Genomic DNA, 57,671 nt, shown 5'->3' with positions numbered 1-57,671 from the left:
TGGATCGCTCCATGCCGATGGATTGCCGTTTTCGTCCCAGACCCGCACTTTCCAATAACAGGGTTGCCGCGACGCTAAGGGTTTTCCGTCGTATTCGATGTGCAACGTCTGATTCGAATTCACTTGCTTCGAGTCCCAACGATCGCCGATATTTTGCGAGAGCTTCTCGTCGCTCGATGCAACCAAGATTTGGTAAGCCGTTTGCGTTGCCGCTCGGTGTTCGGATGCAACCTGCCACATCAACCGCGGCTTCGTCTCATCGACCCCTAGCGGATTCGCCCGATACTCGCAGCGAAGGTGGGTGGGGTGTAGCGTCCCTTCCGAGTCGGACCCCTCCTCCGCCAGGGTTAGAGAAGGAGTCAGCATTGCCGTGAGCAGTCCACAGCCCAAGAGTCCGTGCTGAAGCAGTGTGCAAATCGCAGTGAGGTAGCGCATCGTGTTCCTGAAAATCGGTCGAGAGCGATCGTGGCGGGAAGGGAAAGTTGCCGTGATGGGAAGCGATCGACGCATCCCGGCAACCTCCGCAGATTGTACCACGAACGAGACCGTTTTTCAGTGTCCGGTTCGTCCTGCTGTGCTAGCCGCATTGCCAGTCTTCGGCAACACGAATGGATAGCGCATCGCCACGAGTCAATGACACGTGTTCACGATTTAGCGGGTTCGCTTTTCTCGAACGAAGGTGAACCCATCGCTAGAACCGAATGTGTACGCCCGATCGGTAATGAGGTTGGTAGTAGTGTGGGCGGGGGGGATGGTAGTAATGGGGGCGGTAGGCGGGAACGACGATCCGTTCTTCGACGATCACCGGTGTCGGTTGAATGATTTGCTGAGTCACGACTGGAGTCGCTTGTCGGGCAACACGTTGAATACCGGTGGGTGCTTGCTGCATCGCCGTGATCACCGATTCGCTAACACCTGCTTGATGAAGCGAAATGATGTCCGGAACGCTGAGCGCCTGCTGAACGCCTCGCTGATTGATTTGATTGATGATCACCATCTCGCTCAGACCACTGCGACTCATCGAGGCGACATCCATGATGGAAACGGCCCCTTGCGTCGCCGCCATTGCCGTTTGCTGAGACCGGTAGGCTTGCTGTTGTTGGCGGTACGCGTTTTCCTTGTCCGACGCATTTCCGAGCAACCCACCGGCGACCGCTCCGACGACGCCGCCAATCGCGGCCCCTGCTCCGGCTTCCCCGTTATGGTCGCCGATCAATCCGCCCGCGACCGCACCCGCTAACCCGCCGAACGTGGCCCCTCGCTGTGTACCGGCTTGCCCATAACCGCTTGAAGAAAAGCCAATCACGGCCGAACCGAGAACGATCCATCGTAAACCAATTTTGAGACTCATTTTTCCATCCTTGGAAGCAAGAAGCAGTCTTTTTCAAACCGCCTTCATGATACGAGCGCTGATGCCATGGCAAACCGAAACGCCAACCTGATGCGCATTATCGGTTATTCTCGGGGCAAAGCCCAGACCAATCTTTCACCGTGCCACACCAGAGGTCGTGCCGTTTTTAAGTCGTTCTTTATCGAGGCGTAACGGTACCGTTACCTCTCCTTTGCGAGAGGTCGGCGTTTCAACGCCGGGAGAGGGTTTTCGGTTGCTGCCCCTGTGCGAGCCAGATTGGATTTGATTTGTGCGTTTCAGGGGGTGTGCGCTGGAGTTTAGCCTTCAGGCGACTGCGGGTTGCGCTCGTGCGGCTAAAGCCTGAACTCCAGCACCCTCTTCCCCACTCACGCCGAGAGGTCGTGCAGTTTTTAAGTTGTGACTGCTGAAGTGTTTAGGTATCCAACCACCCCTGCCCGCGCAGCGGGAGGGGTCGAGCGCAGCGAGGGGGAGGGCCGGTATAGAAACAGTGCTGGAATTTCATGTTGTAATCGCAGCCCGTTTTCCCTCTCCCTCGCTTAGGCTCGACCTCTCCCAGAGGGCTCGTTGTACCACATAAGTTAGACGCTTGAAAAATTTTTTGCACCTGGCCCAAAAGCGTTCCATGCGTTGGACAGGTCGTAGGATCTCTGGATTCCAACCCAAAGCGTTTGCGTCCCAGGATCGTTCTTTGGTCGATCGATGAAGCCGCCGCAGCACCAACGCGGATCCTCAATTGAGGATAATTCGCGGCGTCCAGCAAAAAGTCCAGTGGAGTTGCACACAAAACCAACCCGTCAATGCATGCAAAACGCAGGAGTTATGTGGTACAACGAGCCTAAAGGGCGAGGTACACCCACCCCTCCCGCTCGCGGCTCGTTGTACCGCGCATCTCGGGTGGTGTCTAATACATCTGCGGGGTAGGTGACGAGATTTCGCCCTGGGCTTTCGACAAACCGCTGCGAATGATTGTTGCCTTGCGGTTCGCGCTGGTGCAGCGAACATGGGCAAGCCTGTTGCACGGAGGTGCGGTTCATGGGTGCGGTGGCTCTCGGACTCCTCGGTCAAAAAACCGGCTCATCCGACCGAAGCGCGCGGAACCCAGACTCAAGGTTTTTTGGAGGTATGGCTCCGGTGTCCAATGATCTCTTAGAAAAGAGTCCCCGACGGTCGGTCGTCCGCCGGGAACCAGTAGCACCCTTGGCGCACCGTCGACCGGGATATCCCTTGTCAAGTTGCACCTCTGCAGAGCTCGACTCCGTTTCTACCGGCAACTGCACGATAACAAGTGAAAATAGCTCCTGCCAGCAATCATGGGACACCGGAGAGATGCCTCGAAAACCTCCTGCGCACGCTTCCGCCGGATGAGCCAAAAAACCTAGGTGCGCAAGAGCCTCAGCAAGCTTACACCTTCGCAAAAATCGGACAAGCGACGCAGACCTTGTGGATCGGAATGCAACGCTGCCACGACCTGTCCAACGCATGGAACACATTCGGACCAGGAGCCAAAAGAATATCACCGGATTAGGATGTGGGGTACAACGAGCGCTGCGCGGGCAGGGGTCGAGCGCAGCGAGGGGGAGGGCCCAGAACGCACGGCCAACTTTTCGATACGTCCTAACGTCGATTCGTCAGGCCACCCTACGGCTCGATTCGTCAGGCCACCCTACGGCATTGAAGACTCGCTATGGCAAGTCGCTTCCAACCTGTCGACCGTCTGCAACGGTGCCAACGTTCACGATGAAAATGCTCCAACTGGCCAGTGTCACTTTCCGCAGAAATCGCAACGGTTCTATTTTGCCACTCTACCGTTTCGCCTCATGTTGGCATGAGGATGTTGACCGGATGGCCACCTCGGGGATCACTCAATTTGCATGGATGGTGATGCGGAACCGTGCTCCGCCCCCTGGACTATCCAACACCTCAGCATGGCCACCATGGCTCTTGACGATTCGGTCAACCAACGCCAATCCCAAACCGGACCCTCGACCTTGGGTGTTCTTCAATCGCACAAACGGTTCAAAGACCTTTGCTCGATCGGTTGCGGGAATGCCTTCACCGTCGTCATCCACTTCGATGACCACTTGGTTCGCCTGATGCAGCACACGCATCGCGACGCGTGATTTTGCGTACCGGCATGCGTTGGTGAGCAAGTTCTTAATCGCTCGACTCAGGCTCGTTTGGTTGACGACTCCGATAACCGGCTCGGATTCGTCTTCGATCGAAATGTGGACCGAGGGGTACAAGGATTGCACCGATGAGATTTGTTCTCGCAACAACAGCTTGATGTTCACTCGATCAAGTTTGGCGTGGGTGGCCACGGATTCCAGCCGCACGTAGCTCAGCAATTCTCCGACTAGATCGTCGAGCTCTTGCGTCGCCTTGTCGACCGATTCAAGTCGCGAGCGACGCAGTTCATCGGTTGGAGCGGTCTCGATGAGTTCGGTGGCGAAACGAATCCGAGCCAGTGGAGTCCGCAACTCATGCGAAACCGATTGCAGCAGTTCACGTTGTGATTTTAGCAACGTTTCAGTTCGATCGGCCATCGTGTTGAAGGCCCCGGCCAACGCGATGCTCCGCTTGGCCGAGGTGGGGTCGATTCGAGCCGAAAGATCGCCACCAGCGATCGCGGTTGCCGTTCGTTCGACTGCGCGCAACTGAGACACAACGGGGCGCAACAAGAGCGCGATTGCGATGGCGGCCAAGAGAAAAATAGCGCCATACCCAAGAACGACTTCCGTCGGCGTCGGTTGGGCAAACTCCGGCAGCGGACCAAACGCCATCAGATGCTTGTTATCGGGAAGTGCGATGAGCATGCGATTGAACTGGAAGACGACGTCACCAGCAAGCAAACGCGAGTGCAAGGGTTCGCCAACCTGCTCGGAAGTGAAGGGCACGAGGTAGACGGGATAGTCAAAGCTCTGTTGAATCGCCTGCAGTGTCGGTTCGAAAGAGGCTTCGTCCGCTGCTGCTAAGCGCAGTTGGGCCAAACGCACCCCGCCGGACAAGGCTTGTTCGATGACACGATAAGCCTGTGGTTCGTTGCGCTGCCGAAACACGTAACCGAGAATGGCAAACGTGATCACCAGGATGCAAATCACGCCGAAATAGAAACGCAGAAACAGTCGAGTCATGGTTTAGCCGTCAAGAGATAGCCAATGCCGCGAATGGATTTGATTCGCTCTGGATGGTTCGGGTCGTCACCGATCTTTTTTCGAAGCCGCGAAACCCGCAAATCCATGCTTCGATCCAGTCCATCGTAGCGCGTCCCTTGAAGTTCCTGGTAAAGCTCTTCGCGTGAAACCACCTGTCCCGAGCGTTGAGCCAGAAACCACAGCAAATCGAACTCGGCCGTGGTCAGATCCAATGGAATCTGATCGATCATCACCGTTCGGTTTGAGGCGTCGATCACCATCCCGCTGGTTTCCACCCGCATCCCCAGATTGGCGGTGCTAACCGTTTCCAGTCGGCGCAAATGCACTTTCAAGCGGGCCAGCAGTGCCCGGGGTCGAACCGGCTTGGCCACGTAGTCGTCTGCCCCGACCTCCAACGCAACCACCTCGTCGATCTCGTCTCCCCTTGCGGTCAGGATCAAGATCGGGCCTTCGAAATGTGGGCGAACTTTGCGACAGACGCTGATACCGTCGAGCCCCGGCAACCCAATGTCCAAGACCACAGCATCGAACGATTCGGTCATGATACGATGCGCGGCCCGCTCACCGTTGCTCTCGGTATCGATCACGAATCCTTCACCACGGAGAAACTGGGCAACCATCATTGCCAGTTCATGGTCGTCTTCGACCAACAATAAATGATAAGGTTCGGTCAGGTCCATCGGATGAGTCTACCATGCGACGCTTTCGGCTGTGCGAAAACGTTACGAACCGATACATTGCCTATTCCGCCGGCTTGGCTGCAACGGGGGTGCAGAAGTCCATGAATTCCACTTGGACACGGACGATGTCTTTGGACGCGCGAAAAAAGGCATCGAGCACATTGGGATCAAAATGCGAGCCGCGTCCTTCTTCGAGAATGTCGAAGCACTTTTGCCGCGGAAGTGCCTTTTTGTAAGGGCGTTCCGATGCCAAGGCGTCATACACGTCGGCGACCGCCGTGATGCGTCCTTCCAAGGGGATGTCCTCGCCCGCCAACCCAATGGGGTATCCCGATCCATCATACTTTTCGTGATGTGTCTGCGCGATACTGGCCGCCAAACGCATCAGCGAACTGCCATCGCGTAGCATCTCGCATCCAATGTCAGCGTGCTTTCGCAACAAGCTGGCATCATTAATCGTGTGCGGCTTGATGATCTGACGGCCGAGTTTGACGTGGGTTTGAATGACATCGAATTCTTCCGGCTCCAAACGCCCCGGCTTCAAGAGAATTGCGTCCGGAACGGCGATCTTACCAACATCATGCAACTGTGCCGCCAATTCAACATCTTCGACATACCAATCGGGTAGATCCAATTGCGCGGCAATCAATCCCGCAAATCGGCCAACACGAATCACGTGGTTGCCGGTATCGTTGTCGCGAAGCTCAGCGGCTCGAGCCAAACAATAAATGACTTCCCGTCTCGACTTCTCCAGATCCGCAGTTCGCTGACGGATCTTCTCTTCAAGATCCGATGCATAGTTTTGCAACTGATCCTGGTACGATTTGTTCTGTAGTGCGTTGCGGACCCGGGGGGCCAGCTCCATGGGGTCCACCGGTTTCACCAAAAAGTCTGTCGCACCCAATTGCAGACAAGACAATTTGACGTCCGCGTCATTGTTTGCCGTCAAAATCAAGACAGGCAAGTGCCGAAATTCGGCTCGCTGGCGAAGATCACGCAAGATCTCAATGCCGTTGACTTCCGGCATGTTGATGTCCAATAACACCACATCGGGACGAGTCGAACCAATCAAACTTAACGCCATCGACGAGTCGGTTGTGGTTTCGAAGGAGGCATAGCCAGCTCGTTCGAGATGCTTTTTTGCGACTAAAACATTCGCAATCTCGTCATCGACGATCATGATCTTTCCCGGCAGCGGCTGCTGAGAATGGTTCGCCGGTACGGCACCTGTCAGCTTTGGCGACACGACAACCGTATGCCCCCCAGTGGCATTCGTTGCGAGCGATACAGGTGACGCCGGAGAGTTCATGATGGTCTGGTTAGGATTAACGCGATCGGGAAGCTACCTCTCAAACATGGAGCATGAATAGCGGGAGTGAGCTCACGCATGCTAAGGTGTACGAGTTTCTATACCACATCGAGTTGGAAAGTAGCGGTCGCAGGGCCCCTGCAGGTCAGCGCGAGTGACCGCAGAGCCAACTTCGAAATAATGCGATATAAAAAGTAAGGAAATTCACTACATTTTTGTCCCCCCAAACGGGCCAAGAGCATTTTGACGAATAGAACGGGGCCTTGAAGTGGGGGCGGTTCCCTTTTCGCATGACCTTAACGAAGGCGCCCCGATGCGGCAAAGCACTCAGGCCAACGCGGCGGTCCGACCCCATTCCAGCGGCAATACCGAGGCGGCAATGTTCACGAGTGATCACGCAATGCGATTGGCTTCCGGATCGACCAGCGGTGGCAACCTACCAGACATCCTCTCGATCGGTTTGCCTTCCGCCATGCAAGAGATCTCGCGATAGGTTCACGGCGAGAACCGAGCGGTTGCTAGCAGGTCCCATGGCCAAAGCGGACATGGCTATGCTAGAAAACGAAGGTTGCCTTGAACGTGACCTGAACCGTTAAAACGCCCTCTCCCCGGCCCGTCTCATGAAATCCTGTATCACCGTCAGTCTGGTTGAAGAAGCACGCGGCGGCCCTTTTGTGCTTTGGGATGGACTCGAACGATCGATCGCTTTTGCTGCAGAGTTGGGCTTTGATGCGGTCGAAATATTCTCACCCGGTGTCGAATCCTTGGATGCCGACGCGCTCGCGAAACACCTCGATGCTGCGGGCGTTCGGCTCGCTGCACTCGGGACCGGAGCCGGTTGGGTGAAGCGGGGCCTGCAATTGGCGGATGCGGATGCAGCAAAACGAGATCAAGCCAAGCGTTTCGTACGTGAACTGATCGATTTAGCGGGCAGCTTTTCCGCCATGACGATCATCGGTTCGATGCAAGGTCGTAGTGATCAGAACGTGGATCCGAAGACGGCACGCGAATACTTGGCCGAAGCACTGGAAGATGGCGGCGCTCATGCTTCGAAGTACAACGTCCCTTTACTGTATGAGCCACTCAACCGTTACGAAACGAATCAGTGCAACACGGTTGCTCAAGGCGTCGAACTGCTTGAATCGTTGTCCACCGGCAACGTGAAGCTGCTTTGCGATTTGTTTCATATGAACATCGAAGAGGTTGACATTGCGGATGCACTTCGATTTGCCGGCAAGCGTGTCGGACACATCCACTTTGTTGATAGCAATCGCTGGCCCGTCGGTTGCGGCCACATGGTGATGGGCCCGATCCTTGCAGCACTCCGCGAGCTAGACTACTCCGGCTACTTGTGCGCCGAAGCGTTTCCTTTGCCCAATCCTGCCGAAGCCGCACGGCAAACCATGCGTGCGTTCCGCTATTGGACGGGTGGTTCAAACGTCTTGTGATCAGCTGCCAATTCTGAGTAAGATCGAAACACCCTGCCGCGTTTGATCATTCAAATGACATCGAAGCACCAAGGAAGGTCTCGCAGTGTCCGCAGCCGAAAAGATACCGTTCTCACCGCAATCGCCCGCGAATTCCGCGGCGAATCTGCCGCCCGCTACCCTGCTTGAACGACTGCGAATCCTTCGAGAAATCATTGCGATTGAAGGAAATGCCATTTTATCGGCTGCGTCTCAGGTCACCAGCGACGCGGTCCAGGCCGCCGAAATGACAGCAAATTGTGACGGCTGTGTCGTTGTCACCGGTGTCGGAAAGGCGGGAATTGTCGGAAAAAAGCTGGTTGCCACACTCGCCAGCACGGGGACGCCAGCACACTTTCTGCATCCGGCTGAGGCCATTCATGGCGATCTGGGACGGGTTCGCCAAAATGACTTGGTGTGGGCCATTTCCAACTCGGGCCGAAGCGAAGAGGTCGTGCGGATTGCCCCCCACCTGCGTCAGAACTCCGCGGGCTTGATTGCAATCACCGCGACGGACGACAACCCGCTGGCCCACGCCGCCGATTGCGTTGTTGCGATTGGCAAACATAACGAAGCATGCCCCAACGGCTTGGCACCGACTTCGAGCACGGCGGTGATGATGGCCGTGGGGGATGGAATCGCCATGTTAGCCAGCCGGTTGCGGTCATTTACACCGGAAGATTTTGCTCGCTTTCACCCCGGCGGTGCGCTGGGTCAACAATTAGCGAGTGTGGATCAAATGATGCGAGGGCTGACGGCTTGCCGAATCGCTCCGAGCAACATCACCGTCCGTGAAGCGATGGTGCGAACAAGCAAGAACGGTCGCCGCACCGGAGCGGTGATGTTGGTCAACGATTCTGCGGAACTTGTTGGAATCTTCACCGACAGTGATCTTGCGCGGTTACTGGAAACACGCAACGACGTTGCACTCGACCAGCCGATCGCGGATCGGATGACTCGAGACCCCAAAACCGCGCGGACGGGAACGCTGCTGCAAGAGGCGATTGCTGTCATGTCGCGGCGGCACATCAGCGAGTTGCCGGTCGTCGATGCCTTGAACCGTCCACTTGGCATGATCGACATCACCGATGTTGCGGCACTCCTTGGTGAACAAGACGAACCCTCCATTCTACCGATTCATTGACGATGCCTGAACGACTTACCAGCGATGCAGAAGCAGCCGCTCCGATTACGTGCATCCTCTCGGATGTGGACGGCGTTTTGACCGATGGCCGAATCATCTACAGCGATACGGGGATGGAAATCAAGCAGTTCCATGCTCGAGATGGGCTTGGCATCAAACTATGGATGACAAGTGGTTTTACGTTTGGCATCTTGACGGCGAGAACGGGCAATGCCGTGGTCCAACGCGCGGCGGACCTTGGCATCACTCATGTGATGCAAGGCTTTGAAGACAAATGGCCTGCGGCTCAGGAAATGCTTGGCGCCATAGGCTGCTCCGCTGATCAGGTTTGCTACGTCGGCGATGATTTGCCCGATATTCCGGTGATGCGACAAGTTGGCTTGGCCGTTGCGCCCGCCGATGCTGCCTCGGACGCACGCGATGCTGCCCATTGGGTCCTGCGTTCGGGTGGCGGTCGGGGTGCGGTCCGCGAGGCAATTGAACGGCTGTTGCGCGCGAAAAATCGATGGCACGAACACTTGAAAACGGAACATGGTTCGTAAGCTTACTCACTACCTAACCGCGTTGGCTGCCTTGGCCGTGATAGCGATCGTCTATCAGGTGTTGGTGGTGTCTTGGTTGCGTCCGCCCAAGATCGAAGCGATGGCGATGGCGCCGAGAACCGAGCTGCACGCTGACGATACGCTCGGTGACCTGTTCCCGGTGGGCGCATGGCAGCGAGGCAAGTGTAAGCGACTACAAACCGCCAGCGGCATGTTGCTATTCGAGAACTTGCTGCAAGTTTCGCCCGATCAGTGGAAGCTATCGCCGATGACCATTGTGATCGGCCGCGGTATCAACGGCGACTCGAGCGGATCGCCTGTGGTGATCGAATCACGTGAAGGCGCAGAGATCCGCTTCACCGGTTCACTCGATCCGATGAGCGGCAGTGCCCCACCGATCAAGCGCGGTTTAATCAAGGGCGTGGTCCAAATCAGCCGTCTCGATCCGGAGAACCCAGCTGATTCGTTGTACATCCGAACGGCAAATGTTGAGATCGACAATCAGACGATTCGAACATTTGAAGCCATTCAAATGAACCTTGGCCGGGCCAAACTGATCGGCCGTGATTTGACCATTCACCTTGCCACGGCGGCTTCGTCGCCGATGATGCAAACCGAGAGCGCGGCGCTACTTGATCGTATGGAGTTGATCTACCTCGAGGAACTGACTCTCCCGCTTGAAGGCGGCGGGCTTTGGCCAGCGACGACATCCTCCGCCGAGGCCAGTCCGAATGAACTCAATCCGCAGGCTGGCTTTTATGCCAGCAAGGTCGCGATGCAACCAGCGGCGGTTGTGAACGTGGAGTGTAGTGGCCGAGTCGAGTATGATTTTGCAATCAACCAATTGATGTTACGAAATCATGTTGCGATGATTCACCAAATCCGCGGTGCGGCGACCGATCGGTTTGATTGTGATACCGTTGAATTGACGTTTCGTGATCCAAATAATAAAGAGATCCCTCGAAATGGGCCGCTTGATTGGATCACTCGAGTGAAAGCGACCGGAGCACCGTTGGTGGCCGATCTACCGAATTTAGACTTACGATTGGCAGCGGGACAGATTGATCTTCAAGCCAATCGAGGGCTGTTGCGTGCCGATGGTAACCAAGGCATTGATGTCCGCCGTGGTGGCATCCACGCGCGACTCGAGTCGATCGTGTACCAATACGATCCGAGCTCGCCAGAAACACTTGGCGCCATCGACGCGCGTGGGTTGGGCATCGTCCAAATAGAGGATCCCGAGCTTCCGCTTCGGCGAATTCAATGGAAGGACAGCTTTGCGCTGCGACCTTTGTCCGCAACCACCGCAAAGTCGTTGGACGCACGGTTTCAAATGTGGATCGACGGGGATGTCAAGACGACGCTATCCGACGGAGGTCAATTCAATGCAAATGCCATTCAAGGTGTTCTAAAACCCGATCCATCCTCCGCCCCATTGGCGTCCGATCCCAACTCGCGGCGAACACTGGTCCCCGAGTCGCTGTCCGCCTCAGGATTGGTCCATCTCGATACCGCAGCCCTCGCCGCCGACACGGATGAATTGCGTTTGTTTTTTGTCGATCCGGATCCCAGCGATCTCGCCATGGTGGATCAATCCAATCCGAACCAACCAGCGACGATCCGGCAACTGGTCGCACAACCCAGTACGAATTCGCCAACCTTGGTGCCCGGGGCGCGACAGCAACCGAAGGTCCGTGGCAACGTGATTTCGGCAAAGTTGTTGCTTAGTGACGAAGGTATCCAGGCAAAGGACTTGAGCGTTCGTGGTAGCGTCGAGCTGATCCATACGGTCCAACTCGGTGGGCAGCCGATGATGGCGAAATTGACGGGCGAAGAATTGCGATTGATTGACGGAGGCGGCGAGGATGTGTTGCACCTCGGTAGCGGAGTGGATTCCCCAGCGCGAATTGAACTCGGCGACGGCTATTTTGTCGGCCCAGTGATCCAGATACGACCGAGTGACAATGTCGTTTGGATCAACGAAGCAGGTGAACTCCGAATTCCCTCGCAAGCGCTGCCCAATGGACTTGCGACGGATGGGTTCAGCGGCACAGCATCCGCCATGCAATTCACCTCACCGCCCCTTTGCCGTTGGCAAGGGGAGATGATTTTTGATGGTAAAAAAGCGGTATTGACCGACGGAGTCGAAATCGAGGCTTCGCTCATCCATGGTCGCGATCCGTGGCGAATTGCTGTCGACGGGGATCGCATGGAGATTCTGCTCGATGACGGTGTAGAGGTCCGGGACTTGAAAACAATGCGAAATGCGACCATTCAGCGCATTGAGCTAACCCAGAGCGATTCGCGTCCGCTGCTCGTCGAGGCCATCCAACATGCTGCCGACGGTTTGACCGAAGCGAGGCACCTGCTACACGCCGAGACGTTGAAATTGTTCCCCATGACCGGCGAGAAGCTTCAAGCGGCAAAGAATGCCAATGGGGCCAGTGGAAGCAACCGCTCGGCTGGGGCCAAGTTGATTGGCACGGGACCGGGATGGTATCGGTGTTGGACACGCGGCAGCCTTGCAGAATCGATGCCTGGCAAGACGGCCACAGCGGATCCGAATGACCCCACACTGTCCAGCATCCACTTGGTCTTTCATGACGCCATGCAAGCCGATTTGGCCAACCAAACACTTGACTTTTTTCGAGGCGTTCGGGTGGGCGTCCGCGACGTCACTTCTTGGGACGAGACCTTTGATGCACAAACCATGGACGCGCTATCCACGGGCCAGTCGACGCTGGATTGTGACCAGTTAAAGTTCGCGATCTCACCCGAAAACCAAAATCAGCCCCGCATTCCCGGTTTGCCCGCGCGTTGGGAAGCTCAAGCTACCGGTGGCGTTGTGTTTCGAAATCGAAGTGATCGTGGCTTGTTCGAATGCACCGCCACCCGAGCAGCCTATGCTTCCGGCAAGGAACTGTTCACGATGCATGGGGCCCCAAATCGGCCAGCGCTCTACCGTCATCAACCCGCCAATGGGCAACCGGGAATGGAAGGTGCCGTTCGCACCATGACGCTGAACACGAAGACCATGGAACTCGAGAACCTGCAGCTCGAAGGGGTTCGGATGGCAGCGCCACCAGGCATGAATCCGCGTTAGCCCAATGTAGGGTCGGCCATCGATGCGAACAGCGGAAGCGGCGCATACTGGCCACCGAGAATGGCGGCCGGGTCCACCCCAAGCCACGACCTCAACACGGCCGCATAGACTTGTCGAAAATCGGTTTGGTGCTTGAGGTCACCGTCTTGCAAATCGGTCAAACTCGCGTAACCGCCGATGATCCCAGGGACCAGCCCTCCGCCACACAAGAACATCGGCCCTGCGGCACCGTGGTCCGTTCCCTGGCTCGCGTTCTCCGCCACCCGTCGACCGAACTCACTAAACGTCATCACGCAAACTCGATCCCCATGGTGATGTCCCTCCAAATCACGGATGAATGTTGAAACCGCATCGCTCCATTCTCGCAACAGAATCGCATGCGTGTTGGGCTGGTTCGCGTGCGTGTCAAATCCGTCAAGCTGAACGTAGTAGACCCGGGTCGACAGCCCTGCATCGATCAATTGCGCAATCACACGCAGTTTTTTCCCGAGCGACGTTTCGGGATAGCGCAGCTCGGATCGGTAATCTTGCGACGCTTCGGTCACACGCTGACTCGCCTCAAGAGCCGAAGCCGTACTGGATTGCAAAAATTTCAATAAGTCATCGGATTGGGCAGGAGCTTGTTCCACACTCTTGGTAAGAAAACGACTTAGCGCCTTTCCTTTTTGACCGCGAAGCTGAAACTCCGCCAGTTCACGAATCGTCGGCACACGAACACGGTTTGACGCCAGCGCAAAGGGCTGTTTTTCTTGACCCAAATGCAAAGCCAGCACGTCACCGCCAACGGGGCGGTCTTGGGTAGCGAGAAATCGCCCGAGCCAACCGTCATCGCGGAGTTCATTCTTGCGTCGGCACGTGTGCCAAATGTCCATCGATTCAAAATGGGATCGATTCGGTTGGTCGTAGCCGACGCCACAGACCACCGTCATCTTTCCGTCTTCGAAAAGCTGTCGCATGGAAGACATCGACGGATGAAAGCCAAGCTCGTCACTACACTTCAACACATCGGCATCGGGGATGGCCAATTTCGGCCGAGCGGACCGGTAGTCGTCGTTCGCATAAGGAATCACCGTGTTGAGCCCATCGTTTCCACCGGTCATTTGAACGACGACCAAAATCCGTTCGGATGCGTGCAGAGCCCTTTCCGAAGCCTGCAAGAAACAGTCGGGGATCGCCGCGCCGATTCCAACAGCCGTAGCGCCGCCGATCGAAGAACGCAAGAATCGACGCCGCGATGTCGAGTCGGAAAAGAACATACCCATCTCCAATTTCATCATGCATTGCGACCGCAGGCGAAGCGAGCTACCTGTTAAGCAGCCTGCTCCGATCCCGTTGGTCGCTGGAATTATGTCGTGGTCATTTCATTGTGTTGATAACGCATGCGTTGCAACCGAAAGTGAGCACCCAACCATCATGGACGACAAAGTCCTAACCGATTTGGCACTGCGGAAGCGAAGTCACGGTGAGCAACAATGAACGCATCCCTTGCTCATCCTGGGTGGATTGAAGTTCAACGGATGATCGCAATTCAGACTTAGTCTGCTCGCTCAGCGGAGTCACCAACAGGCATTGCTCCAAATGCTCGATGGCTTCGCTCGTCGTCCTCACACCAAGGGAACGAAAGTACTCGCTGACTGGTTTGCCGTCGAACCGCGTCACGCTGTCGCCCAACAAATCGGCCATCAGGTTCGCGCGCCCAATCAAGGTTGACGAGTTGATCCATGTCCGTCCCCCGTCCCATCCTTTGACGTTGGGCGGGTAAAACAAGCCTTGACCGATCGTCCGCAATCCATCCGCGACGCGGTTGGTATTCGTGGTCGCGTTCAGACAACGCAGGGTTCCAACCACAAACTCAACGGGTGATTTGATCTTACGTCCTATGGCATGCTCGGAGAAGAACAGATTGCTCTTCAGCAGCATGGTCAGCGGAGCAGCCACCTGCAGGCCACTGGCGCGAAAGCAATCGGCCAACGGTTGCAACAACTCGGCGCTCGGCTGGGGTTCATCTGAGACAAAAAATCGATACCATTTCCTCGCCAAAAACCGCTCAAGTGACGGTTGTTCGGTCACGATGGCAATGGCTTCCTCGCCGTCGAAAGGTCCCGTCCTGGAAAACAGTGATTTCGGACCAGTGTCTTGCTGATATCGATTCTTTCGAAATCGGTTGTTCTTGATTTCCCACCCGGTAAAGCACCTCGCCAATTCCCGCACATCGCCTTCGCGAAAATTTCCCTCGCCCAAACAGAAAAGCTCCATCAACTCACGTGCAAAATTCTCGTTTGGATGTGCCTTTCGGTTCGCGGTCGAGTCGAGATAGATCAGCATCGCGGGATCTTGAGCAATCGCTTCAACCATTTCGTCGAAGCGGCCGAGTGCATAAGAGCGGAGCAATTGGTTCTGCTGCCACATCAAGGTCGCGTCCGTTACTTTGTCAGCGCTGGTGGCAAAATGGCCATGCCAAAAAAGCGTTGTCTTTTCGAGTAACTGACTCGGCGTGAACAGCAACCGGTAGACCCAAGCGGAAGACAAACGTTTTGGATCGCCACTCGCGAGAATCGTTTGCGCAAGTGAATCCGCGGTCACCTGAAACGGTATGGGTTCACGATTGGCCTGCAAAAGTTCATCCACCACTTCCGCAGGTGTGCGCAGCAGTGCCTCGTCGAGCGTCGCGAGGTCCGCCCCGAAACCCGCCCGACGGTACAGGTGTGCGGCGAGTCGGCGGTCCCAAGGTCGTTGGGCCGTCGGTTCGAACGGCTGCCATGCCCAATCGGGATCGACTCGGTTCGCTTGGACCTCGGTCACTCGTTCGCTCCCGATTGAGGTCGATCCGAGTCAACGGTGATTGCAGCATTCAATTGCATCTGCGTCTCTGCCACGTTGAGCTCCAAACTTAGTTGTTTCATCAAGCCAACCATCTCCAGCAACAAGCCGATCTCCTGCTGGGCTGCATTTTCCGAATTCCCCTTCTCGAGCATGTTTCCCGCAACAAGCTGTGGCCGGTTCGCTTCGAGGACTTGGTGAAGCGAGTTTACGTCGACCAGCAACTCAGTGTTCGCATCGCGATCGTTCGCTACTTCGCTTGTGCCCGCGGATTGAACCATCTGACGAGCCAAAGCCGTGGAGCTAGAGAAAATGACTCGTTCGGATGCAAACGCGATCGTGGGCGAGAAATTGAATTGAATGGGTGCCGTCACGCTGTCTCGCTCGTCGCGTTCGGGTACATAGGTTGCTGTCACCATCTGTGCCGAGCCGCTCGTTTCCAAACCAAGGTCCAACGGAGGCTGACCGTTCATCGCGCCGGTGACATTCGCGAAACCAACGAAGCTCTGAAAGATGCGTCGGATTTCTGGTTGAGTCTCGGCAGGGGTTTTCATCCGAAATTGAATCGCGAATGCGGGCAATTGGATCGCAGGGCGAGGTCGGTGATCGCTGAAATCCTGTGAGACGCCGATGATTTGAATCTCACTTTCGAGCGCACCAAGAATGTCTTCGCCGAAGTCACGCCCCGAGAAAAGCGTTGTCAGTTGCGTGTCCGCTTTGGCGAGTTGATCCACCACTCGATCGCTCAACAAGTCCCCCGCTCGTAGCCACATTTGCGACAGGTCACGATGTGAAGAGACTGCAAACAAGCGATTCTCGAGATTCAATAGCGGTGGCGCCGATGCGCTCGACGCTTCACCAAAGTAATATTCGCGTGGCGGTTCCCAATCACGGTCATGGGGTGTCGCAAGTTGTAGTCGAAGCCCCGGTTGTTCCAGATGGACGGTCCCGGTAACAAAGGGCGTATGACGAAGGTTTGCAATCATCCCGCCAAGGACCAACTCGCCCCCAAAGTTGTCCACCTTTTCGTTGAAAAAACCCTCGGCAACGCCTGCGTTACGCAAAGCTTCCACATCAAAACATCCCCATACCGCAGCCGTGTCGCGCTGTTGCGAATCCATACTTTCAACCGACTGCCTAAACGATTCTTTGGACTGCAACGACTCGCCACCGCCGTCAAGGTATTGATCGATAATCGATTGTCCAAGCTCCGAGCTGTTGGTGATCAAGCACCAATTGTCAACCAATGCCATCTTCAGTTTTTTGTTGAACTGGTACGCGGTGAACCCGCGGTACTCTCCCTGCTGAGGAGTCGTGCCGCCCTGTTTCATACTGGAGATGGCCAGCAAGAATCCGCGAAGTCGTTCTAAGCTGTCACGGCTAGACGACTTCACCAACAACGCAACGCCGCCACCCTTCGAATCCAATGCGACACTGATGCCGCCATCAGAAAGCGTCGCGAGTGCTTGTTGCCATGGTTGGCCCATGCTGCCTTCGAATGCATCAATTGCCACACGAAGCTGGCGTCTCGGTTCCGATTCAAGAAAGGCCTCATAGGCAGGCAAGCTCTTAATGCGATGGTGCAACGGGTGATCGATGACAGTCGACATCACTTGGCCAAGGTTCGACACTTGCGCGAATCCAACGATCGAAGACGGCAACAGCTCAGTGGCACTGCGATCGCTGTTCGCAGGCGTTGCCACGGTCTCGGTCTCTGCGTGCAATGATCCAGCCGAGGAGATGATCGCAGCGAAACAACAAATGCCGACTGCGAATCTGCGGTGATATGTCGCAACGAAGGAGAGCAAAAATGGGTTCATTGGGGTAAACTTCCAGGCATGGATCGTTGTGGTTTTCTGTGATTCTACAGTATTGGGTTCGGCCAAGACGGTCTATTCTTTGTATCCGTTCGTATCAAACCACGTTCGGCAAATAGCATAACTTTCTCGTTTCGTGTCCAATAGTTTTTGATGTTCTGCGAATCACCTTTCGCAGACACCTCCCCCCGCTTCCTTGCAATCCCCCCCTCCAACCGTCAAGACGATCACGGTATCGCTTATGGACTTGGCAATCCACACGGAACATCTGACCAAGATTTATGCTCAGCGTGTCATCGCAGTGAACGACATGACCTTGAAGGTACCCGTCGGTTCTGTGTACGGCTTGCTGGGTCCCAATGGAGCTGGCAAGACCACCACGCTAAAGTTGTTGCTCGGGTTGCAGCAGGCCTCGGCCGGCGAGGCCAAGGTATTCGGTCGGCGCTGTGGTCCCCGCGCGACCGATGTGCGCGCCATGATAGGCTATTTGCCAACGCACCCCGTATTGCCTGGCCACCTTTGTGTTGTCGAGTACCTCGATTTACTCGGCAAACTGTGTCGGCTGCCGAGCCAGCTTCGCAAGCCGCGATTAACGTCACTCCTTCGCGCCGTGGGGTTGTTAGGGGCGACACACCAACGGATCGCAACCTTTTCGACGGGGATGAGAACTCGGCTCGGCATTGCTGCTTCGCTGTTAGCGGATCCGCCGCTATTGATTTGGGACGAACCCACCGCAGGTCTTGATCCATCAGCCCGACGTTTTACCCTGGACCTGATCCGTGAACTTGCGAAATCGCGAACGGTGGTGGTCGCAACGCACATCCTCAGTGACATTGATCAGATTTGCGATCACGTTGGAGTGATGCAAGAAGGCCGAATGATCTTTAGCGGTTCGATGCGTGAGATGAAACAGCGACTGCAACGCGATGACTTTTGCTTGGAGCTTGATGGTGAGGTCGACGCGATCTTACAGCTACAGCAGCAGGTTGCGGAGGTGCCGGGTGTTGCAGCGTGCAGTCACGAGATGCATTCGATCGTCGTCGAGATCTCCGATCGGCACAGCCGCGCCGGAGTGGTCGCGGAGGTGCTCAAACGGGTCGAATCGAGCGATTTGTCTCTGTTAGCCCTCCGCTCTACGCAAAGTGACACCGAGTACGCGTACTTACAACTCCTACAAGAGGACAGCGAACATGGATTTCGGCGGTTCGATCTCAAAGCTACGAGCGACGAGCATGCCGCTATTGGCGATTCTGTCCTATGAGCTTCGCGGCCTCGGCAAGAGCTGGCTTGTACGTGGATGGCTCGTCGCCACCGCGTTGGTCACGTTCTTTATCGTCACCGCAAATTGGGGGCAAACTCCGACGGCATTGCTGGTCGCACAGCTTTTGTTTCCCTATCTGGTCTTTCCCTGGTTCTTTGTTGTGCTACTGCTAGGGCTGAACCCTGTTACCGGCTCGCGACTCGAAGCATTGTCCGATGGCATCTTGTGTCGGCCGGTAAACCGATGGGAGTACCTGTTGGCATCCTGGGCCGCCCGCGTGATCGCGGTGCTGCTCGCATTCGCCGTGGTAATCCTGCCCGTTGTTTGGATCGTGATGGCGGCAGAGCGGGCATCCGTACCGGATGATGGCGTGGCAGGGTATGGCGTCGCTGCTTCGTTGATGGTCGTCGGTTTGGTTTTAACATTCCTTGTCTCGCTTGGTTTTTTTGCTGGCACCCTATTGAAGAGTCCACTGTTTGCTGCAGCGGTACTAATCTTATTTTGGATCCCGGTTAACTTGGTATTGCATACGTTTTCACTCGAAGAGTTTTCCCCGATCAGCTTGAATCAATCGTTGCCGACATTGCTACGAACGCCGTGGAAGACCGCCGAAGCCGATTCGTCGGCCCAGGCAGATACAGAGGACATGCAAGCGGCAGCGGACCAAGCGGCTGATTTCCTGAACCTGTTGACCGGTCGGTCCGCCGCGGTACGGCAACAGCCGCCAGAGTTTTTTGAGCGCGGTGACTATCAAGATTTCTCGTTGCTTCGAGTCGTCATGGGCTATGGCCTGCCAACGTTGGCCTGTGTCGGTCTTGCGACGCTGTTATTTGGTCGGCGTGATTTGTGAGTTGTCATTTCAAAATTTTGTCGATGCTGGAGTTCGGTCGCAGGACTGTATCGGAACCGTTCGCTCACGAGCGAACGGTTGAACTCCAACCCATCCCCCACCATGGAGTTGATTCGATGTTTCGTGTTGCCTTGTTGATTGCGTCTGCCACTTTCTTGCTAACGTCACGACCCACCGCGGCCGAAACGCCCGCGGTGACCCAGTGGGTTTCGCCGGATGCTTGGATCGTTGCGGAAATCAGTCGTCCAGACGTGCTTGTCGATCGAGCTTTCCGCGATGACGTGGTGCAAGCGGTCACGTCGCTGTCGGCCTACCAAGACGCGATGGCCGATCCCGACGCTCAGCAAGCTATATTCCTGCTGAACTACTTCAAAGGCAGGTTCGAATGCGATTTTGCAACGCTTTTAAAGAAAGCAGCTGGTGGCAACATCACTTTGGCACTCGGCCCGAATGACTCGAACTTGTTGGTCGTGGAAGGTGAAGATGCGAAATTGATCAACGAAATCCACGAGTTTTTCCTGAGCCATGCCCGCGACGATGCGAAAGCCCTTGGCCAGGGCGACCCCGTGAAATCTGCCATCTACCAGGGTGTGACCGGATGGTCGCTTGCTCCCAACGAGATGCATGCCATCATCGACAACCGTTTGCTGGTATCCAACAAACCCGAAGTGTTGAAAGCGGCGATTGATCGCCGCGCAAACTCGAGCCTGCCCTGTTTCGCGGATTCCGAGTCGTACAAGAAGGCGAAAGCAGCTGCCAGTGTGGACGCGGTCGCAACCGTCTACGCGAACATGGAGGTACTGAAGCAGGTGCCTGACTTGAAGCGTGCGTTGTCAGAAAACGAAAATCCGCTCGCGACGCTGCTGTTGGCTCCCCTACAACGATCGCTTCGCGAAGCGTCGTGGCTGATCATCACAGCCGAGGTCAACGGGGATGCGATTCAGCTTGAAATGACGACCGATGGAAGCGTCGGTTACCCAGCCGCAGTGGATGGATTCGCGCTACCACAACAAGCGGACGACGGTGCGATGCCGAACTTTGTCGTGCCCGGTCAGATCGCGGGGATCAGCCTGTATCGCGACCTGTACCGCTATTACGCTGCAAAGGACGAATTGTTTCCAGAGCGAACGTCGGGAATCATCTTCTTTGAGAACATGATGGGGATTTTCTTCACCGGTCGCGACCTGACCGAGGAGGTTTTAGCAGAGACGCAGCCGCAGCTCTGTGTGGTCGTCGCTGAGCAGCGCTACGCCGAGAACGTCGGCACGCCGCTGTTGCAGTTGCCTGGGTTCGCCGTCGTTTTGAAGATGCGAGACCGAGATCGGTTCGCTCCGATCATCGAAGAAGCTTGGCAGAAGGCGATTGGACTTGTCAATTTCACCCGCGGCCAACAGGCAGAACCCGGTCTGATCATTGACAAGCCCCAACATGCCGACGTGATTTACACCACGGCTGCATTCTCCGTATTCGGCGACCACGATCGTTCCAACGTCGATTCACGATTCAACTTCCAGCCAACGTTGGCGATGCCGGGCGATTACCTGATCCTTAGCTCCTCCGATAGTCTGACTCAAGATCTGATCGATCAGATTGCAGAGCGAAGCGACATGAAGCCGGTTCCGAGTTCGCACAGTCTCGTGGTCCTCAGCGGTCCGCAGTTGGCGGCAATTCTGAATGCCAACTTCGATGCGATGGTGAGAAACAACATGGTCGAAGATGGGAACACCCGCGAGCAGGCGGAGCAACAGCAAAAGGTGCTGATTGCCATCCTGCAGCACCTGCGCAACGTGTCCATCGACGCGAGTACGAAGGAAGGCAAATCGCACGCTGTCTTGAAAATCGAATTCGCGCTTGACTCGGAGCCGATGACCCCCCACACGAGCGAACGATCGCAGCAGGGAGACCAATGATGAGTACAGATCTGCAAATCAAGTCACCGGCTGAGAAGGATGCTGTCGTCAGCTCTGATTGGGCATGGGCTGAGTACACGCCCAGTGACGAGCACCCTTGGACGTTGGAGTTGGCTGGCCATTTGTACCGCCGGGCGGGTTTCGGCGCAAACTACGGCGAGCTGCAGCGGGCCTTACAGCAAGGACCGAGACGAGCGGTCGATCGACTGTTACTCGTCAACGAACCACTGTCTGCATCCTATCGTGCCATCGAACAAGACGAGCAAGCCGCGGCAAAATCCGGCAATCGGGAATCGTTGCAAGCTTGGTGGTTACGTCGGATGGTGGAATCACCTTTTCCGTTACTGGAAAAGATGACACTCTTTTGGCACAGCCATTTCGGCATCCGATTCGACCAGGTTCGTGATGCGTCGCTGATGCTTGATCACATGGGTCGACTTCGCGATTTGGCATTGGGGAAGTACCCCGAACTGCTGAGCGCAATCGCGTCGGACCCGGCTGTTTTCTTGGGCGTTGGAGCAGAAACGAGCCGAAAGAGCCAGCCAAACGAACAGTTTGCAAGGCAGTTGATGCAACGACTCAGTGTGGGCGCAGGCAATTTTGGCGAAGAGGACGTTCGAGAAGCGTCACGAGCCTTTACAGGATGGTTTGTCCTGCGTGGAAAGCTGCGATATTTCGACCGAGAGCATGATGAGGGTGCCAAGAACATTCTTGGCCGAACAGGAAATTGGAAAGTGCAAGATGTCGTGCGAATCGTGCTCGAGCATCCCTTATCTGCGGAAACACTGGCAGCCAAACTCTATCGTTGGTTCGTTTCGGAAGTCGACCAGCCTACTTCGGAATTGCTAGCGCCGTTGACGGGGATGCTCTCGAAGGACTACGACATTAGACAGGTGGTTGAGGTCATCCTACGAAGCAATCTGTTCTATTCAAAGGTTGCCTATCGTCGCCGGATCAAGAGTCCTGTTGAGTACGGTGTCGGGATCGTGCGGGCGCTGGAAGGGAGTGTTTCGACGGTCCGCTTGGCAGAGGACCTCAACGGACTCGGCCAAAGCTTGTACAATCCTCCGACCATCGAAGGATGGCACGGCGGACACCATTGGATCAATGCCGCCACGATGGCGGGCCGAATGAATCTCGCCGGTGAACTGCTTGCACCCGAGGGTCGCTATGGCGGCAAGCTCGACCCCGCAAGCTTGGTGCAGCGATATGGCAGCGAGGATGCTCCGTCGGCAGCCAAGTTGCTGGGCCAATTGCTGCTTCAAGATGACGTTGCCAAGCAAACTCGCGAAAGGATCGATTCGTCTGCTTCCGACCCCATCGGTGGCGGCTTGGCAAACCTGCGACCTTTCGCAACCCGCCTCGTTAACTTGCCCGAATTTCAGCTGTCCTAATACGTTTAAGGTGGAGTGTTCTCATGTCAAACCCACGTCGCCATTTCCTCAAGTCGCTTGTCGGCACTTCGGCCGCCATCTCCTTTTCCAGTGTCCTGCCCTCGCTTCTGAATCGATCGGTGCTCGCCGCGAGCGAAACCGAACCGACCAAGGATACCGTACTGGTCGTGGTTCAGCTTTCAGGCGGCAACGATGGATTGAACACGCTTGTCCCCTATGCGGACGATGTTTACGCCCGCAGCCGAACGACCTTAAGGTTGAAGGAAAACGAGGTACACAAGATTGGGGATGACCTTGGGTTTCATCCGGACATCCCTCAGTTTCAGCGTCTGCTGGACGACGGCGATTTGATGGTCGTCCAAGGGGTTGGCCATTCAAACTCCAATCGCGACCATGATGCGGCGATGCGAGATTGGCATACAGCGCGGCCTGGTGATTCAACCTGTCAAACCGGATGGCTCGGCCGCGCAATCGATGAGGCAAACCATCCAGAGGATCCCTCCGTTTGCGGCGTTTTGGTTTCACCCATCCCGATGCCGCTGGCGCTCGGGACAAAGCGAGTCGTCATCCCCTCCGTTGTCTCAGCAGATCAATGGCGTCTGCGAGGGCCAAACGCGGACCACGATGAGAGGATGGAAACTCGCATGCCGTCAACCGTCATCAGCAATAATCCGCTCGGCGACTTGGTCCGAACGGCATCCCTTGCTGCCTATGCGACGGACGCCAAGATCGAAAGTGTACTGCGACAGGGAAATCCTTCGCACAATTATCCTTCATTCTCGCTCGCCAAGCAGCTTCGGACGATTTCGGAATTGATCCGTGCGGAGGTTGGCGTAAGAATCTTCTTTGCCGAACTGGGGGGCGGTGGAATCGGCGGCTTTGACAACCATGCGAATCAAAAAGACAACCATGCAGCGCTGCTGCGCGAGTTGTCGGCTTCGGTTGCGGCCTTTGTGGACGACTTAAAACAACAGCGACTGTTGGACCGCGTGCTATTGATGTCCTTTTCGGAATTCGGCCGTACAGTCTCGGAAAACGGTCGACGAGGTACCGGCCACGGGGCAGCGGCGCCCGTATTTCTTGCTGGAGGCAGCCTCAACGGTGGACTTTTTGGCGAACGCCCCCGCTTGTCGGATCTGGACCAAGATGCACCACGGCACCAGATTGATTATCGCCAAGTCTATGCGACCGCACTTGATCGCTGGCTCGGTTTCCCGAGCGAAAGTTCCTTAGCAGCGAAGTATAAGCCGCTCGACATCTTTGCATCTTGAGGCATGGACAAAAAACAGGGCATCCGCGAAGAAGGCAAGCTTGTGGACCGGCGTCAAGTTGCAGGGCATCCCACTTGGCGTTGCCATTCTGCTGTAGAATACGTGGCGGTCAAACCAGACAGCAAACCTCCTCTTTCAAATGCGAGTCCGCAGATGCAGCGTTTTTCCTTGCTTTTCATCGCCATTTTGTTGCTTACCCTCCCTTTTGCTTCAGCCGAAGACTGGCCCCGGTTTCGCGGTCCGGATGGAGCGGGTGTCGCATCGGGGACGCCATCGTTGCCGATTCAATGGTCGCCCGAAGCGAACTTGGACTGGAAAACCGCGTTACCTGGATCCGGTGTTTCGAGTCCGATTGTGGTCGGTCAGAAGGTGTTCGTGACATGCTATTCGGGATATGGATTGGACCGCGATAACCCCGGCGATCTCGAAGACTTGGTCCGACACTTGGTCTGTGTCGATTTGGAAAGCGGAAAGGTTTTATGGCAAAAAAACTTGAAGGCCGAGCTTCCCGAAGATCCCTATACTGGCATTGGGGTGACCGCTCATGGATACGCGTCGCACACCCCCGCATCCGACGGCAAGCATGTCTATGCATTCTTTGGTAAGAGCGGAGTCCATGCATTCGATCTCGAAGGCAATGCGTTGTGGCATGCGGAGGTCGGCAAGGAATCCGATCCAACTAAATGGGGTTCGTCCTCGAGCCCTGTCCTTCATGATGACACGTTGATCATTACGGCGTCTGCCGAAAGCCAGGCGATCATTGGGTTTGACAAAGCGACGGGACAAGAGCGGTGGCGGCAAGAGGCCGAAGGCCTTGATGGGATGTGGGGCACTCCCACTTTGGTGAAGATTGACGACACCCGTACCGATTTGGTCATGTGCGTTGCGAAAGAGCTTTGGGGGCTTGATCCGAATAACGGAAAACTACGTTGGTACGCTGAGGCGACGGGCGCAGAACAGTCCTACGCCAGCGTGATCGCTCTGGGCAAACGCATCTATGCGGTCACAGGTCGTGGCGGCGGCAGTGTCGCGATTGAAGCAGGCGGTAGCGGAGACATCAGCGACACCGGGACACTTTGGACAGGCTCAACATCAGGAAGCTTTGGCTCGCCTGTGAGCCACCGCGGAAAGCTGTACTCGGTTGCACAAGGCGTTGTCACGATTCTGGATGCCGAGACTGGAGACAAAATCGACCAGGTTCGCTTGAAGGGAGCCGAGCAAACAGGTGGTCGCTTTGGTTCGCTTGACTATGCATCGCCGCTAGTCGTAGGGGATTCGCTGTTCTACCTCAACGGCAGCGGTCAGATGTTCGTGTTTGACATGGACGGCGACTTTCAACAAGTTGCCGTCAATCGTGTGACCAGCGACAAAGAGTCGTTCGGTGGTTCCCCCGCGGTCAGTGACGGACGGCTGATCCTTCGCAGTGACAAAAACCTCTACTGCATCAAGGACAAAGGCGAAACCGTTTCGCCCACGGAACTGAGTCGCGAAGAAGACGTCGCCAATACCGACACGGGTGATGAGAATCAATCCGCGAGGCCTGGAGGTGAGAGAGGCGGCCAAAGTGGTGGACGCTGGGATCCAGCAAGCTTCTTTAGTGGTCGAGATGCAAACAAAGATGGGAAGCTGACCGCCGACGAGTTGACCGGTACACCGATGGTGGACCGACTGGATCAATTGGACAAAGACGGCGACCAGGCAATCACACAAGAAGAGTTCACGAGCGGGATGTCCACCTTGTTTGCTGGCGGTCGAGGTGGTGGCGATCGTGGTGGCGACCGTGGTGGCGACCGTGGTGGCGACCGTGGTGGCGACCGTGGTGGCGACCGTGGTGGCGACCGTGGTGGCGACCGTGGAGGACGAGGTGGCGACCGTGGAGGACGAGGTGGCGGATCGGGAGGCGGAGGCAATCGCGGAGGACAAGGCGAAGACAGTCGTCCCGATCGACCACAACGCCCGCAGATGGCACCATAGAGGATTGTCCGCACCAAGGTTTAACCTTGACGGTCCACGAGTTCCTTCAGGTCATCTCGGGGGGCAGGCGTGGAGGGCTATTCATGGATTCATGAAAACGCATCGTAAACACATTCTCTCGTTTGGTTTACGGAAACGAAGCGAGAGACAATCTGCGCACGTTGGTGTACCGGTTTTAGTCGGCATTTCTCAACCGATGCCGCCTCAAAAGAGCGTGGAACTTAGGAAGTGGTTAAGCCAAGGATAACGACCACGACGTGGTCAAGGATGATAGCCGGGGGTGAGAGCGAAGCGAACACCCCCGGCCCCCTGTTCATCGATCGAACCGTTGACCACGTCGTGGTAGCAGATTCCGGCGTGGTTCTGCGATCTCTTCAAGATCGACAAATCACCTGTGTCTAGGTTATCCATGGGCATCGCTGCGCTCAGCCCATGTCCACCCTCTGGCGACGGTAGCTAAGCTGAGGGTAAAAAGGCTCGAGCTGGTCACCGTGTACAAAGAACTTCTACGATGCGACAAAGATGCAAATGATGAATCAACCTGACTACTTTGGTGCCTTGGAAATCCCCGAGCCGGTGGAAACGAATGCGAAGGGGCCGAGTGGTAAGCTTCCGTTAAGCGATGAGATTCTCAAGAATTGGAGTAGTGGTGATCTATTCGGCTTGACACAAAGTGTTGGCATGGGCTTTGACCCACGACGCGTGCTTGGCGATCAGTATCTCATTCTCAGCACGCAGGGCGGGGTCAGGAATCCCGATGGGACGCCCGTGGCCTTGGGCTACCATACGGGGCATTGGGAAGTGGGGCTGTTGGTCCAAGCAGCTGCGGAAACCATTTGCGAGCACGACGGCGTCCCGTTCGCTGCGTTCGTCAGTGATCCCTGCGATGGTCGGACCCAGGGAACGCAGGGAATGTTTGATTCGCTACCTTACCGCAACGATGCAGCCATCGTGATGCGACGTTTGATTCGTTCGCTGCCGCGTCGGAAAGGCGTGATTGGTGTCGCAACGTGCGACAAAGGGCTGCCGGCAATGATGATGGCGTTGGCCGGATGTAGCGATACGGCAAACGTTCTGGTTCCTGGCGGCGTGACCTTGCCGCCCACGGTTGGCGAGGATGCGGGTAAAGTGCAAACGATTGGTGCGCGCTACACGCACGGCGAGATTTCGCTTGAAGAAGCGTCGCTTGAAGGTTGCCGTGCTTGTGGGACCCCTGGAGGTGGATGCCAGTTTCTCGGAACCGCTGCAACCAGCCAAGTGGTTGCCGAAGCGCTTGGCATGACCGTACCCCACGCCGCACTGGCCCCAAGTGGGCAGCCAATTTGGACCAAGTTGGCCAAGGATTCTGCGAAGGCATCGCAGCGGTTGGTTGCATCGGGAAAGACGATGCAAGATTTGCTGACCGAGGATTCCCTTTTCAATGCGATGTTGATCCACGCCGCCGTGGGTGGGAGCACCAATTTGTTGTTGCACATTCCAGCGATTGCCGCAGCAGCCGGTTTGCCTCGTCCCGATGCGGCCGCGTTTCGTGCCGTCAACCAATTGGTACCGCGATTTGTCGATTGCTTGCCGAATGGACCGGTGGGGCATCCCACGGTGCAGTTTTTCTTAGCCGGTGGAGTCCCCGAGGTTGCTTGGCATCTACGCGAAGCCGGTCTATTGAAATCCGACGCGATGACCGTTTCCGGGATGACTTGGAACACGTTGCTTGACCAGTGGATCACGAGTGATCGCCGATCGGTTTGCCGTGACCGTTTGACGCAAGCGGATGGAATTGATCCCGACGAGGTGATTATCCCCCCCGCCGAAGCAAGTCGGCGGGGGATGACCAGTACGGTTTGTTTTCCTCACGGGAACCTTTGCCCCGAGGGCGCGGTCATCAAGGCCACATCGATCGACCCCAGTGTGATCGATGCGGACAACGTTTATCGCAAACGCGGCCCGGCACGCGTGTTCACGACCGAACGCGATGCAATCGCTGCGATCAAGGGGCAAACCGATTGGCCGATCAGTCCTGGCGATGTGATCGTGCTGATCGGACGCGGGCCGATCGGATGCGGGATGGAGGAAACCTATCAGATCACCTCGGCATTGAAGCACTTGAAATTCGGCAAGGAGATCGCGTTGATCACGGATGCTCGGTTCTCGGGTGTCAGCACGGGGGCTTGTATTGGGCATGTGGGCCCCGAGGCGTTGGCGGGTGGTCCAATCGCCAAGGTGCGCGATGGCGACCTGATCGAAATCGAAATCGACCGTGTCTCGTTGAGCGGTCACGTTGATTTGGTTTCCGCTGTGGACGCGCCCGAAACGGCAGCCGAGGAAGTTTTGCGAGTAAGATTGTCGCACCCAAAACTTGGCGTGGAACAGGCAATTCCCGATGACACGCGACTTTGGGCGGCGCTACAGAACATTGGTGGCGGCACTTGGGGGGGCTGTATTTATGATGTCGACGAAATCCTAGCGACGCTCGAAGCGGGCGTAAAGGCAAGGCAGGGGCGATGAGAACCCCGTAACGGAAAGGGATTAAGTTTCAAGGGCCAACAAGACGACGGGAAGGATTCAACCCGATTCTTGCCACTGACCGTCGGGCGACGCTCGGCCGAGCGATGGCTGACGGCTCGTCATCCCCAGTTGGCCCCTTTCGGCACCCTTGCAAGGGTACGCCAGAAACGGATAATTCGGACTTGATTTGACCCCCTTTCACTTACTCAGTAATACCTAGGTAGTTCGTCATGGCTTTGGTTCCACTTCGCGTCGTACTCGACCACGCAGCAGAAAACAATTACGGCGTTGCGGCATTCAACGTCAACAACATGGAACAGATCCAGGCGATCATGGAGGCGGCTTTGGAAACCGATTCGCCCGTGATCGTTCAAGCGTCGCGCGGTGCTCGCTCCTATTCGCAAGACAACTACTTGCGTCACTTGATGCTCGCCGCAGCGGAACTTTATCCGCAGATCCCCACCGTGATGCACCAAGATCATGGCAATAGCCCTGAAACGTGCTTGTCGGCCATCGAAAATGGCTTCACCAGTGTCATGATGGACGGATCGCTTGAAGCCGATGGCAAGACCCCAGCCGACTACGACTACAACGTCAAAGTGACGGCCGAAGTCGTCAAAATGGCTCACGCTCGTGGCGTCAGCGTCGAAGGCGAACTCGGTTGCCTCGGATCGCTCGAATCGGGCGAAGGCGAACAAGAAGACGGTCATGGAGCCGTCGGCGAATTGACTCACGATCAATTGTTGACCGATCCTGATGAAGCAAAGCGGTTCGTTGAAGAAACCGGTGTGGATGCGTTGGCCGTTGCGATCGGAACCAGCCACGGTGCTTACAAGTTCACGAAGAAACCGACTGGCGAAGTCTTGGCGATGACGCGCATCGAAGAAATTCATGCGAAGATTCCGAACACTCACTTGGTCATGCATGGCAGCAGCAGCGTACCGCAAGAGCTTCAAGACATCATCAACAAGTATGGTGGCCAAATGAAGCAAACCTACGGCGTGCCGGTTGAGGAAATTCAACGTGGTATCAAGAGTGGCGTACGTAAGATCAACGTCGATACCGATTGCCGAATGGCGATCACCGGCGCCATTCGCAAAGTGTTCGCAGATGACCCATCCGCCTTCGACCCACGCGCTTACTTGAAGCCCGCTCGCGAAGCGATGAAGGCCGTTTGCGTCGCTCGCATGACGTCCTTTGGCCAAGCAGGCAACGGTGAAAAGCTTCGCAAGTCGCTTGGAGCGTAAGCTCAAGAAAGAATGGGCGATGGGTCGGCATCTTTGATGGTCTCCAATCTACTCGATGCCTTTGACCACCAAGTTCGAACGCAACCGTCCTCGGTTGCGTTGATTGGAGACGTGGCAACCACCTACACGTGGTTGCAACTGGCTCGGCAAGTCCAAGCGACGGCGGAGTCTCTTCACGCGAAGTTCGCAGCAGCGCCTGCGATGCCCCGCCATCTTGGCTACGGAAGTCGCAATTCGCTCGCCGACGTCGTTTTGACGCTTGCGGCCGCTCGAATTGGCGTGATCAATGTTCCATTGAATGAGCTCGGTGGCGAAAACCATCTGCAAGACTGCTGGCAACAGGTCGGCGGTTATTGGATCGACGATGTTGAAGCGTTGCTGGCCAGCTCGACACGATTGGGTCAGATGGAATTTGACCGAGTCGACCCAAACTCTGCTGGGCTGATCCTGTGGACCAGTGGAACAAGTGGTTCGCCTAAAGGCGTTGTTTTGTCACACCGCTCGCTCGCCAGCAACGCGCAGGCAAAATTGTCCACCGTGCCACAAACGAGTCAGGACGTGCGTTTAACGTGCTTGCCCGTTTCTCATGCCTACGCCCGCACTTGTGACTTGGGGACATGGTTGTTGAGCGGCTGTACTTTGGCACTAACGCGAGGCTTTGAGGGCTGGACGCGGCTTGCTGCCTTTGTCCAGCCGACGCTGGCCAACGTCGTTCCCAGCGTCGCAGAGCGTCTGCTAGCCGGTGATGCTGACGAACTCGGCATGCAACGTTTACGAGTGCTTGGTGTTGGGGGTGCAGGCCTCTCCGCGTCATCCTTTCAGCAATGGAAGACGCGCGGCATCGTCGTTACCCAGGGCTATGGGTGTACCGAAACCGCTCCGGTGATCTGTAGTGCAACTCCCGAAAATGCCGTTCCCGGTTGTGTGGGAATGCCCGTTGAAGGCTGGGAAACCGAAATCCGTGATGGTCGGCTGTTTGTTCGGGGGCCGCACTTGATGCTCGGCTATTGGCAGAATCCCATCGCGACCCGCGAGCGGATCGATGCGGATGGATGGTTCGACACGGGTGACTTGGTTGAGTTAGATTCTGCAACGGGTCAGTATCGAATCCTCGGCCGGCAGGATGACGTGATCGTCTTACCCAACGGACATAAGGTGTTTCCCGCAACGATTGAGCGGATCGTTGACTCGTTAGGCGGTGTTCGCCATTCGATGCTGCGGTATGGTGAAGGTCAGTTACAGCTTTGGGTTGAGACCGACCTCGCGGGAACGACTTGGGAACATCTGTGCAACACCGCGGTGGAAACTTTGACTCGGCGTCCCAGATGGGAACGGCCCCGCGTGATCGAGCGATTTGCTGAGCCGTTAAGGCGAATCGAAGGCGAGTTGACCGAGAAGGGTACGATCTGTCGCAGCCGCATTGAACAATTGCGGTTTCAGCGATAGACGTTGGAGTTCCGCCCTAAGAGGTAGTCGCGGAGTGGACAGCCGGGCGACACCGCGCTGGGCGAGCAATCGCATCGATTCATGGTGAGCGAGTTTTCTCGACTCGTCGTCATGAAATCCAAGGCTGTGGTCAAGGAATAGCATCGTTGGATGAGCCCGTAACCCGCTAAACCCCGCGCTGCGAGGATCGATCGAATGAAGCTGCAACAGCGCTGCCATGGCGACGTCACGCACTTGAGTACGTCGGCTGTTTTCTTGGCCAGGCATCAAGTGCGAAGCATTGGCCACCCGATGGTCTGCGAGTCTTGCGCGAAGCGTGGCGTCAAGACTTGGCAAGACCCATGCCGGTTGCGTGCCCGAGGCCAATGGTTCCATGGACAAACGGGCGGCAGCCAACATGGCGGTCGTTTGCCACGTTGCCGGCAAGCGAGGATCGCTCAGTATCCGATTTGCCAATTCTGATGCCAACAGATTGCAGCCAAACCGCATCGCCACCCTTAATCGGTCATTTGGCGTTCCGACGCTGGCATGACTCCTGAGCCACGCTTCGACCAACCGGCCAAAGATTCTTTGATCGGAGGCCGTCCCCATTTTGGGGCCGATACTCGAGTGTGCAAGCGTCATCATCACGCGAAGTGTTCGGCGCCGGTCGGTGAACGTCTTCGAATCGGTGTCGGCCAATAGATAGAAGGACCACTCCCAAGAATCGTCCACGGGTAACGTAGTTTCCCAAGAACCCTTGCGCGGTTGAGACGTCAAAAAGTGCTGGTCAAGGTTTAAATGCGGGTCGTTGCGGCCAGTGATTTGTAAGATCCGCTGTCGATAGCGGCGAAACAGGGTGGCATAGAAGACCCGACACTCGGTGTCGTCACCCACATTTCTCGCGAAGCTCTCCCATAACGGCAGCTTGATTTCGGTGGCTGGAAGCTGCGGGTCAAGCAAACGCTCGACTTGGCCGTCGATTCGTCGCTGTGCGAACTCATCCAATAGTCGATTGCATTGGCAGCGAACCTCCAGCGATGAATGCTGCAGTGCCGCTACGAGCCCTGCTTCGATGCCCGTCACATCCTCGTTCTGCAGCAACCATCGGAAGGCGGCCTGGCGAGTTGCGTAGTTTGGGGAATCGAGCGATTCAATACGCATCCTGAGCAAGGAGCGATCGATGGCAATCACGGCGTGGTCGCCGAGCGGATTGACGGCGGAGGTGTCGATGGCTTGCGGTTCACCAGCCGAGATCAATCGGCAAACGAACAGGAACGTGACGCTCCAGTAGCAGAAACGGGAAGGGACAAGCATGGTGTCGATCAAGGAATAGCTGGAGAGCGTCACGGTATCAGCGGCAGATCGCTTGCCGCCGGTTTTGCCGATGAAATACCGGCGGCTAGCGCCTTGCCGCTCAGTCCGAAATTGATTCGGGAAATTACGGTAAAGCGTCCACAAGGTGGCGTTGTTCGGTTAGGCAAGGGCTTTCTGAAGCGCGACGCGTATTTCCCGAGCGGTTGCTCGCAGCGCAAACGGTCACACCGCTCATCGAGCTTAATTCGCGGGATACGTTTTGCTCGAATAACGCAGCCTTGAAGCACACAGAAGGGGGCTGAGAGCTCGATTGGGATTGCGTTAAACTGCACGATCGTCACAATCGCTACCTTTCGCATTCTGCGTGAGACGCTTTCCACCATTGATCCGCAGTCCATCCCATGCAAATCATTTGCTTCGAAGACCAGCTTGCGAGCCACTTGTTCCCGATCACCCAGTCGCGACCCGCCTACGCGGTCACCTGTGCAAGTCTTCGCTTGGTCGACCGCTTGAAGGAGTTGATCCGAGGTCCGTTGGCGGGAAGTTCGCTGCTGGGGTCCGTCCGTTCCTATCTGACCGAAATCCAGCAGCTGGATTTTGAACTGTCGCAAGCGGCGACGGAGATCGGAGACAAGTGGCCGACGGACGATGGCGGGATTTTATTGGTCAACGCACGACTCGTCCCTCGAGTGGCATTGGACGCGGTGTTGGTCAAGATGGCTCAAGAAGATCGATCGGTTTCCATGGTCGATGAACATGATGGATCGATTCTGATCGCCCGTTTGACGGCAGCCGATTTGGCGGCACGTCGGAGCGAATTGTCTCCGCCACCGGACCCTGTACCCGAGAAATCGAGCAGGTCCCGTTCCAAATCCGTGGTGGCACCTCTTTTGTCATTAACCGATCGGCTCGTTCAATTGGCGGATTCGCTGCCGAGATCTCCAACGACCGCGGCGGCGTTCCATTGGCCTCATGACATCGTGTCTTGGCACATGAACGAAATGCGGGAATCGATCGAGTGGCGAGTGGCACACGGGGAGTACCGCCAGCATGCGGATGGGGTCTTTGTCAACGAAGGCGTCTCGCTCGGTGAATACCTGTCAATCAATGTTGAAAATGGGCCGATCCTGCTCGAACGTAACGTGAAAGTCGGTCCCTTCTGCTATTTAGAAGGTCCGCTACACGCAGGAGCAGGGACGCGGGTGATTGAACATTCGGCACTGAAGGATGGTGTTTCGCTTGGACATACGGTCAAGATCGGTGGCGAAGTCGAGGCGTCCGTTATCGAACCTTACACGAACAAGCAGCATCATGGCTTTTTAGGTCATAGCTACTTGGGCAGCTGGATCAATCTTGGCGCCGGAACCTGCAATAGCGACTTGAAGAACACGTACGGCAAGATCAACATGGAGTACGACAACACGAAGATTGCGACGGGCATGCAGTTCCTCGGTTGTTTCATTGGTGACTATTCCAAATCAGCTATCAACACGAGTATCTTTACCGGCAAAGTGATCGGTGTCTGCAGCATGCTGTATGGTTTTGTGACCTCGAACGTGCCGAGTTTTGTCAACTACGCACGATTGTTCGGCCAAACGGCACTCCTGCCTGCCGACGTGATGATTAGCACACAAGCGAAAATGTTTGCCCGGCGAAAGGTCCAGCAGCGTGAATGCGACAAACAATTGATCCTCGACATGTACGAGCAATCCGCCACCGAACGCGAAGCGGCGGAACACTACATGTTGTAGGCGGCTGACATCTGACATCTGACATCTGACATCTGACATCTGAACTCCCTATGACCATCCAAGTTGGTATCGTTGGCGCGACCGGGTACACCGCTCTCGAAGTCGCTCGCTTACTCCTTTCACATCCCGAAGCAACCTTGGTCGCTGCGACCAGTCGCGCTGACGCCGGAAAGCCGTTGAGTGCGGTTCATCCCTCGCTGAGCGGGCGATGTGATGTCGTTATCGAAACACTGGATGCCGATGAGATCGCAAAAAAGTGTGACGTCGTGATGTGCTGCTTACCGCACGGAGCCTCAGCAGAAACCTGCAAGCAGTTGGTCGAGGCAGGCACGCGTGTGGTCGATTTCAGTGCCGACTTTCGACTCTCCAATCGTGAACTGTATGAGAAATGGTATGGTGTCACTCACCCATGGCCCGAGCGGATTGGTAAGACGCCTTACGGATTGCCGGAGTTCTACGCGGACGAAATTCGCAGCAGCGACTTGGTCGCAAATCCAGGATGTTACCCAACGTCTGTGATTCTACCGCTGCAACCGTTGCTTCATTCCGACATGATTGAGGCGACGGATATCATTGTCGACAGCAAAAGCGGGGTGAGCGGTGCAGGCCGGTCGCCCAAACTGGGGACCCTTTACTGTGAAGTCAATGATTCGATTGCTGCGTATGGCGTCGGGTCACATCGACACCAACCGGAAATGGTCGACATCTTGCACCGCGCTGCGGGTACGCTGCCGTCGATCCTGTTCACGCCCCATTTAACGCCTATGGACCGAGGTATCTTGTCGACGATTTATGTCAAACCGAAAACGGACGCGGGTGGCGGCAAGGTCCATGCGAAACAGCTGATTGAAACGTGGCAGAAACGCTATCGCGATTGTCCCTTCCTCGTCCCAACCGACGCCTTACCCGCGACCAAGCATGTCGCGGGAACCAACTATGTTCACATGACGGCACGCGACGCTGCGGATCGGATTGTGATCGTATGTGCAATTGACAATTTGACGAAGGGAGCCAGCGGTGCGGCGATCCAGAACATGAACGTCATGTTCGGCGTCAACGAAGGCCTCGGGCTATAGTCTTTCTGCTAAGCATTCCTTCTAACGCGATGGACTCTCCGATGACCTCCGCAAGCATTTTCCAAGCACTCGACCGTCACCGTGGCCATGGCCCCGCAATGGTTGACGCAATGGCGAACCATTTTCGACAGACTCGGCAGCCGATGGAGTTGTTCGAAGCGTTGAAGATGCAGATTCGCAGTCGGCTTGGGTTGCCGTTATTGGCATCAGAAGATGACAAGCCCAAACCCGAGGACGTCGAACGACAACTTGAGATGGGGTTGTTGGATGCATGTTCCGAAGTTGGCACGATGTTAATCCAAGACGGCAAAGTCGCCGAAGGTTGGATGTACTTGCGTCCCACCGGAGATTTGGAAAAGGCAAAACAATTGACCGCCGAGATCCCGATCACGGACGACAACTATGACGCAATGATTCAAGTGCTGTTGCACGAGGGAATCGATGTGGGACGCGGCTTCCAAGCGGTGCTGGACCACCAGGGCACTTGCAACAGCATCACCTTGTATGAGCAGGCGATTGCGGGAAGGAGTCAATCGGATCGTCAAGCAGCGGCGTCTCGGTTGCTCGACCACCTGTACAACGAATTGGTCGTGTTGGTCCGCGGCGACATTGCACGGCGGGAAGCACCCGCAGCCGACAGCGAAACACTGAGCGAAATGCTTGAGAAACGTCCGTGGATCATGGACGAAGGAGCCTATCACCTCGACACCACACACCTGGCATCGACCGTTCGAATCGCATCGATCTTGGACGATCGGGTGTACCACGACAAGGCGATGCAATTGTGTCGATACGGGCAACGCTTGGCAGCTCAGTTCCAATACCCGGGCGACGAACCGTTTGTTGACTTCTATCCGGCCTACATCGCGTTCTACAACATCTTGCTCGGAGAAAATCTTGACGCCAATCTGAAACAATTCGAGCGGAAAGCTCGGTCGGTGGATTCGAAAAAGCATGGCACCGCTGCGATGGAAACCTACGTGGATCTCCTTTTCCGTAGCGGCCGGTACGCCGATGCGGCCCGCGCCGCGGTGGATTTGGTCCCCGAGGATGTGCCTCCGCAGCGGATCGTGCCGATGCTGTTGAAGATCGCTGATCGGGCGAAATCAACCGGTGACGCTCAAGTGTACGCTATCGTGCTCGATTACTGTCGAGACCAAAACGATATCCTTGGCTACGCCGTCACGCTCGAAAAAATATCCAATTAGCTAAATCCATTATCCTGTTTCGATCGTCTTCCTTATAGCTGGCGGTAAAGAACCTATCCGAAAAGGGTCTGCCCTTTGTCGACCGACGTTTCGATTGCTCAAAAACTCGTTGTTTTCCAATGGAATCGCGACCGATACGCTCAGACCAAGTGAGTGTCAGCCCCCTTTTCGGATCGGTTCAAAATAGCACTCAACGAAACAGAGGATGATGCGATGGAATCACGACACAGGCAACTCGGTTTTAGCCTGGCCATGCTGATGCTTATTGGCTGCGGGCAAGAAGCGGCACGAACAAGTGTCGAGTCGGCAAGGTCCTTAGCGATGGATGCTGGCCGGCCTCTTGAATCCGTCGGCGCAGTGCTCGATCAAGAGGTGATGGACCTTCCCCCGGACATTGAAAGCGATCCTCGCGGTGACCGATACGATTTGATCGTCGAAAATCCTTTCTTGGTTGCCACCGAGCACCCCCTCAGCACGTTTTCGATCGACGTCGACACGGCTTCTTACAGCAAAGTGAGGCAATTTCTGACTCAATATCACCAACTACCTCGCCCCGACGCCGTTCGCATCGAAGAGTTGGTGAACTATTTCCCTTACGACTATGCCCCCCCTACGGACGATCAATCCGATCCGTTTGCGGTCCATCTTGCCGCGACCGACTGTCCTTGGAACGACCAACATCGACTGCTTCGCGTTGCGATGAAAGGACGGGAAGTTCCCCAACAAGAACGCCCAGCGTGCAATTTGGTGTTGCTCGTCGACACGTCGGGATCGATGAAGGCCGCGAACAAGTTACCGCTGCTCAAACGCGGACTGCAACTGCTCGTGCCCCAACTCAGCGGCAAGGACCGAATCGCAATCGTTGCCTACGCTGGATCGGCAGGATTGGTCCTCGACAGCACTCCAGCGAATCAAACGGCCACATTGATGTCGGCACTCGACCGGCTACAAAGTGGCGGCAGCACCAACGGCGGGCAGGGATTGCAACTGGCTTATCAGGTCGCGCGTGACCATTTTGTTGCCGGCGGCACAAACCGCGTTATGTTGTGTACCGATGGTGATTTTAATGTCGGTGCAAGCGGCACCGACGAGTTGGTACGCATGATCAAGGACGCCTCACGCGGTGGGATTGATTTGACGGTCCTCGGGTTCGGGATGGGAAATTTCAACGATGCGATGCTGGAACAGGTGAGCGGGCACGGCAACGGAAACTATGCCTTTATCGATTCAGATAACGAGGCGAAAAAGGTCTTGGTTGATCAGGTCGCTGGTACCTTGGTGACGATTGCCAAGGACGTCAAAATCCAGGTCGAGTTTAACCCAAACGTAGTCTCAGCCTATCGATTGATCGGCTATGAAAACCGAATGCTCGAGGCCCAAGACTTTAATGATGACAAGAAAGACGCGGGCGAAATTGGCGCCGGGCACTCGGTAACCGCGATCTACGAAGTCATTCCCGAAGGTTTGCCATCATCGCCAGGTGTTCCTGCGATCGATCCGCTGAAGTATCAGCAGCCGCGTGATACGTCCCACGCAGCCGATAGCGGTGAAATGCTGACCTTGAAGGTACGTTACAAGTTGCCCGAAGAGACGGAGAGCCGTTTGATGAACAATGTGTTTATCGATGACGGGGGCACGTTTGCCTCGGCGGATCGCGAATTCAAATTTGCAGCCGCGGTTGCCGCGTTTGGGATGCTGCTCCGTGATAGCGAGTTTCGTGGCAGTTGGACCTACGACCATGTCGCACAAATTGCGCAAACGGCCATCGGCAGCGATGAAGATGGACTTCGCCGAGAACTGGTAGAACTCGTGGAAACGGCACGACGCCTCGCCCTCGCTCTGTGAGTGAAACCCAGGTCAAACGACGCCGAGGGCCGCAGATCAGTCCAGGCGGGCTGCGACACCCTGCGGGGTCGAAAAGTTCTCTTGCTGTTAGCTGACCGTAGGTGCGCTATCGCGACCTACGGCTAGAGCATTTCCATAAAACACGTAGGTCCGGTTCCCACCGGACTACCTCGATTCGGCCGGTAGGAACCGGACCTACATCCCATGTCAATTTTTGAAATGCTCTGATGGCTTGCAATCCCTTCCGGGATAGAGAACCACCTGTGTCTAGCTTACAAGCTTATGCATTGGGTTACGAATCATCCGGGCTAGTGCACGGTGGTGGACACCACCTGAGGCACGTTCAACTGAGTTGCGATCGAAGACGATGACCCCGGCACGCTCGGCCCCGCCTGCTCGAGGGCTTTCAGCACTGCGGATTGAGAGACAAGATCTCGCAACACGATCGGCTGGTTGGGGCGTGACCCAGGATAGATTGCCAGCACCGGAATCGAGCGGCTTTGCAATTCTTCGAGCTTCGATTTGATTTCGAGATTCCGATTCGTCCAATCGGCAAGCATCGGAACTGCATTGAGCTCTTCAACCATTTTTCGAGTGGGTTCGGTATTCAACGCAACTTTGGAATTAAAAATACAGTTGGGACACCAACGTGCGGTGAAATCCACCATGACCGTACGGCCTTGCTGTTGCAGTTCTTGCAATCTCGCCTCATTGTAGGGTTCCCAATCGAGCTCTCCACTCGCACGACTCCGCATGTTCGCTGTCGCGACGGAGGCGGTAGCTGGCTCTGATTCCAAATAGTGAAACGCCATCATACCGATCACCGTCGCAGACACGATGCCACCGGCCCATGCGATCATTCGGCTTCGCAAATCAGCCCAGTTTGGAACTTTACCAATGATCCAGCACCCGAACCAAACACCGATCAGCGTCACAAAGACGGGCAATCGCACCTCGTCGCTGAACATGAAGAAGAAAAAGGCGACCGTGCCGAGAAGCAGGAACGCCATCAATTCCTTAAAGGTTTCCATCCACGTGCCTGGTTTCGGCAACCACGCCACCAATGATGGCCAAATACCGATCAAGATATAGGGAAAGGCCATCCCGACGCCGACCATCATCATTAGCGCCGTCGCTTGAAGGGGTGGTAGCGAGGCAACGGCGGGGAACACGACTCCCAGCGCCGGTCCGCTGCAGGGGGTCGACAAGACCGTTGCGAAGGCGCCCTTAAAGAAGGCGCCGGGGTACCCTTCGCGTTTTTGCAAGTCTTGTGAAAGCTTCCCGCTCGCCATGCCGGGAACCGGTATTTCCCAGAATCCGAAATAGCTCAGCGCCAGCGCGAACACCAAGACCGTCATCCCCAATCGAAATTCGAACCGTTGAAAATGCTCGCCCCAAGCCATACCAAACACGACGGCCAGCACTGTCAGCAGCGCGAAAACGACCAAGATGCCTGCGGCATATACCGCATTGAGCCAAAAGACCCGTTTTCGGTCCGCACCAGCTTGCTGAATGAAGCCCATGACCTTGATTCCGACGACCGGCAAGACACAGGGCATCACGTTCAAAATCAGCCCGCCAAGAAACGCGAACATCATTAGCAGCGCAAATGGCCGATCTCCTCCACCGTCAATCACAATGGGCTGGACCGTACCGTCGCTGTCATCACTCAAAAGATTGCTTTGTGGCTTTGTGCCATCGGCCTTGACGTCTTTGTCGACCCACTGCGTCATCGCTGCCGCATCAAGCACGTCGGCTCGCTTGGCCGATGTCATCACGACGGAGGCGAGGCGAGGCGATGTCGAATCGGGTTGGCCCACCGTAAGGTTCGTGGAAAATTGGAGTGCGACGGGCTGCTGACAACTACTATCGGTACAGGCCTGGTAACCAATGGCACCTTTTATTTTGTGTTCACCCGGCTTGGCATCTTCCGGAACCTCGACGGGCATGGTCCAACTGACGTTGCCATCGTGGTAGAAGATTCCCTTCAGCAAATTGCTCTCATGGGGTTCGCTACTCGCTGCAGGGGCCCCCACTCGCAGACCGGCTTTCTCGGTCATCACAAAGTTCGTCGAACTATCGGCATCATCGACTGCCGCACGATACACGTGGAAGCCCGAATCGGGCTTGGCCGTGAACGTCAAAAGTGCTCGTCCCCCCGGCGCGACCGTCGAAGGAACCAACCCAGCTGTCCAAGCGACTTGGTAATCCTCGTCTCGAAAGGTTTGCTGCGGAGCGGCGGTGGCCATCTTGCCATCCAGCGTCGGTCCATCGCCTTGAGCCACCGTGTTGTTCTCAGAATGGGACGCAACTTGGTCAATGGTTCCTGCGAACAACGCGACCAGCGATTCTTCAATCGGGACACACGCCCCGTCCGTCTTGCATGCCTGTGCATCGACTCCCACGGTGATCGCATCGCGGAATCCATCCGGGATCAAGATCGGTACCGACCACACGATCAAACCGTCATGTTCTTCGATCGTCACACCTTTGAAGATCGTCGAAACGCTCTTGAGTGGTGGTTCCGAAGGGGTAAATTCGCCCGCCAACTTCACAGCGTCGGGGCCCTTGATGGTCAGCTTGGTTTGCAGCGGTCCACCCGGCGGCTGCGTGACCGAGTAGACGTGCCAGCCGCGAGAGATTTTGACTTCGACATCAAGCCGCCCGCGGACACCGTCTTGGGTCGCAAAATACTTCGCCGTCCATACCGTTGACTCGTCCGCAGGTTGACCGAAACCGCCGAGGGAAAAATCCGAGAACAATCCGGCGTTGTCATCAAACCCATCTTGAGCCACCAGCGGTGGTGAGACAAGAGCAGCGAGCAACGCGAAGGGTGCAAGGAAACTGAATATCGTTTTGATCATCTCTAAAAACTGCCTCTATAAATTCTCATTCCGTTTCGAATCGATCAACCACCTCGATCAAGTGCTCGATCCTGCGGAGAATCGCCTCATCCGCGACCGGAAAACGTCGCTGCTCAAGCAACAGCCAAATCGCCCAGTTTGCCAAACTGATCCATGCGGAAATGGGCGCGAGTTCACGAGCTAACGCTTCCTGCTGCACCTTCAATGACGATTCTAACCGATAACCCGCCACAGCAGCATCCCATAACTGGTGTACAGAAATGCCGTTTTTCACAAAACTACCGGTCCAGCGGGCGAGGTCGGCCGCGGCGGCGTCCATGCGAACAGCGTCCATGTCGATGATTCCGCTCACGGATCGCGTCGTGGACCCATGGTTCTGAAACTCGGTAAAGAAAACGTGTTCGCGATGGCAGTCGCGCAGCACGTAGGAACAGGGGACCTTGGTTCGCGAGAGCGCCTCGAGTGAAGTCATCGCATTTCGCGATACCGCGTGCCAGCGGTCACGAAGTCGATCGACCGCCAAAGCGACCGTTTGCCGCAGCAAGGGATTCGCAACGCAATCGAGATCGCGAGTGAGAAGCGATCGCAACAAAGGGGAGACCTCGGCGATCCTCGATTGCCGAGATCGGATGCAGAGTGGAACTTGAACTTGGGTACCCAGCGAACGTGCGGCCTGATGAAAACGGGCGATCGCCGCAGCACCCTGCGAGACAGCAGCGAGCAAGGGCCCTGAATCGACCGATCGATCCAACGCGTTGCCTGGCATCCAAGTCACCAATTCCCAGCATTCCGTTCGATAGCGGATCGCTGTCGCTGGCACTCGCGAACCCTGCGCGGAAATCAGCCGTGGCACCAGTTCACAACCGGCGCTGCGAGCGGCTTGCATCACACGATGAATCTCCTGAACGCGATCGAGCGTCGCCATCGCGGGGTAGCACTTCAGCGCAAAGGCTTCGCCCGATCGGGTGGTAACTCGATACACCTGCGCTCCACTCATCCCTGGCGAAACAGGCTGGACCGAGGCAACGGATCCCGCGCCGTCGCCGAACCCATGTTGAAGCACTTCGTTGGCATACTGGACCGACGCTGAAAATGTCAAACGGCCCCCCCCTGGCTACGGCATGACTGACGGAGCTGGTCGATCCTCGCTTGGTTCGCAGGATCACGAGTGGCCACCCGGATCGTCCGACACTCCTCGTCCGCCTCCAGATCGAAATAAATCCAGACCGTTTGTTTGGGCATCACATCACGGACCAGGTTTGCCCATTCGACGAGCGTCCATGCTCGCTCGTCGTCGAAAAGTTCGTCGACCCCAAGCTCGAGAAACTCGTCTTCATCCGCGACCCGATAGGCATCGAGATGATGCAACACGCGGTCGTTACCAGCATGACTTTGCAACAAGGTAAAGGTGGGGCTGGTCACTTCCGCCACATCGATCCCACTGGCATCGGCAATCGCTTGGACCCAGCGAGTTTTCCCAGCCCCGAGCGTCCCCACAAGACCAAACGTGGTTCCTCCAGGGAAGTGCGCGCAGAACAACCGTGCCAGCGACAACAATCGTGGAATGTCAACTTGGTGTACAATCAGGTCCGTCATGAGTCCCACCCCTTCTTCCCACCGAAAAGAACGATGAAAACGATTTCCTGTTTTTTACTTTTCATCTTGAGCATGCAATTTCCTTTTTCGACCACGGCGCAAGATCTCGAAGTGCTCCGCAAAGAGTTTCTCGAATTGAAATTCGGGATGTTCATCTATTTCAACATGGGAACGTTTCACGAAAAAGAATGGGTTGAGCCGGGTCAAGATCCACTCAGTTTCAACCCCTCGAAGCTGGATGTTGCCCCCAACCGCGATGGCTTGATCGACGAAAACGTTGTCCAGCGTTTGCAGGAAGTGGGCGAAGCCCTATCGCTCCTTTAACCTTCGAACCGATTCGCGGGCACGCTTCAGGAATTCCACCTTTGGTTCGCCCGCTTCAAGAAAGATCGGAGGCCCGATCGTGATGCAACTCAGCAGCGGCACGGGTAAGAATTCGCCACGCGGCAAGATCCGATTCACATTGTCGATATAGACCGGAACCAGTTCAAGGTCGGGCCGTTTCTTGCCCATGTAGTAGAGGCCACTCTTAAAATCACCCATTTCGTTATCGCTCGATGATCGGCCTCCCTCGGGAAAGACGATCAAGGAATAGACGTCCCCCATTTGCTCAAGCATCGAATCGATCGGGCTGCGGTGTACCTTGATTTCTTTTCGGTCAATTAGCAGTGCGTTGAAGCTGCGTGCCATATGCGGTTTCACCCATCCCGATGTCCAATAGTCTTTGGCCGCAACCGGTCGCGTGACCGCTCGCACATCGCGCGGCAAAGCCGACCACAACACGACCGCGTCGAGGTGGCTGGTGTGATTGGCAAAATAGATGCGTTGACACGTGTCCGGTTGGCAGTCAACCCATCGAACCGTGAACCCGCTGAACATCTTAGCCAACAGGACGATAACATGACTGGTGATGGTCATGTCGAGCAGTCTACTTGCTGAGCGATCCTTTGCGAAGCGGCAAGCCGGCAATCCGTTCGGCCGGAAAATCGCGTGCACGTTCAGGGCGAGCGGTTTTCGCTTTTTCTGCTTTCGCATCGTAAATCTGCGTCGCGAGGGCCTGATAACCCTCGACCATCGCCTCAAGCGACCCCGTCGCGATGACTTGTCGACGTCCACTTTCCCCCATCGTGCGGCGTTTTTGCGGATCCTCGAGCAGTCGACCTATCGCCTGGGCCAGTCCGGTGGCATCCTCGGACGCAACCAAATGACCGCTCACTCCCTCGATCACCGACTCGCAAACCGATCCCACATCCGTCGCAACCACCGGTACGCCACAGGCCATTGCTTCCAGAATCGATACCGGCGAAGCCTCGTTGAGCGACGACAACGCAAAGACGTCAAATCCGGCAACGAGTTTCGGTGTGTCATGCCGCGTCCCAAGCAGGTGGACGTGGTCCGAGATTCCATAGCGATCGCAAAGATCTTCGATCGCCGGTCGTTGCGGACCGTCACCAATGATCACCCAATGGGCATTCGAAAAACGCTCCGAGGCTTTGGCAGCAGCCCGAACAAACATCGCATGGTTCTTCTCGCTGCGCAGGGCGGCAACGATCCCAACGATCGGTGTTTCCTCAGCAAGCCCGAGTTCATCTCGTAGTTCACGGCGGCTTCCCGCAGACGGAGAAAACCGATTGCAGTCGATTCCGTTTCGGATCACACGAACCTTTTCGCCTGGAAACCCTTCAAAGTCTCTCAAAAAGTCACCATGAGAATCCGCAACAGCAATGAAAGCGTCGGTGAGCGGCGTCAGCATCCGATTCAGCCGTCCAACGCCGTCAGGCCAACCGGTGCTGTGTAGTGCCGAAACAATCACGGGAACGCCAGCGACCTTAGCGGCAATCCGCCCCCAAAACATTTTGTCACCCGCGCCCACGGTCACGACGACATCGATTCGCCGCTGCCGCATTAATCTCACCAAGCGGGGTAAAACTCGCAGGTCATACTTCCCCGACAACAAATCGGTATGGACAGCAAACTCCGCTCCGATTGCTTCCCCGAGCGGTCCGGCCTCCTTCAAGCATGCAACCTCAGGGACCATCACATCACGGTCCATCCGCCGCATCAAGTTGACCAGCAACGTCTCCGCACCACCAACGGGCATGCTTGTAATCACGAACAAGCAGCGGAGCGGCGCACCAGGCTGGCGGCGTTGGGGAACCGATCCAAATCTATTTGAAATGTAGGACAACATGCGATGTTTTCTTCTGAACGTAATTTGTGTTGGAAGTGGTTTCTCAAATGGCGATCGCCGGTACACCAGCGAGTTGCCAAGGATAGCTCTGAACAGGGAAGCTCTGGACAGGGACCACAAGGCGGTCAACTCGTACGAATGCGCAGATCTTCGGAACAAATCCTCTTAAACCGGAAGCGCCTCGGAATTGACACGGCCGAACTCCCTCGCAGACGCTCCATGTCCAATGCGATAGTCGATCGCCGGTTCACGCCTTAGTTTTTCGGGATCGAAGCTGAGCCAATTCTGAAGCCGAGCGAAACAGGTGTCGCCATGAAAACGACGAATGTGAAACGAATCCCGGCCGACCGTGTTGTAACCGCCGAACGCACTGCAAAAACCCTCCATCCCAGATTCGTAGACCGCATCGATTGCAACACGCGTCAATTGCGCAGGTAGTCCGTACGGGAAGGCAAAGTACCGAACCCGACTACCGATCATCTGCTCGAGTTCTTGCTTGGCATTCGTGATTTCATGGTGCACCGTCCGTTGATCCGTAACTTTTGAAAAATCGACATGGTTGCGCGTGTGCAAACCAATCTCAATTCCCATGGCCGCGATTTCGCGAAGTTGGGTCAGCGTGTTGACCGCTAACGGGACGCCCGCCTCACAATCATGAGGAAAGGGGATTTGACGTTGAAGATGATCGATTGCCACAAAGTAAATGCATGGGATGCCGCGTTCCGCCAAGAGCGGCAAAGCAAAGTCACAATTCTCTGCATAACCGTCGTCGAATGAAAACGTGACACTCGGACGTGGCGAGTCCTTTTGCTCGACGCGACGTTGGAGTTCATCCAAGCCAATCAAATCGAACCTTGATTCGCAATAGTTCACATGGCGTTCAAACTGATGACACGAGATCGTCCAATCGTTCGGATGGGTATCAGCCACCCGATGATAAAACGGCACGAACATCGGTGAAGCCAATTGCTTTTGCATCCATCGATTCCGGACCTCTCGCACCGGAGCGGTCAACAGAACGCGGGCATTCAGAGCGGCGGATCGGAACAGGTTCATGGCGTCGCGTTCTCGAGAGATGGACTTGACGCTGAACCTTACGACACCCAAAACGGCAAATCCGCAACGAAACCTTCTCCATCGGGGGGGAACCACGAACGCAGCACTCGGAATGACGGTTATAACGGTTAGCCGACTCGGCGAGCGAACACCCACCACTCCGTTGCCAACACCGCCAACATCCCAAGCAATAACCAACGCCAGTATTCTTTTCTCTTTTCGACACCTCCGCTGGCGGCCTCCACCGACTCGTACCCTAGTTCCACGCTCGGAGCGGTTGCGATCGTGCTCTCGCGAGTGTCAAACAGATTGATCGAAAACAGATCGACGACGCGATCCTTGGCGGTGACTTGGTAGTTGCCGGGCTGGTCGGTCATAACGATTTCGGTAAATCCCGAGGGACCAACCGGTACCATGGTTGGCTCGCTGCCGGCATGTTGCACCGTGACTTGTGGCAACGCACTTTCCAGACGCAACCGAACCGTGTCGCCTGGCTTGAACGACGGCGCTCCGCTCGCTTCGGCCGCTCCGGCTAAGTAGCGCAGCACATTCAACACGAACACCGGCCAAGATCGTTCGGCGTACCAATTTGTATTCGTCTGCGTCTCTCCGGAGCCGTCTTCGCTGACCAATTCGAAACCAAGCACCAAGTCTTGATAGCCGTCGCGCGGGGCCAAAACCATCATCGGACCAATATCGGCGCCCAACAGCTCCATGGAACCCGCAGGTCCGTCGATCGATCGCCCTTTAAAGATCAGCAGGGAAAACAGTTCCAAATATCTCATCATCGGGTGCGTCCGATCCAAATCGACCAACACCACACCCGACGGATCGGTGCGCCATTTCCATGTCTCGCCGGGGGGCAAGTCCCCAACGAAAAACGTGTTCGTGATCGGCATCGTCTCGGGCGAACAGCGATCGTAGATAATCAAGTCATCCGCCCCTGCGGCGGATCGTTGCTTGTAAGCATCCGTCGACAAGTACGCCGGAGCGACAAATTCCGAAACGCAGATTTTCGAAGCCTTGGGAGTGTTCAGGGCAAGCCGCAGCGGCGTGTTGCCCGGCGTGACCACCAACACCGAAACCGTGCGGAGTGGCGTCAATCCAGCAAACGCAACATTGTCGAGAGCGAAATCGTCGTCGATGTCGAGTGACAATTTCAACGAAACCGCTTCATCATTCTCGAAGGCAAACGACAAGCCAACTTGTTCGCCAGGCGGCAGATCGACACCCGACGCATCCAACAGTTCCTCCTCAAGCGTCAAGGATGCCGTCGCGGTTGCAGGCTGGGATCCAAGATTGACAACCGTCGCAAATGCTTGTACTTCAGATGGCTTCTCAACATTTCGTTCCGCAGAAAAAGCAGTGATCGCCAAATTCGTGGGGGAGTCAGTTCCCAGAGCAATGTACTCAGGAATCAGGTTCCCCAAGCTGAACTCCGTTACATTTTGAAATCCTCCGTCGCTGTACATCAGCAAATCCGCCGGCTTGGCATCCGCCACTTGAACATCGTTCACGTCACCGATTTCACTCGTACGCCTCGGATTGGCCAAACCATCGGCCGCCTTCAGCGCACCAAGTACGTCGGTGGATCGATTGGTCACTTCAACGCGAGAAAGAGCATCCCGAAGTCGCCGCCGCTCTGACGTAAACGACTGTAGCACTTCAGCCCGATCACTAAACGCCACCAACATTGCAGTTTCCTCGTCGGTCATCGTCTCAATGCGATCGCCAATTAACTGCTTGGCACGCTCAAATCGATTGCGATGCCCTGGCACGTCGGTCGTCTGCATACTGGCGGAGGTATCGAGCAGAAACACCAATCGGCCTTGGCTAGCCATTTCACCGCGAATCCCCGGCCGCAGCATCGCCAGCGCGGCAAGCCCAACGATCAACAATTGCAAGAAAAGCAGCAAACTTCGTCGCAGCCGCTGCAGCAGACTGTTGACATGCAAATCCTCGATCGTCTTCGCCCACAAATAGGTACTGGGAACTTCGACGGGTTCACGCCGCAGTTTCAGAAAATACAACAAGATGATCCCGATCGGGACCAAAATCATCAGCACCCATCCGCCGGCTGTTAGCGTTGATATCCAGCTCATCGCATGACCTTTCTCACCGCACCACCCCTCGTTCACGAAGGTACCGCGTCACAATCGTTTCTACGGGCGTGTCGGTCCGGACGGGGATGTAAACCACCGAACGTTGCGAGCAAAATTGTTTGGCCCCAGCGATGAAGGACTGCACGGTGTCCTTGTACTTTTGAAGCACATAGGCATTGATCGTGATTTCCGATTCGTCGCGATCCTCGGCATCGATCAATTTTCGATCCCCTCGCAGCGGCGGATCCAATTCCTCGGGAGACAAAATGTGCATCACAAACACATCCATTCGGCGGCCAATCAACATGCGAATCGCAGCCTCATAACCCTGCTTGTCCATCAGGTCGGTCATCAAAACGGCAACGCCGGTCCCCGCATTGCGGAGCGAGAAGTCCTTAATGCCGTCGTACAGCGAAACATTGTGCCCGCTTTGAACCGATTCGAGGTAAGCGAGCATTTTCCACAATCCGCTACGACCACGCAGGATGGGTGCTCGGCGTCCTTCGGGGCCAAGCACCGACACGCTGACTCGGTCTGCTCGGCACAAACCGACATACCCCAACGCAGCCGCAAGTTGCTTGGCAACTCGCAATTTGGTTGGATCGCCAAAATTCATCGACTCGCTGGCATCGACCAATGCGAAAAAGTGCAGGTCCTCTTCTTCGAGAAACAGCTTCAGGAATAGCTGATCAAGCCGAGCGTACAAGTTCCAATCGATCAGGCGAAGGTCATCGCCCGCGACATAATGTCGAAAGTCCGCGAATTCGACACTCTGACCTTTCCGACGACTGCGTCGCTCACCCTTCATTCGACCGCGGAATACCTTTCGCGACACGAGTTCGAGTCGCTCGAGGCGACTGAGCAATTCGGGACTGAGCAGGGGTTCCGTTTCAGTTGCAGGCATGGGGTAGTAAAGAAAAGGTTGCCAAAAAAGTCAAAGAACGTCCGTGTCGCAAGTTTCAAAAGCTCTTTATACACGATTGCCGCCCCCGAATGCGGTAGAGGGATTCTTTCCGTCTCATCCGACGGAAGCGCGCGGAACCCAGACTCGAGGTTTTTTGGAGGTATGGCTCCGGTGTGCAATGATCTCTTAGAAAAGAGTCCCCGACGGACGGTCGTCGGCCGGGAACCGGTAGCACCCTTGGCGCACCGTCGACCGGGATACCCCTTGTCAAGTTGCACCTCTGCAGAGCTCGACTCCGTTTCTCCCGGCAACTGCACGATAACCAGTGAAAATAGCTCCTGCCAGCAATGATTGGACACCGGAGAGATGCCTCGAAAAACCTCCTGCGCACGCTTCCGCCGGATGAGCCATTCTTGCCGTCTCCTTCCGTACCACAATCGCGGACATGTCCGAGCGGCCAAACGCTAGTGGTCTGCGGCAACTCAATTTTCGCGTAGTGGATCTTGTTAAAGATCCCTGCGAGTGAGGATCTTTAACAAGATCCACCACCACCTACCCGAAAAACAAGGTTCGACAGAAAACCGGGACCTTCGGTAAATAAGTTTCGGAACTCTGTATACGGCGAAGCGGTTGGACTCCCGAGCTAAGGGTCGACGCGCAGCAGCGCACCCCGGGGGGCCTTCTCCCCACGAGCACGCGGGGCGTGGGGAGCCAGAATCCATCAGCGCGACATGTGTCGATCACTCTAATCTCTGTAGACGGGGGACGCTAAAATGCACAACCTCCAAGCGGGAGAGTGAAATCCGAAATTTGTTTAGAGAACATCCCACGCGTTGGGGTTCCCCTGTGCGTCGCACCGATGCATGGCTAGGATCCAATCGATGTGAATGACACATTGCGGAGCGTTGTCAGGATGACGAATCAAGATTGAATCTTCCGACAGGTTGGATTGCCATGGATATGGAGCAGCTCGCCCACTTTCAGTGTTTGGCGGAATTGAAGAATTTTACACACGCGGCCGAGCGATTAAACCTATCGCAACCGGCACTTAGCCGGTCGATCCAGCGACTCGAAAAAGAACTGGGACAACCGCTGTTTGATCGCAAACCCAGATCCGTTGAACTGACAGACGTCGGGCTATTGTTCCAGAGTCGAGCCGAACAAATTCTGCTGATTATCGAAGACACAAAAGCTGAGATCTGCGACGACGGTCAAAGCGGGCGAATTCGCGTCGGTGCGATCCCTACGATCGCTCCCTTCTTCTTACCCGATCTGTTGCGTCAGTTCTCGGATCTATACCCAAAGGCAAGTCTGATTGTCCAAGAGGATACAACCGATAACTTGATGAAACGATGCAAGCAGGGGGAACTTGACGTTGCCATCTTGGCGTTGCCCGTTCCCACTCGGTATGTCGAAGTCGAAAAGCTATTCGAAGAGGAACTGATCCTCGTCATGCCGCCGAAACATCCACTCGCGAAGAAAGGACAGATCCGAATCGCGGACGTCGAACACTATCCCTTCGTGCTCCTCGATGAGGCCCACTGCCTGTCCGACAACATCACTTCTTTTTGCCGGCAACGCTCCATTCAGCCGGTTGCCGTGGAACGAACCAGTCAGTTGGTGATGGTGCAGGAGCTGGTTTCGCTTGGACACGGAGTATCGATGATCCCCGCAATGGCCAAGCGATTGGATCGGACCAAACGTCGCACGTATCGCTCCCTTCACGGCATGAAACCGAAACGAACCATCGCCGCCGTTTGGAATCCGTACCGCTTTCAAAGTCGTTTACTGCGAGAGTTTCGAGACTATTTGCAGGAGTACTCCAAAGCATTTTCGTGAGCAACCCTCGGGGGGGGGGGGCCGAAGCAAGCAGGACCTCCCTGTGCATCCCATAACCGTGCGCCGCCGGCTCGCCCGATCGCGCTGCGACTCGCCATGCACACCACGCATAGAACCTATGCAAACATTGCATTGGACGAATAGATCGCAATCGTCCAGAATGAGTGGAAGTCGACCTGTCCTTACACATTGGATGCGTTGAATTCCCACCCCCGTTCCGAGGAGAAATCATGATCTCGACAACTCACCTTGCCGGTGTCGTCACCGGCATCGCGCTGCTATGCATCGCCCCCCCTCTGTTCGCTCAAAGTTCGCGGACCGCCACATCGCCTGAACAACGACCGATGGATGCCAGCAAGTGCCCTGTGATCGGAGAAGGGTTAGCCGGCAGACACACGTCGGCCGGAGCCTACTCCAATGGCGACTGGTGGCCCAACCAGTTGAACCTGCAAATCCTTCATCAAAATTCGGCCAAGAGCAATCCCATGTCGGATTCGTTTCGCTACGCCGAAGCGTTCAAGAAACTTGACCTGGCTGCGTTAAAGCAAGACATTGAAGAATTGATGACGACGTCACAGCCGTGGTGGCCAGCCGACTACGGCAACTATGGGCCGCTGTTCATTCGGATGGCGTGGCACAGTGCAGGGACCTATCGAGTCTCCGACGGTCGCGGCGGCGCCTCGTACGGCACGCAGCGTTTCGCGCCTCTGAATAGCTGGCCCGATAACGCCAACCTCGATAAGGCTCGTCGACTGCTTTGGCCCATCAAACAGAAATACGGGAACCAAATCTCCTGGGCTGACCTGATGGTCTTAACCGGCAATGTCGCGTTGGAGTCGATGGGGTTTGAAACGCTCGGTTTCGCGGGGGGCCGCGCCGATGTTTGGGAACCCCAAAACGACGTTGATTGGGGGCCGGAAACCGCCTGGCTCGGTGACATGCGTTATTCGGGGGATCGTGAACTCGCCAATCCGCTGGCCGCGGTTCAAATGGGATTGATCTACGTCAACCCAGAAGGCCCCAACGGCAAACCGAGTGCACTGGCGGCGGCCAAGGACATTCGAGAGACGTTCGCTCGGATGGCGATGAATGACGAAGAAACGGTCGCCCTGATCGCAGGCGGACACACCTTCGGGAAATCTCATGGTGCCGCACCTCCCGAAGGCAACGTCGGCCCTGAACCCGAAGGAGCCAGCATCGAGGAACAAGGCCTCGGTTGGAAGAATACGTTCGGAAAGGGGAATGCGGGCGATACGATCACCAGCGGCTTGGAAGGCGCTTGGACTTCGACACCGACCGAATGGTCCAACGGCTACTTCGACCACCTGCTTGGCTACGACTGGGATCTGGTGAAAAGCCCTGCGGGTGCGTGGCAATGGATTCCAACGGACCCCGCTGCTGCGGACATCGTGCCGGATGCACACGATCCCAACAAAGCCCATCCCCCGATCATGTTCACGACCGACATGGCGCTAAGAATGGACCCCATCTATGGTCCAATTTCAAAACGGTTCTACGAGCACCCCGATCAATTCGAACAAGCGTTCGCCAAGGCATGGTTCAAGCTCACGCATCGCGACATGGGACCAGTATCGCGTTACCTGGGCCCCGAAGTTCCCGCCGAGACTTTCTTGTGGCAAGACCCTGTCCCCGAGGTGGATCATGAGCTGATCGACGATGCAGACATGGTTGTACTGAAACGTAGACTGCTCGATTCGGGGCTTTCCCTGTCACAATTGGTTTCGACGGCGTGGGCATCGGCGTCAACGTTTCGTGGGTCGGACAAGCGTGGTGGAGCCAACGGCGCACGGATTCGGCTCGCGCCACAAAAAGACTGGGCGGTCAACAATCCCAATGAATTGCGGCACGTCTTGCAGACCTTGGAGCAAGTCCAAACGGAATTCAACGGTTCACAATCGGGTGGCAAGAAAGTCTCGCTCGCTGACCTGATCGTGCTGGGCGGGTGTGCCGCCGTCGAGGCCGCCGCCAAGAACGCGGGACACGACGTGCAAGTCCCCTTCGCGCCCGGCCGTACCGACGCATCGCAAGAGCAAACGGACGTCGAGGCCTTCGCCGTACTCGAGCCGACCGCGGACGGGTTCCGCAACTTCGCCAGTCGCGAACTCGATCGACCTGCGGAAGAGTTGCTGATCGATCGAGCCCAACTGCTGACGCTCACGGCCCCCGAGATGACCGTTCTGATCGGCGGCATGCGTGCCCTGAATGCCAACTCGGACAACCAGAAACTTGGTGTTTTCTCGAAGCATTCCGACCAATTGACCAATGACTTCTTCGTCAATCTGCTGGACATGAAGACCCAGTGGCAGAAGTCCCCCGTCTGCGAGCACTTCTTCGAAGGGCGTGACCGCACGACCGGAGAGGTCAAATGGACAGCCAGCTCCGTCGATCTTGTGTTTGGATCCAACTCGCAGCTTCGAGCCATCGCAGAAGTCTACGGCAGTGCCGACGCGAAACAGAAGTTTGTCAATGACTTCGTCGCGGCCTGGAATAAGGTGATGAACCTCGACCGCTTTGACCTCGATCCGGCCCAACGAACCGGATCGTAGCGATAAAGGGATCGAATTGAAGGATTGAGCGGAGTGAATTCGCAGTGGGGAATGGAACAAGGTGTTGAACGCAAATCAACTCAAACGTGTTCCATTTCCGCCTGCGATGATCCTCCGCTGCTTTGATTTCGGTCAGGGCGAGGTTTTCCTGGGGGGATGCCGACGACCTTGCCGGATGGTTCTCAGGCAAAATCCAGATTGATCGACTCGCATTTTGCCGATGGTATGGAGAACTCGGACAGAAAACTCTAAAATGTTGTGGCCAACAGCCTGACGAATGGCATTCGGGTATGATTGGACGCAAACCCATGGCCCTTTGAGAGACAGCCGGCGTTTTTTCTCCCCCGCGGTAATTCGTTATTTGATCTTGGGCTGTGAGCGACACGACGCGTTCGACCCAGCATCGAAAACTGCCTTGCCCTGATTTATCCCTCCACACGATGAGCCCCTTCCATGTCTTCTTCAAACCACTCACGACGAAGTTTCCTCAACACCACAGCAGCGATCGCTGGTGGCTATTGGCTCGGCAGCACCCCGACGGTGCGAGCAGCATCGCCAAATGAAAAACTCAATGTCGCCTGCATTGGTGTCGGGGGTCGGGGAGCTGCAAACGTAAAAGGTGTCTCGGGCGAAAACATTGTTGCGATGTGCGATGTCGATGAGAAGAAGGCCGGAGAGGGTTTTCAGCAGTTCAACGCGGCGAGAAAGTTCCAAGATTTCCGCATCATGCTGGACAAGCTCGACAAGCAAATCGATGCCGTCGTCATCAGCACTCCCGATCACGCCCATTTTCATCCAGCCCGCCAGGCGATGCTGATGGGCAAGCATGTCTATTGCGAGAAGCCGCTCGCCCATTCCGCCTGGGAAATTCGCGAGCTGACCAAATTGGCCAAGAAAATGGATATCGCCACGCAGCTTGGAAACCAACGGCACGCCAATGCGGGGATGGCCCGAACCGTCGAAGCGGTACGTTCGGGGATGATTGGTGAGATCAAGGAAGTCTATTGTGCAATTGGCGGGTCGCGTGGCATGCCGGATATGCCGACGGAGTTTCCCCCGGTCCCCAGCCATCTCAATTGGGACCTCTGGCAGGGCCCCGTCAAAGAGCGTCCCTACTCGCCAGATTACTGTCCTTACAACTGGCGTTTTTGGTGGGATTACGGGACTGGCGAAACAGGCAACTGGGGCTGCCACATTCTCGACATCCCGTTTTGGGCACTGCAATTGAAGTATCCAAACCGTGTTGATTTGGACGTCATTCCCAGCGCGAAAGAAATTGATCCGCAACGAACTCCCAAGTCGATGAAAACTCGCCTAGACTTTCCCGCCGAAAAAGGTCATCGTGCACTTTCGCTTCACTGGTGGCATGGGTCGATGGCGGACGTGTTCAAGAAACACAACACAACGTCCTTTGGAAACACACTTTTCATCGGAGAGAAGGGAACGATTGCGGCTGGGTTCGATGGCTACAAAGCGAAACTTGATGACGGCAGCAAACCGGAAGCACCCGCACAGACCATCGCCAAGTCACCAGGCTTCTATAAAGAGTGGATCGACGCGTGTAAGGGCGGACCGCGTTCGACCTGCGACTTTGTCGACTATTCAGGACCATTAGCTGAATCGGTGATCCTGGCCAATGCAGCGTATCGTTCCGGTGGTGGATTTGACTGGAATGCGAACGCGTTCGAGGCGAGCGGCAACGACCGAGTCGAGCAGTATTTGGTTCCCCAATTTCGCCAAGGTTGGAAGGTCGATCCAGTCTAGTTTTGGCCCCTTCTGGGCATCATCGGGGCTTCCCATCGCGAAGCCCCGACGTTGTGATTGTTTCCAAGGTTTTATTCATCCGTCCAAACCTATTCCCCATAACCCTCTGTATGCAATCAGCCTACCACTCCAACGAATCATCCGGGCCAGAGCCGCCACGAAATAAAATTCACAATCCGCTAGCGCCATTCCGCTCACCTATTTCCCGCACGTTGCTCAGCGATAAAGATTGAACAACACAAGAGCTTCGAAGCAATGACAAAATTGAGAGCAATCTGTATTGGCACCGGGTACTTCAGTCGCTTCCACTATGAGGCTTGGAACCGGATCGAGGATGTCGAGATCGTTGGGATCTGCAACCGAACCGTCTCGAAAGCCGAGGCGTTTGCCAAAGAGTTCGGAATCCAGGAATGCGGCGACAATCTCGAACAGATGATTGATCGTTTGAAACCCGATTTCGTCGACATCATCACACCTCCCGAAACGCATCTGCCCTACGTCAAGGTCGCCGCCGAGCGAGGCATCCCAATCCTCTGCCAGAAAGCGCTCGCGCCGACCTTCGACGAGGCGAAAGAGATCGTGGAAACGGCACAGAAACATCAGGTACCGTTCATGGTTCACGAGAACTTTCGCTTCCAGCCGTGGCATCGTGAGATCAAGAAACTGTTGCAGCAAGGCGCAATCGGTAAGCTGCATTCCTTGACGTTCCGGTCACGCATGGGTGACGGATGGGGAGAAGACGCGTACATTCCACGACAACCGTTTTTCCGCACGATGCCCCGTTTGTTGGTGTTCGAAAACGGCGTGCACTTCATCGACACCTACCGCTATCTGGCGGGCGAAATCTCGGGCGTCTATTCGGTCCTACGTCAACTGAACCCAGTCATTCAGGGCGAAGACGCGGGTCTCTTGCTTTTTGAATTCGAGTCGGGAGCGGTCGGCCTTTGGGATGCGAACCGATACAACGAGTGCAACGACCCGGACCCCAGGTACACGTTCGGCGAGTTCCTGGTCGAAGGCGACGAAGGCTCGATCCGTCTGTATCTCGACGGTCGGATCACGGTTCAACGACTCGGTCAGGGTGAGCAAGACCACGAGTATCATCACCAGCACATCAACTTTGCCGGCGATTGCGTCTACAACACCTTTGTGCACTTTATCGATGCTTTGAAAAACAAGACGCCGTTCGAGACGGACGGGCCGGAATACTTGAAGACGCTAGCAGTGCAAGAGGCGGCCTACCGTTCCGCCGATCTGGGGATGCCCGTTCGAGGACTTTGATCTCCGCTACGAAGCATTGTTTTTGCTGAATGGCCCCACCCGAGACGACTGGTGACGATCTCGTTTTCTTCCATCCTAAGGACAAACTGTCGATGCAACGATTCCTCATCAGCACTCTTCCCCTGCTTTGCTTTTTCGTCGTCGTGAACTCAAGCCAGGCCGACAATTGGCCTCAATGGCGGGGGCCAACGGGTGACGGTGTGATCGAAGAAACGGAAGTGCCGACCGAATGGGATGAAGAAAGTGGCGTCCAGTGGAAGTGCCCCCTGCCGGGTTGGGGAGACAGCACACCAGCGATCTGGGGAGATGCCGTTTTCGTGACCAGTTGCGTCGACGAAGAGTCGCTGGTTCTCTTGAAGATCAACAAGAAGACGGGGGAAGTTGAATGGACGCGCCAAGTCGGCACCGCGACAGCGCTTCGTGTGAAGGTCCTCAAGAAAGTGCCTGAGATGCGCAGACATCAACAATTCCATGACTCTCACAATATGGCCAGCCCTTCACCGACGACCGACGGTGAACTCGTGATCGCCCATTTTGGCAACGGTGATTTGGCCGCCTACGACTTCCAAGGGAATCTGCTTTGGAAACGAAACCTGCAACAGGACCACGGGGACTACACGATTTGGTGGGGACACGCAAATAGTCCCGTTCTACATGGTGACCTGGTGATTTCGGTCTGCATGCAAGACTCTTGTTCCGATCTGCCAGGCGACGTTTCCCCCAGCTACGTTGTCGCTCACGACAAACGCACGGGCAAACAAAAATGGAAGACGATGCGGATGACCTCTGCCAGAGGCGAACACGGTGATGGATACACAACGCCTCTACTGCGCCACGCCGGCGAACGAACGGAGTTGATTGTGATGGGCGGTCAGATGCTCGATGCCTACGACCCGGCAACCGGCAAGCAGCTTTGGCGTTTGTCCGACCTAGATGGGAACCGCGTGATTCCCAACCCGATCGTAGCCGACCAATTGATCATCGCCACCCAGGGCATGCGGCAAGCGATGTTGGCCATCCGGCCAAGCGGCGACGGTGACTTGAGCCGAAAGGACATCGTCTGGTCGTTTG

The 57,671-nt window shown here is 55.9% G+C and carries 42 protein-coding genes (2 of these 42 cut by a window edge); 24 read left to right on the top strand and 18 right to left on the bottom strand.

Translation table 11 applies throughout. The features are described 5' to 3' along the window. The 5 genes from Poly41_RS15610 to Poly41_RS15590 all read right to left on the bottom strand — a co-directional run. Positions 1-435, bottom strand: the start of a protein-coding gene (locus Poly41_RS15610; protein WP_231615685.1) for an alpha-L-rhamnosidase. 2,994 nt of this gene lie to the left of the window's left edge; only the first 435 of its 3,429 coding nucleotides appear in the window; its start codon is at positions 433-435; the stop codon falls past the left edge of the window. Between the two features lie 256 nt (positions 436-691). Beyond that, positions 692-1,351: a glycine zipper domain-containing protein gene (locus Poly41_RS15605; RefSeq protein ID WP_146527451.1), complete on the bottom strand. Its 660-nt coding sequence runs from the start codon at positions 1,349-1,351 to the stop codon at positions 692-694. 1,883 nt (positions 1,352-3,234) lie between these two features. Continuing rightward, positions 3,235-4,503: an ATP-binding protein gene (locus tag Poly41_RS15600; RefSeq protein ID WP_146527449.1), complete on the bottom strand. Its 1,269-nt coding sequence runs from the start codon at positions 4,501-4,503 to the stop codon at positions 3,235-3,237. After that, positions 4,500-5,204, bottom strand: a complete 705-nt coding sequence (locus Poly41_RS15595) for a response regulator transcription factor (RefSeq protein WP_146527447.1) — start codon at positions 5,202-5,204, stop codon at positions 4,500-4,502. The genes Poly41_RS15600 and Poly41_RS15595 overlap by 4 nt, the downstream gene beginning before the upstream one ends. Before the next feature lie 61 nt (positions 5,205-5,265). After that, positions 5,266-6,513 (bottom strand): HD-GYP domain-containing protein, encoded by a 1,248-nt coding sequence (locus Poly41_RS15590; RefSeq protein WP_146527445.1) that lies wholly within the window; start codon positions 6,511-6,513, stop codon positions 5,266-5,268. 313 nt (positions 6,514-6,826) lie between these two features. Between Poly41_RS15590 and Poly41_RS15585 the strand changes: the two genes are divergently transcribed. From Poly41_RS15585 to Poly41_RS15565, 5 genes are all read left to right on the top strand, one after another. Beyond that, positions 6,827-7,006 carry a hypothetical protein gene (locus tag Poly41_RS15585; RefSeq protein ID WP_146527444.1) on the top strand — a complete coding sequence of 60 codons (180 nt, stop codon included), beginning with the start codon at positions 6,827-6,829 and terminating at the stop codon, positions 7,004-7,006. A gap of 127 nt (positions 7,007-7,133) precedes the next feature. Beyond that, on the top strand, positions 7,134-7,961 hold the full coding sequence (locus Poly41_RS15580) for a sugar phosphate isomerase/epimerase family protein (RefSeq protein ID WP_146527442.1): 828 nt from the start codon (positions 7,134-7,136) through the stop codon (positions 7,959-7,961). Between the two features lie 85 nt (positions 7,962-8,046). Further along, entirely contained in the window at positions 8,047-9,123 is a 1,077-nt protein-coding gene (locus Poly41_RS15575) for a KpsF/GutQ family sugar-phosphate isomerase (protein WP_146527440.1), read from the top strand. Positions 9,124-9,125: 2 nt separating this feature from the next. Next, positions 9,126-9,665 (top strand): KdsC family phosphatase, encoded by a 540-nt coding sequence (locus tag Poly41_RS15570; RefSeq protein WP_146527438.1) that lies wholly within the window; start codon positions 9,126-9,128, stop codon positions 9,663-9,665. Continuing rightward, positions 9,655-12,768: a hypothetical protein gene (locus Poly41_RS15565; RefSeq protein WP_146527436.1), complete on the top strand. Its 3,114-nt coding sequence runs from the start codon at positions 9,655-9,657 to the stop codon at positions 12,766-12,768. The genes Poly41_RS15570 and Poly41_RS15565 overlap by 11 nt, the downstream gene beginning before the upstream one ends. Here Poly41_RS15565 and Poly41_RS15560 read toward each other — a convergent pair. The 3 genes from Poly41_RS15560 to Poly41_RS15550 all read right to left on the bottom strand — a co-directional run bounded on the left by Poly41_RS15560 (position 12,765) and on the right by Poly41_RS15550 (position 17,408). Beyond that, positions 12,765-14,024: a DUF1501 domain-containing protein gene (locus Poly41_RS15560; RefSeq protein ID WP_197231374.1), complete on the bottom strand. Its 1,260-nt coding sequence runs from the start codon at positions 14,022-14,024 to the stop codon at positions 12,765-12,767. The genes Poly41_RS15565 and Poly41_RS15560 overlap by 4 nt on opposite strands. A gap of 172 nt (positions 14,025-14,196) precedes the next feature. Next, positions 14,197-15,570: a DUF1800 domain-containing protein gene (locus Poly41_RS15555; RefSeq protein WP_197231373.1), complete on the bottom strand. Its 1,374-nt coding sequence runs from the start codon at positions 15,568-15,570 to the stop codon at positions 14,197-14,199. Further along, complete coding sequence (locus Poly41_RS15550; protein ID WP_146527430.1) at positions 15,567-17,408, bottom strand: hypothetical protein; 1,842 nt, start codon at positions 17,406-17,408, stop codon at positions 15,567-15,569. Before Poly41_RS15550 ends, Poly41_RS15555 begins: the two co-directional genes overlap by 4 nt. A 193-nt stretch (positions 17,409-17,601) precedes the next feature. Between Poly41_RS15550 and Poly41_RS15545 the strand changes: the two genes are divergently transcribed. From Poly41_RS15545 to Poly41_RS15520, 6 genes are all read left to right on the top strand, one after another. After that, complete coding sequence (locus Poly41_RS15545) at positions 17,602-18,666, top strand: ABC transporter ATP-binding protein (RefSeq protein WP_146527428.1); 1,065 nt, start codon at positions 17,602-17,604, stop codon at positions 18,664-18,666. Next, positions 18,638-19,516: an ABC transporter permease gene (locus Poly41_RS15540; RefSeq protein ID WP_197231372.1), complete on the top strand. Its 879-nt coding sequence runs from the start codon at positions 18,638-18,640 to the stop codon at positions 19,514-19,516. The genes Poly41_RS15545 and Poly41_RS15540 overlap by 29 nt, the downstream gene beginning before the upstream one ends. Positions 19,517-19,632: 116 nt before the next feature. Next, positions 19,633-21,426 carry a DUF3352 domain-containing protein gene (locus Poly41_RS15535; RefSeq protein ID WP_197231371.1) on the top strand — a complete coding sequence of 598 codons (1,794 nt, stop codon included), beginning with the start codon at positions 19,633-19,635 and terminating at the stop codon, positions 21,424-21,426. Beyond that, positions 21,423-22,820 (top strand): DUF1800 domain-containing protein, encoded by a 1,398-nt coding sequence (locus Poly41_RS15530; protein ID WP_146527423.1) that lies wholly within the window; start codon positions 21,423-21,425, stop codon positions 22,818-22,820. Before Poly41_RS15535 ends, Poly41_RS15530 begins: the two co-directional genes overlap by 4 nt. 23 nt (positions 22,821-22,843) lie before the next feature. Continuing rightward, a complete protein-coding gene (locus Poly41_RS15525; protein ID WP_146527422.1) occupies positions 22,844-24,091 on the top strand; it encodes a DUF1501 domain-containing protein in 1,248 nt (415 codons plus the stop codon). Between the two features lie 3 nt (positions 24,092-24,094). Beyond that, the gene (locus tag Poly41_RS15520) at positions 24,095-26,065 is read left to right on the top strand and encodes an outer membrane protein assembly factor BamB family protein (RefSeq protein WP_231615684.1); all 1,971 of its coding nucleotides are present in this window, start codon (positions 24,095-24,097) and stop codon (positions 26,063-26,065) included. A 261-nt stretch (positions 26,066-26,326) separates the two neighbouring features. On the opposite strand, the gene Poly41_RS34140 is transcribed toward Poly41_RS15520, so the two are convergent. Next, positions 26,327-26,476 (bottom strand): hypothetical protein, encoded by a 150-nt coding sequence (locus tag Poly41_RS34140; protein WP_197231370.1) that lies wholly within the window; start codon positions 26,474-26,476, stop codon positions 26,327-26,329. Between the two features lie 117 nt (positions 26,477-26,593). Between Poly41_RS34140 and Poly41_RS15510 the strand changes: the two genes are divergently transcribed. From Poly41_RS15510 to Poly41_RS15500, 3 genes are all read left to right on the top strand, one after another. After that, positions 26,594-28,567: a YjhG/YagF family D-xylonate dehydratase gene (locus tag Poly41_RS15510; RefSeq protein ID WP_146527420.1), complete on the top strand. Its 1,974-nt coding sequence runs from the start codon at positions 26,594-26,596 to the stop codon at positions 28,565-28,567. Positions 28,568-28,797: 230 nt separating this feature from the next. Continuing rightward, a complete protein-coding gene (gene fba, locus Poly41_RS15505) occupies positions 28,798-29,814 on the top strand; it encodes a class II fructose-bisphosphate aldolase (RefSeq protein ID WP_146527417.1) in 1,017 nt (338 codons plus the stop codon). A gap of 36 nt (positions 29,815-29,850) precedes the next feature. Continuing rightward, positions 29,851-31,260 carry a class I adenylate-forming enzyme family protein gene (locus tag Poly41_RS15500; RefSeq protein ID WP_197231369.1) on the top strand — a complete coding sequence of 470 codons (1,410 nt, stop codon included), beginning with the start codon at positions 29,851-29,853 and terminating at the stop codon, positions 31,258-31,260. On the opposite strand, the gene Poly41_RS15495 is transcribed toward Poly41_RS15500, so the two are convergent. Then, the gene (locus Poly41_RS15495; protein ID WP_146527413.1) at positions 31,180-32,700 is read right to left on the bottom strand and encodes a hypothetical protein; all 1,521 of its coding nucleotides are present in this window, start codon (positions 32,698-32,700) and stop codon (positions 31,180-31,182) included. The genes Poly41_RS15500 and Poly41_RS15495 overlap by 81 nt on opposite strands. 257 nt (positions 32,701-32,957) lie before the next feature. Between Poly41_RS15495 and Poly41_RS15490 the strand changes: the two genes are divergently transcribed. The 4 genes from Poly41_RS15490 to Poly41_RS15475 all read left to right on the top strand — a co-directional run bounded on the left by Poly41_RS15490 (position 32,958) and on the right by Poly41_RS15475 (position 38,436). Next, positions 32,958-34,307, top strand: coding sequence for a putative sugar nucleotidyl transferase (locus tag Poly41_RS15490; RefSeq protein ID WP_146527411.1), 1,350 nt, complete (start codon positions 32,958-32,960; stop codon positions 34,305-34,307). A 50-nt stretch (positions 34,308-34,357) separates the two neighbouring features. After that, on the top strand, positions 34,358-35,383 hold the full coding sequence (gene argC, locus Poly41_RS15485; RefSeq protein ID WP_146527409.1) for an N-acetyl-gamma-glutamyl-phosphate reductase: 1,026 nt from the start codon (positions 34,358-34,360) through the stop codon (positions 35,381-35,383). A gap of 41 nt (positions 35,384-35,424) precedes the next feature. Further along, complete coding sequence (locus Poly41_RS15480) at positions 35,425-36,591, top strand: hypothetical protein (protein ID WP_146527407.1); 1,167 nt, start codon at positions 35,425-35,427, stop codon at positions 36,589-36,591. Positions 36,592-36,804: 213 nt separating this feature from the next. Continuing rightward, positions 36,805-38,436, top strand: a complete 1,632-nt coding sequence (locus Poly41_RS15475; RefSeq protein WP_146527405.1) for a vWA domain-containing protein — start codon at positions 36,805-36,807, stop codon at positions 38,434-38,436. A gap of 308 nt (positions 38,437-38,744) precedes the next feature. Here Poly41_RS15475 and Poly41_RS15470 read toward each other — a convergent pair whose 3' ends face one another. From Poly41_RS15470 to tsaE, 3 genes are read right to left on the bottom strand one after another with little or no spacing between them, the layout of a single operon-like run. Then, positions 38,745-41,300, bottom strand: coding sequence for a protein-disulfide reductase DsbD family protein (locus Poly41_RS15470; RefSeq protein ID WP_146527403.1), 2,556 nt, complete (start codon positions 41,298-41,300; stop codon positions 38,745-38,747). Positions 41,301-41,325: 25 nt separating this feature from the next. After that, positions 41,326-42,399 carry a phosphotransferase enzyme family protein gene (locus tag Poly41_RS15465; RefSeq protein WP_146527401.1) on the bottom strand — a complete coding sequence of 358 codons (1,074 nt, stop codon included), beginning with the start codon at positions 42,397-42,399 and terminating at the stop codon, positions 41,326-41,328. Further along, complete coding sequence (gene tsaE / locus Poly41_RS15460; protein ID WP_146527399.1) at positions 42,396-42,896, bottom strand: tRNA (adenosine(37)-N6)-threonylcarbamoyltransferase complex ATPase subunit type 1 TsaE; 501 nt, start codon at positions 42,894-42,896, stop codon at positions 42,396-42,398. Before tsaE ends, Poly41_RS15465 begins: the two co-directional genes overlap by 4 nt. A gap of 33 nt (positions 42,897-42,929) precedes the next feature. Between tsaE and Poly41_RS15455 the strand changes: the two genes are divergently transcribed. After that, positions 42,930-43,220 (top strand): hypothetical protein, encoded by a 291-nt coding sequence (locus tag Poly41_RS15455; protein ID WP_146527397.1) that lies wholly within the window; start codon positions 42,930-42,932, stop codon positions 43,218-43,220. Here the strand turns inward: Poly41_RS15455 and Poly41_RS15450 are convergent. From Poly41_RS15450 to Poly41_RS15430, 5 genes are all read right to left on the bottom strand, one after another. Beyond that, positions 43,206-43,814: a lysophospholipid acyltransferase family protein gene (locus tag Poly41_RS15450; RefSeq protein ID WP_146527395.1), complete on the bottom strand. Its 609-nt coding sequence runs from the start codon at positions 43,812-43,814 to the stop codon at positions 43,206-43,208. The two genes, Poly41_RS15455 and Poly41_RS15450, sit on opposite strands and share 15 nt — an antisense overlap. 10 nt (positions 43,815-43,824) lie before the next feature. After that, positions 43,825-45,015: a glycosyltransferase family 4 protein gene (locus Poly41_RS15445; protein WP_146527907.1), complete on the bottom strand. Its 1,191-nt coding sequence runs from the start codon at positions 45,013-45,015 to the stop codon at positions 43,825-43,827. 237 nt (positions 45,016-45,252) lie between these two features. Then, a complete protein-coding gene (locus tag Poly41_RS15440; protein WP_231615683.1) occupies positions 45,253-46,143 on the bottom strand; it encodes a polysaccharide deacetylase family protein in 891 nt (296 codons plus the stop codon). 128 nt (positions 46,144-46,271) lie between these two features. Next, positions 46,272-48,245, bottom strand: coding sequence for a vWA domain-containing protein (locus Poly41_RS15435; protein ID WP_146527394.1), 1,974 nt, complete (start codon positions 48,243-48,245; stop codon positions 46,272-46,274). 13 nt (positions 48,246-48,258) lie between these two features. Continuing rightward, a complete protein-coding gene (locus tag Poly41_RS15430; protein WP_146527392.1) occupies positions 48,259-49,149 on the bottom strand; it encodes a DUF58 domain-containing protein in 891 nt (296 codons plus the stop codon). Between the two features lie 954 nt (positions 49,150-50,103). Here Poly41_RS15430 and Poly41_RS15425 point away from each other — a divergent pair. The 5 genes from Poly41_RS15425 to Poly41_RS15405 form a co-directional block, all read left to right on the top strand. After that, a complete protein-coding gene (locus tag Poly41_RS15425; protein WP_146527905.1) occupies positions 50,104-50,988 on the top strand; it encodes a LysR family transcriptional regulator in 885 nt (294 codons plus the stop codon). A gap of 344 nt (positions 50,989-51,332) precedes the next feature. Beyond that, positions 51,333-53,555, top strand: coding sequence for a catalase/peroxidase HPI (gene katG / locus Poly41_RS15420; protein ID WP_197231400.1), 2,223 nt, complete (start codon positions 51,333-51,335; stop codon positions 53,553-53,555). A 453-nt stretch (positions 53,556-54,008) separates the two neighbouring features. Further along, complete coding sequence (locus tag Poly41_RS15415) at positions 54,009-55,319, top strand: Gfo/Idh/MocA family protein (RefSeq protein WP_146527388.1); 1,311 nt, start codon at positions 54,009-54,011, stop codon at positions 55,317-55,319. A gap of 255 nt (positions 55,320-55,574) precedes the next feature. Beyond that, positions 55,575-56,600, top strand: a complete 1,026-nt coding sequence (locus Poly41_RS15410) for a Gfo/Idh/MocA family protein (RefSeq protein WP_146527386.1) — start codon at positions 55,575-55,577, stop codon at positions 56,598-56,600. Between the two features lie 92 nt (positions 56,601-56,692). Further along, positions 56,693-57,671: the 5' portion of an outer membrane protein assembly factor BamB family protein gene (locus Poly41_RS15405; RefSeq protein WP_146527384.1), read on the top strand. Its footprint extends 335 nt past the window's final position; 979 of the gene's 1,314 nt are visible here — the first part of the coding sequence; its start codon is at positions 56,693-56,695; the stop codon falls past the right edge of the window.

The organism is Novipirellula artificiosorum (assembly GCF_007860135.1).
Classification (GTDB): domain Bacteria; phylum Planctomycetota; class Planctomycetia; order Pirellulales; family Pirellulaceae; genus Novipirellula_A; species Novipirellula_A artificiosorum.
The sequence above is the reverse complement of the archived record's forward strand: the minus strand, read 5'-3'. Positions and strand labels throughout refer to the sequence as shown.

Bases quoted from the DNA above. Each gene is read 5' to 3' on its own strand.
- Poly41_RS15550 (WP_146527430.1), bottom strand. From the start codon at position 17,408: ATGAACCCATTTTTGCTCTCCTTCGTTGCGACATATCACCGCAGATTC.
- Poly41_RS15560 (WP_197231374.1), bottom strand. From the start codon at position 14,024: ATGTTCTTTTCCGACTCGACATCGCGGCGTCGATTCTTGCGTTCTTCG.
- Poly41_RS15410 (WP_146527386.1), top strand. From the start codon at position 55,575: ATGACAAAATTGAGAGCAATCTGTATTGGCACCGGGTACTTCAGTCGC.
- Poly41_RS15595 (WP_146527447.1), bottom strand. From the start codon at position 5,204: ATGGACCTGACCGAACCTTATCATTTATTGTTGGTCGAAGACGACCAT.
- Poly41_RS15480 (WP_146527407.1), top strand. From the start codon at position 35,425: ATGACCTCCGCAAGCATTTTCCAAGCACTCGACCGTCACCGTGGCCAT.
- Poly41_RS15585 (WP_146527444.1), top strand. From the start codon at position 6,827: ATGCGGCAAAGCACTCAGGCCAACGCGGCGGTCCGACCCCATTCCAGC.
- Poly41_RS15415 (WP_146527388.1), top strand. From the start codon at position 54,009: ATGTCTTCTTCAAACCACTCACGACGAAGTTTCCTCAACACCACAGCA.
- Poly41_RS15490 (WP_146527411.1), top strand. From the start codon at position 32,958: ATGCAAATCATTTGCTTCGAAGACCAGCTTGCGAGCCACTTGTTCCCG.
- Poly41_RS15535 (WP_197231371.1), top strand. From the start codon at position 19,633: ATGTTTCGTGTTGCCTTGTTGATTGCGTCTGCCACTTTCTTGCTAACG.
- fba (WP_146527417.1), top strand. From the start codon at position 28,798: ATGGCTTTGGTTCCACTTCGCGTCGTACTCGACCACGCAGCAGAAAAC.
- Poly41_RS15540 (WP_197231372.1), top strand. From the start codon at position 18,638: ATGCCGCTATTGGCGATTCTGTCCTATGAGCTTCGCGGCCTCGGCAAG.
- Poly41_RS15440 (WP_231615683.1), bottom strand. From the start codon at position 46,143: ATGAACCTGTTCCGATCCGCCGCTCTGAATGCCCGCGTTCTGTTGACC.
- Poly41_RS15450 (WP_146527395.1), bottom strand. From the start codon at position 43,814: ATGACCATCACCAGTCATGTTATCGTCCTGTTGGCTAAGATGTTCAGC.
- Poly41_RS15425 (WP_146527905.1), top strand. From the start codon at position 50,104: ATGGATATGGAGCAGCTCGCCCACTTTCAGTGTTTGGCGGAATTGAAG.
- argC (WP_146527409.1), top strand. From the start codon at position 34,358: ATGACCATCCAAGTTGGTATCGTTGGCGCGACCGGGTACACCGCTCTC.
- Poly41_RS15475 (WP_146527405.1), top strand. From the start codon at position 36,805: ATGGAATCACGACACAGGCAACTCGGTTTTAGCCTGGCCATGCTGATG.
- Poly41_RS15500 (WP_197231369.1), top strand. From the start codon at position 29,851: ATGGTCTCCAATCTACTCGATGCCTTTGACCACCAAGTTCGAACGCAA.
- tsaE (WP_146527399.1), bottom strand. From the start codon at position 42,896: ATGACGGACCTGATTGTACACCAAGTTGACATTCCACGATTGTTGTCG.
- Poly41_RS15455 (WP_146527397.1), top strand. From the start codon at position 42,930: ATGAAAACGATTTCCTGTTTTTTACTTTTCATCTTGAGCATGCAATTT.
- Poly41_RS15600 (WP_146527449.1), bottom strand. From the start codon at position 4,503: ATGACTCGACTGTTTCTGCGTTTCTATTTCGGCGTGATTTGCATCCTG.
- Poly41_RS15565 (WP_146527436.1), top strand. From the start codon at position 9,655: ATGGTTCGTAAGCTTACTCACTACCTAACCGCGTTGGCTGCCTTGGCC.
- Poly41_RS15435 (WP_146527394.1), bottom strand. From the start codon at position 48,245: ATGAGCTGGATATCAACGCTAACAGCCGGCGGATGGGTGCTGATGATT.
- Poly41_RS15580 (WP_146527442.1), top strand. From the start codon at position 7,134: ATGAAATCCTGTATCACCGTCAGTCTGGTTGAAGAAGCACGCGGCGGC.
- Poly41_RS15530 (WP_146527423.1), top strand. From the start codon at position 21,423: ATGATGAGTACAGATCTGCAAATCAAGTCACCGGCTGAGAAGGATGCT.
- Poly41_RS15470 (WP_146527403.1), bottom strand. From the start codon at position 41,300: ATGATCAAAACGATATTCAGTTTCCTTGCACCCTTCGCGTTGCTCGCT.
- Poly41_RS15510 (WP_146527420.1), top strand. From the start codon at position 26,594: ATGATGAATCAACCTGACTACTTTGGTGCCTTGGAAATCCCCGAGCCG.
- Poly41_RS15570 (WP_146527438.1), top strand. From the start codon at position 9,126: ATGCCTGAACGACTTACCAGCGATGCAGAAGCAGCCGCTCCGATTACG.
- Poly41_RS15605 (WP_146527451.1), bottom strand. From the start codon at position 1,351: ATGAGTCTCAAAATTGGTTTACGATGGATCGTTCTCGGTTCGGCCGTG.
- Poly41_RS34140 (WP_197231370.1), bottom strand. From the start codon at position 26,476: ATGGATAACCTAGACACAGGTGATTTGTCGATCTTGAAGAGATCGCAG.
- Poly41_RS15520 (WP_231615684.1), top strand. From the start codon at position 24,095: ATGGACAAAAAACAGGGCATCCGCGAAGAAGGCAAGCTTGTGGACCGG.
- Poly41_RS15590 (WP_146527445.1), bottom strand. From the start codon at position 6,513: ATGAACTCTCCGGCGTCACCTGTATCGCTCGCAACGAATGCCACTGGG.
- katG (WP_197231400.1), top strand. From the start codon at position 51,333: ATGGATGCCAGCAAGTGCCCTGTGATCGGAGAAGGGTTAGCCGGCAGA.
- Poly41_RS15525 (WP_146527422.1), top strand. From the start codon at position 22,844: ATGTCAAACCCACGTCGCCATTTCCTCAAGTCGCTTGTCGGCACTTCG.
- Poly41_RS15430 (WP_146527392.1), bottom strand. From the start codon at position 49,149: ATGCCTGCAACTGAAACGGAACCCCTGCTCAGTCCCGAATTGCTCAGT.